Annotated in this window: 59 protein-coding genes, 2 tRNA genes and 1 pseudogene (2 of these 62 running past the window's edge); 30 read left to right on the top strand and 32 right to left on the bottom strand. The window is 62.9% G+C overall.

The window, feature by feature from the left end; genetic code table 11:
- Positions 1-87, bottom strand: partial view of a proline--tRNA ligase gene (locus tag AC07OE_RS16915; RefSeq protein WP_495071747.1) — the 5' end (the start) only. Its footprint begins 1,656 nt before the window's first position; the window shows 87 of its 1,743 coding nt (coding positions 1-87); its start codon is at positions 85-87; its stop codon lies off the left edge, out of view.
- A gap of 91 nt (positions 88-178) precedes the next feature.
- Here AC07OE_RS16915 and AC07OE_RS16920 point away from each other — a divergent pair, with 91 nt between their 5' ends.
- Complete coding sequence (locus AC07OE_RS16920) at positions 179-805, top strand: RNA pyrophosphohydrolase (RefSeq protein WP_495071909.1); 627 nt, start codon at positions 179-181, stop codon at positions 803-805.
- Positions 798-1,331: a CNP1-like family protein gene (locus AC07OE_RS16925; protein ID WP_495071748.1), complete on the top strand. Its 534-nt coding sequence runs from the start codon at positions 798-800 to the stop codon at positions 1,329-1,331. Before AC07OE_RS16920 ends, AC07OE_RS16925 begins: the two co-directional genes overlap by 8 nt.
- 9 nt (positions 1,332-1,340) lie before the next feature.
- Here the strand turns inward: AC07OE_RS16925 and proB are convergent, their stop codons facing one another.
- The 4 genes from proB to rplU all read right to left on the bottom strand — a co-directional run bounded on the left by proB (position 1,341) and on the right by rplU (position 4,278).
- Positions 1,341-2,477 carry a glutamate 5-kinase gene (gene proB / locus AC07OE_RS16930; RefSeq protein WP_495071749.1) on the bottom strand — a complete coding sequence of 379 codons (1,137 nt, stop codon included), beginning with the start codon at positions 2,475-2,477 and terminating at the stop codon, positions 1,341-1,343.
- A 55-nt stretch (positions 2,478-2,532) separates the two neighbouring features.
- On the bottom strand, positions 2,533-3,624 hold the full coding sequence (cgtA, locus tag AC07OE_RS16935; protein WP_495071750.1) for an Obg family GTPase CgtA: 1,092 nt from the start codon (positions 3,622-3,624) through the stop codon (positions 2,533-2,535).
- A gap of 72 nt (positions 3,625-3,696) precedes the next feature.
- Positions 3,697-3,954 carry a 50S ribosomal protein L27 gene (rpmA, locus tag AC07OE_RS16940; RefSeq protein WP_094482564.1) on the bottom strand — a complete coding sequence of 86 codons (258 nt, stop codon included), beginning with the start codon at positions 3,952-3,954 and terminating at the stop codon, positions 3,697-3,699.
- A 12-nt stretch (positions 3,955-3,966) separates the two neighbouring features.
- Positions 3,967-4,278 (bottom strand): 50S ribosomal protein L21, encoded by a 312-nt coding sequence (gene rplU / locus AC07OE_RS16945; protein WP_495071751.1) that lies wholly within the window; start codon positions 4,276-4,278, stop codon positions 3,967-3,969.
- Positions 4,279-4,484: 206 nt separating this feature from the next.
- On the opposite strand from rplU, the gene AC07OE_RS16950 reads away from it, so the two are divergent.
- Both AC07OE_RS16950 and AC07OE_RS16955 read left to right on the top strand, forming a co-directional pair.
- The gene (locus AC07OE_RS16950) at positions 4,485-5,414 is read left to right on the top strand and encodes a polyprenyl synthetase family protein (RefSeq protein WP_495071910.1); all 930 of its coding nucleotides are present in this window, start codon (positions 4,485-4,487) and stop codon (positions 5,412-5,414) included.
- A gap of 27 nt (positions 5,415-5,441) precedes the next feature.
- Positions 5,442-5,518, top strand: a tRNA-Pro gene (locus AC07OE_RS16955).
- A 48-nt stretch (positions 5,519-5,566) separates the two neighbouring features.
- Here the strand turns inward: AC07OE_RS16955 and AC07OE_RS16960 are convergent.
- Entirely contained in the window at positions 5,567-6,799 is a 1,233-nt protein-coding gene (locus AC07OE_RS16960) for a urate hydroxylase PuuD (protein ID WP_495071752.1), read from the bottom strand.
- A gap of 12 nt (positions 6,800-6,811) precedes the next feature.
- Positions 6,812-7,621 (bottom strand): xanthine dehydrogenase accessory protein XdhC, encoded by an 810-nt coding sequence (gene xdhC / locus AC07OE_RS16965; RefSeq protein ID WP_495071753.1) that lies wholly within the window; start codon positions 7,619-7,621, stop codon positions 6,812-6,814.
- 89 nt (positions 7,622-7,710) lie between these two features.
- Here xdhC and AC07OE_RS16970 point away from each other — a divergent pair, with 89 nt between their 5' ends.
- Positions 7,711-8,247, top strand: coding sequence for a hypothetical protein (locus AC07OE_RS16970; RefSeq protein ID WP_495071754.1), 537 nt, complete (start codon positions 7,711-7,713; stop codon positions 8,245-8,247).
- Between the two features lie 7 nt (positions 8,248-8,254).
- Here AC07OE_RS16970 and uraH read toward each other — a convergent pair whose 3' ends face one another.
- The gene (gene uraH / locus AC07OE_RS16975; protein WP_495071755.1) at positions 8,255-8,620 is read right to left on the bottom strand and encodes a hydroxyisourate hydrolase; all 366 of its coding nucleotides are present in this window, start codon (positions 8,618-8,620) and stop codon (positions 8,255-8,257) included.
- Positions 8,621-8,687: 67 nt separating this feature from the next.
- On the opposite strand from uraH, the gene AC07OE_RS16980 reads away from it, so the two are divergent.
- The 9 genes from AC07OE_RS16980 (at position 8,688) to AC07OE_RS17020 (ending at position 18,560) form a co-directional block, all read left to right on the top strand.
- A complete protein-coding gene (locus AC07OE_RS16980; RefSeq protein ID WP_495071756.1) occupies positions 8,688-9,329 on the top strand; it encodes a GntR family transcriptional regulator in 642 nt (213 codons plus the stop codon).
- The gene (gene puuE / locus AC07OE_RS16985) at positions 9,326-10,264 is read left to right on the top strand and encodes an allantoinase PuuE (protein ID WP_495071757.1); all 939 of its coding nucleotides are present in this window, start codon (positions 9,326-9,328) and stop codon (positions 10,262-10,264) included. The genes AC07OE_RS16980 and puuE overlap by 4 nt, the downstream gene beginning before the upstream one ends.
- Positions 10,265-10,269: 5 nt before the next feature.
- Positions 10,270-12,090, top strand: coding sequence for a 2-oxo-4-hydroxy-4-carboxy-5-ureidoimidazoline decarboxylase (uraD, locus tag AC07OE_RS16990; RefSeq protein ID WP_495071758.1), 1,821 nt, complete (start codon positions 10,270-10,272; stop codon positions 12,088-12,090).
- A complete protein-coding gene (locus tag AC07OE_RS16995) occupies positions 12,087-13,316 on the top strand; it encodes a M20 family metallopeptidase (RefSeq protein WP_495071759.1) in 1,230 nt (409 codons plus the stop codon). The genes uraD and AC07OE_RS16995 overlap by 4 nt, the downstream gene beginning before the upstream one ends.
- 73 nt (positions 13,317-13,389) lie before the next feature.
- On the top strand, positions 13,390-14,418 hold the full coding sequence (locus tag AC07OE_RS17000) for an ABC transporter substrate-binding protein (RefSeq protein ID WP_495071760.1): 1,029 nt from the start codon (positions 13,390-13,392) through the stop codon (positions 14,416-14,418).
- 2 nt (positions 14,419-14,420) lie between these two features.
- Complete coding sequence (locus AC07OE_RS17005) at positions 14,421-15,248, top strand: ABC transporter ATP-binding protein (RefSeq protein WP_495071761.1); 828 nt, start codon at positions 14,421-14,423, stop codon at positions 15,246-15,248.
- Between the two features lie 9 nt (positions 15,249-15,257).
- The gene (locus tag AC07OE_RS17010; RefSeq protein ID WP_495071762.1) at positions 15,258-16,025 is read left to right on the top strand and encodes an ABC transporter permease; all 768 of its coding nucleotides are present in this window, start codon (positions 15,258-15,260) and stop codon (positions 16,023-16,025) included.
- Entirely contained in the window at positions 16,025-16,855 is an 831-nt protein-coding gene (locus AC07OE_RS17015) for an urease accessory protein UreD (protein ID WP_495071763.1), read from the top strand. The genes AC07OE_RS17010 and AC07OE_RS17015 overlap by 1 nt, the downstream gene beginning before the upstream one ends.
- Positions 16,856-16,895: 40 nt before the next feature.
- On the top strand, positions 16,896-18,560 hold the full coding sequence (locus AC07OE_RS17020; protein WP_495071764.1) for a tetratricopeptide repeat protein: 1,665 nt from the start codon (positions 16,896-16,898) through the stop codon (positions 18,558-18,560).
- On the opposite strand, the gene urtE is transcribed toward AC07OE_RS17020, so the two are convergent.
- The 6 genes from urtE to AC07OE_RS17050 all read right to left on the bottom strand — a co-directional run bounded on the left by urtE (position 18,557) and on the right by AC07OE_RS17050 (position 24,937).
- Positions 18,557-19,249 carry an urea ABC transporter ATP-binding subunit UrtE gene (gene urtE, locus AC07OE_RS17025; protein ID WP_495071765.1) on the bottom strand — a complete coding sequence of 231 codons (693 nt, stop codon included), beginning with the start codon at positions 19,247-19,249 and terminating at the stop codon, positions 18,557-18,559. The genes AC07OE_RS17020 and urtE overlap by 4 nt on opposite strands.
- A 12-nt stretch (positions 19,250-19,261) precedes the next feature.
- Entirely contained in the window at positions 19,262-20,143 is an 882-nt protein-coding gene (gene urtD / locus AC07OE_RS17030) for an urea ABC transporter ATP-binding protein UrtD (RefSeq protein WP_495071766.1), read from the bottom strand.
- Positions 20,140-21,258: an urea ABC transporter permease subunit UrtC gene (gene urtC / locus AC07OE_RS17035; RefSeq protein ID WP_495071767.1), complete on the bottom strand. Its 1,119-nt coding sequence runs from the start codon at positions 21,256-21,258 to the stop codon at positions 20,140-20,142. The genes urtD and urtC overlap by 4 nt, the downstream gene beginning before the upstream one ends.
- Complete coding sequence (urtB, locus tag AC07OE_RS17040) at positions 21,255-22,835, bottom strand: urea ABC transporter permease subunit UrtB (RefSeq protein ID WP_495071768.1); 1,581 nt, start codon at positions 22,833-22,835, stop codon at positions 21,255-21,257. Before urtB ends, urtC begins: the two co-directional genes overlap by 4 nt.
- A 177-nt stretch (positions 22,836-23,012) precedes the next feature.
- On the bottom strand, positions 23,013-24,287 hold the full coding sequence (urtA, locus tag AC07OE_RS17045) for an urea ABC transporter substrate-binding protein (RefSeq protein WP_495071769.1): 1,275 nt from the start codon (positions 24,285-24,287) through the stop codon (positions 23,013-23,015).
- Positions 24,288-24,469: 182 nt separating this feature from the next.
- A complete protein-coding gene (locus tag AC07OE_RS17050) occupies positions 24,470-24,937 on the bottom strand; it encodes a hypothetical protein (RefSeq protein WP_495071770.1) in 468 nt (155 codons plus the stop codon).
- Positions 24,938-25,070: 133 nt separating this feature from the next.
- Here AC07OE_RS17050 and AC07OE_RS17055 point away from each other — a divergent pair, with 133 nt between their 5' ends.
- Positions 25,071-25,943 carry a DUF6502 family protein gene (locus AC07OE_RS17055; protein ID WP_495071771.1) on the top strand — a complete coding sequence of 291 codons (873 nt, stop codon included), beginning with the start codon at positions 25,071-25,073 and terminating at the stop codon, positions 25,941-25,943.
- 5 nt (positions 25,944-25,948) lie between these two features.
- Positions 25,949-27,136, top strand: coding sequence for a DUF5666 domain-containing protein (locus AC07OE_RS17060; RefSeq protein WP_495071772.1), 1,188 nt, complete (start codon positions 25,949-25,951; stop codon positions 27,134-27,136).
- Positions 27,137-27,239: 103 nt separating this feature from the next.
- Here AC07OE_RS17060 and AC07OE_RS17065 read toward each other — a convergent pair whose 3' ends face one another.
- Complete coding sequence (locus AC07OE_RS17065) at positions 27,240-28,148, bottom strand: LysR family transcriptional regulator (protein ID WP_495071773.1); 909 nt, start codon at positions 28,146-28,148, stop codon at positions 27,240-27,242.
- A 101-nt stretch (positions 28,149-28,249) separates the two neighbouring features.
- On the opposite strand from AC07OE_RS17065, the gene AC07OE_RS17070 reads away from it, so the two are divergent.
- Positions 28,250-29,023 (top strand): SDR family NAD(P)-dependent oxidoreductase, encoded by a 774-nt coding sequence (locus tag AC07OE_RS17070; protein ID WP_495071774.1) that lies wholly within the window; start codon positions 28,250-28,252, stop codon positions 29,021-29,023.
- Positions 29,024-29,055: 32 nt separating this feature from the next.
- Here AC07OE_RS17070 and AC07OE_RS17075 read toward each other — a convergent pair whose 3' ends face one another.
- From AC07OE_RS17075 to AC07OE_RS17125, 11 genes are all read right to left on the bottom strand, one after another.
- On the bottom strand, positions 29,056-29,295 hold the full coding sequence (locus AC07OE_RS17075) for a hypothetical protein (protein WP_495071775.1): 240 nt from the start codon (positions 29,293-29,295) through the stop codon (positions 29,056-29,058).
- The gene (locus AC07OE_RS17080) at positions 29,292-31,436 is read right to left on the bottom strand and encodes a sensor domain-containing protein (RefSeq protein WP_495071776.1); all 2,145 of its coding nucleotides are present in this window, start codon (positions 31,434-31,436) and stop codon (positions 29,292-29,294) included. The genes AC07OE_RS17075 and AC07OE_RS17080 overlap by 4 nt, the downstream gene beginning before the upstream one ends.
- 149 nt (positions 31,437-31,585) lie before the next feature.
- Positions 31,586-32,389, bottom strand: a complete 804-nt coding sequence (locus tag AC07OE_RS17085; protein WP_495071777.1) for a DODA-type extradiol aromatic ring-opening family dioxygenase — start codon at positions 32,387-32,389, stop codon at positions 31,586-31,588.
- 19 nt (positions 32,390-32,408) lie between these two features.
- Positions 32,409-33,065, bottom strand: coding sequence for an ABC transporter ATP-binding protein (locus AC07OE_RS17090; protein ID WP_495071778.1), 657 nt, complete (start codon positions 33,063-33,065; stop codon positions 32,409-32,411).
- A gap of 142 nt (positions 33,066-33,207) precedes the next feature.
- Positions 33,208-33,780 carry a YceI family protein gene (locus tag AC07OE_RS17095; protein WP_495071779.1) on the bottom strand — a complete coding sequence of 191 codons (573 nt, stop codon included), beginning with the start codon at positions 33,778-33,780 and terminating at the stop codon, positions 33,208-33,210.
- 45 nt (positions 33,781-33,825) lie between these two features.
- Complete coding sequence (locus AC07OE_RS17100) at positions 33,826-34,398, bottom strand: YceI family protein (RefSeq protein ID WP_495071780.1); 573 nt, start codon at positions 34,396-34,398, stop codon at positions 33,826-33,828.
- A gap of 30 nt (positions 34,399-34,428) precedes the next feature.
- Positions 34,429-35,007 carry a cytochrome b gene (locus AC07OE_RS17105; RefSeq protein WP_495071781.1) on the bottom strand — a complete coding sequence of 193 codons (579 nt, stop codon included), beginning with the start codon at positions 35,005-35,007 and terminating at the stop codon, positions 34,429-34,431.
- Positions 35,008-35,130: 123 nt separating this feature from the next.
- Positions 35,131-35,403: a VF530 family protein gene (locus tag AC07OE_RS17110; protein ID WP_495071782.1), complete on the bottom strand. Its 273-nt coding sequence runs from the start codon at positions 35,401-35,403 to the stop codon at positions 35,131-35,133.
- A gap of 29 nt (positions 35,404-35,432) precedes the next feature.
- Positions 35,433-36,272, bottom strand: a complete 840-nt coding sequence (locus AC07OE_RS17115; RefSeq protein ID WP_495071783.1) for a substrate-binding periplasmic protein — start codon at positions 36,270-36,272, stop codon at positions 35,433-35,435.
- Positions 36,273-36,367: 95 nt separating this feature from the next.
- On the bottom strand, positions 36,368-37,339 hold the full coding sequence (locus tag AC07OE_RS17120) for a response regulator (protein ID WP_495071784.1): 972 nt from the start codon (positions 37,337-37,339) through the stop codon (positions 36,368-36,370).
- Entirely contained in the window at positions 37,320-40,820 is a 3,501-nt protein-coding gene (locus AC07OE_RS17125; protein WP_495071785.1) for a hybrid sensor histidine kinase/response regulator, read from the bottom strand. The genes AC07OE_RS17120 and AC07OE_RS17125 overlap by 20 nt, the downstream gene beginning before the upstream one ends.
- A 105-nt stretch (positions 40,821-40,925) precedes the next feature.
- Between AC07OE_RS17125 and ureA the strand changes: the two genes are divergently transcribed.
- From ureA to AC07OE_RS17190, 13 genes and pseudogenes are all read left to right on the top strand, one after another.
- Positions 40,926-41,228, top strand: a complete 303-nt coding sequence (gene ureA, locus AC07OE_RS17130; RefSeq protein ID WP_029705516.1) for an urease subunit gamma — start codon at positions 40,926-40,928, stop codon at positions 41,226-41,228.
- 22 nt (positions 41,229-41,250) lie between these two features.
- Entirely contained in the window at positions 41,251-41,844 is a 594-nt protein-coding gene (locus AC07OE_RS17135; RefSeq protein ID WP_495071786.1) for a HupE/UreJ family protein, read from the top strand.
- A gap of 10 nt (positions 41,845-41,854) precedes the next feature.
- Positions 41,855-42,160, top strand: coding sequence for an urease subunit beta (locus AC07OE_RS17140; RefSeq protein ID WP_315478770.1), 306 nt, complete (start codon positions 41,855-41,857; stop codon positions 42,158-42,160).
- Positions 42,160-43,878, top strand: a complete 1,719-nt coding sequence (ureC, locus tag AC07OE_RS17145) for an urease subunit alpha (protein WP_495071787.1) — start codon at positions 42,160-42,162, stop codon at positions 43,876-43,878. Before AC07OE_RS17140 ends, ureC begins: the two co-directional genes overlap by 1 nt.
- 14 nt (positions 43,879-43,892) lie before the next feature.
- Entirely contained in the window at positions 43,893-44,531 is a 639-nt protein-coding gene (locus tag AC07OE_RS17150; protein ID WP_495071788.1) for a LysE family translocator, read from the top strand.
- 46 nt (positions 44,532-44,577) lie between these two features.
- Positions 44,578-45,822, top strand: coding sequence for a serine hydrolase domain-containing protein (locus AC07OE_RS17155; RefSeq protein WP_495071789.1), 1,245 nt, complete (start codon positions 44,578-44,580; stop codon positions 45,820-45,822).
- A 9-nt stretch (positions 45,823-45,831) separates the two neighbouring features.
- A pseudogene (gene ureE, locus AC07OE_RS17160) lies at positions 45,832-46,365 on the top strand (urease accessory protein UreE); the annotation flags it as partial.
- Between the two features lie 12 nt (positions 46,366-46,377).
- Positions 46,378-47,055, top strand: coding sequence for an urease accessory protein UreF (locus tag AC07OE_RS17165; protein WP_495071790.1), 678 nt, complete (start codon positions 46,378-46,380; stop codon positions 47,053-47,055).
- Positions 47,056-47,113: 58 nt separating this feature from the next.
- Positions 47,114-47,773 (top strand): urease accessory protein UreG, encoded by a 660-nt coding sequence (gene ureG / locus AC07OE_RS17170; protein WP_495071791.1) that lies wholly within the window; start codon positions 47,114-47,116, stop codon positions 47,771-47,773.
- 34 nt (positions 47,774-47,807) lie between these two features.
- A tRNA-Ser gene (locus AC07OE_RS17175) sits at positions 47,808-47,897 on the top strand.
- A 165-nt stretch (positions 47,898-48,062) separates the two neighbouring features.
- A complete protein-coding gene (locus AC07OE_RS17180) occupies positions 48,063-48,806 on the top strand; it encodes a porin family protein (RefSeq protein WP_495071792.1) in 744 nt (247 codons plus the stop codon).
- 29 nt (positions 48,807-48,835) lie between these two features.
- Positions 48,836-50,041 (top strand): MFS transporter, encoded by a 1,206-nt coding sequence (locus AC07OE_RS17185; protein ID WP_495071793.1) that lies wholly within the window; start codon positions 48,836-48,838, stop codon positions 50,039-50,041.
- 6 nt (positions 50,042-50,047) lie between these two features.
- On the top strand, positions 50,048-50,752 hold the full coding sequence (locus AC07OE_RS17190) for a type 1 glutamine amidotransferase (RefSeq protein ID WP_495071794.1): 705 nt from the start codon (positions 50,048-50,050) through the stop codon (positions 50,750-50,752).
- A gap of 7 nt (positions 50,753-50,759) precedes the next feature.
- Here AC07OE_RS17190 and AC07OE_RS17195 read toward each other — a convergent pair whose 3' ends face one another.
- The 6 genes in view from AC07OE_RS17195 to AC07OE_RS17220 are tightly spaced (at most 43 nt apart) and all read right to left on the bottom strand, a layout consistent with a single transcriptional unit that may run on beyond the window.
- A complete protein-coding gene (locus AC07OE_RS17195) occupies positions 50,760-51,443 on the bottom strand; it encodes a CBS domain-containing protein (RefSeq protein WP_495071795.1) in 684 nt (227 codons plus the stop codon).
- Between the two features lie 37 nt (positions 51,444-51,480).
- On the bottom strand, positions 51,481-52,719 hold the full coding sequence (gene hemW, locus AC07OE_RS17200; RefSeq protein ID WP_495071796.1) for a radical SAM family heme chaperone HemW: 1,239 nt from the start codon (positions 52,717-52,719) through the stop codon (positions 51,481-51,483).
- Positions 52,720-52,725: 6 nt separating this feature from the next.
- Positions 52,726-53,331: a non-canonical purine NTP pyrophosphatase gene (locus AC07OE_RS17205; RefSeq protein ID WP_495071797.1), complete on the bottom strand. Its 606-nt coding sequence runs from the start codon at positions 53,329-53,331 to the stop codon at positions 52,726-52,728.
- 43 nt (positions 53,332-53,374) lie between these two features.
- On the bottom strand, positions 53,375-54,103 hold the full coding sequence (gene rph, locus AC07OE_RS17210; RefSeq protein WP_495071798.1) for a ribonuclease PH: 729 nt from the start codon (positions 54,101-54,103) through the stop codon (positions 53,375-53,377).
- 36 nt (positions 54,104-54,139) lie between these two features.
- Positions 54,140-55,057 (bottom strand): PP2C family protein-serine/threonine phosphatase, encoded by a 918-nt coding sequence (locus AC07OE_RS17215; protein ID WP_495071799.1) that lies wholly within the window; start codon positions 55,055-55,057, stop codon positions 54,140-54,142.
- Positions 55,054-55,396: the final stretch of a serine/threonine protein kinase gene (locus AC07OE_RS17220; protein ID WP_495071800.1), read on the bottom strand. Its footprint extends 665 nt past the window's final position; the window shows 343 of its 1,008 coding nt (coding positions 666-1,008); the start codon falls outside the window, past its right edge; the stop codon is at positions 55,054-55,056. Before AC07OE_RS17220 ends, AC07OE_RS17215 begins: the two co-directional genes overlap by 4 nt.

The following is a 55,396-nucleotide window of genomic DNA, read 5'->3' on the forward strand; positions in this document are numbered from 1 at the left end:
GGCCCGCATCATGAGCTTGTGGCTGGCCACCTCGGCGTCTGCGGGCGCTTCTTTGAGGGTGGAGATAAGGAATTGGGAGGCTTTCATGAAGGAACTCGCTGACGACGGAGGCGTTCTGCTCTTGATGCACCGCATTCGCTGTGCATAATGAACGAAGTTTAAAAATTGGGGTTTGATTATGCTTGACCGGGACGGATTTCGGCCCAATGTCGGCATCGTCCTGCTCAACCAGAAAAATCAGGTATTTTGGGGCAAGCGCATACGTACCCATTCGTGGCAGTTTCCGCAGGGCGGCATTGACCGGGGCGAAACTCCCGAGCAGGCCATGTTCCGCGAATTGCACGAGGAAGTGGGGCTCCAGCCGGAGCACGTGAGCATCGTTGCCCGTACCCGAGACTGGTTGCGCTACGAGGTGCCAGACCGCTATATCCGGCGGGATGCGCGGGGCCACTACAAGGGCCAGAAACAGATCTGGTTCCTGCTCCAGCTGGTAGGGCACGACTGGGATCTGAACCTGCGCGCCACCGACCATCCCGAGTTCGATGCCTGGCGCTGGAACGACTACTGGGTGCCGCTGGACGCCGTCGTCGAATTCAAGCGCGGCGTCTATGAAATGGCGCTGACTGAACTCGCGCGCTACCTGCCGCGGCACGAGCCGCGCAACCGCTTTTTGCGTCACGGCCACCGGTCGCGGGACATGGATGAATCCGCCCCCGAACACCACACGCCCCCGGCCATGGAGTTGCCTCCTGGCGCTTCTTTTGAACCCGACCCCGGCACCAATTTGCCTACCCACCATGACTAAGGTTTCTCTTTGCACGCTGGCCGCCCTGTTGCTGGCCATGGGGTCGTCATGGGCGCAGGTCGGAAACGGTATCGATAACCCGGATTGGGCAGAGGAGGCCGCACCGCCGCCGCCCGCTTTTTCCAAAGACCGCGCGATCGCACTCGACATGCCATCCTATGTGTCGGTAAAAGTGGGGGTCGATCCGCAAACCATTGTGGTGGGAACAGACGGTGTGGTGCGCTACGTGGCCGTGATGACCAATGCGACTGGCACCATGAACGCATCGTTTGAGGGAATTCGTTGCGCCAGCGGCCAATTCAAGACCTATGCGCGCTACAGCGCATCTGGCACATGGTCTACCGTCTCAGACCCGCAGTGGCGCGACATTTCCGACAACCTGCCGTCCAAACATACGCAAGTGTTTGCGCGTCAGGCAGCCTGCGATGCACAGGTCACCAACCGCAAGGACATCATCGTCAAGGCGCTACAAGGCATCAAAACTGAGCGCACAAGCAAAAGTGGCCGGCTACAGGTAGACGACTAAGCTGACGTCTTAACGCGTCAGCACCAGGTTGTCCCGGTGCAGCATTTCCGGCTCCGCGGCATACCCCAGCAGGCGCTCAAACTCTGAGGACGCCTTGCGGCACAGCAAGCGCGCCTCGGAGCTGGAGTAATTGGCCAAGCCACGTGCGATCTCTTGTCCCGCATCGTCGCGCACGGCGATCACATCGCCCCGCGAAAACTCGCCGTCCACCTGAACCATGCCAATCGGCAACAAGCTCTTACCTTCGTCACGCACCTTGGTAGCGGCGCCTGCGTCCACCACCACGGCGCCCCGCAGTTGCAGATGGTCCGCCATCCATTGCTTGCGGGCTTGGCTTTTCCGGGTTTGGGCGATCAACAAGGTGCCAATCGCGTCCCCCTGCGTCAGGCGAATCAACGCGTCCGTCTCGCGCCCCCACGCAATCACCGTAGAAGCACCCGAGCCTGCAGCACGTTTGGCCGCCAGGATTTTGGTCAGCATGCCTCCACGGCCAATACTGGAACCTGCACCACCCGCCATCAGCTCCAGCGCGGGGTCGCCGGCCTTGGCTTCGTGCACAAACTCTGCAGCCGGGTCTTTGCGCGGGTCGGCGGTGTACAGGCCTTTTTGATCCGTAAGGATCACCAATGCATCGGCCTCGACCAGGTTGGCCACCAAGGCGCCCAGGGTGTCGTTGTCGCCGAACTTGATTTCGTCGTTGACCACCGTGTCGTTTTCATTGATCACGGGTACCACGCCCAGCTTCAGCAACGTCAGCAAGGTGGACCGGGCGTTCAGGTAGCGCTCACGGTCGGCCAAATCCGCATGGGTCAGCAAAACCTGGGCACTACCCAGGCCGTTCGCGCGCAACTTGGTCTCGTACATCTGGGCTAGACCCATCTGGCCCACAGCGGCAGCAGCTTGCAGTTCGTGGATGGCCTTGGGGCGGGTCGCCCAGCCCAGACGCTTCATGCCTTCGGCAATCGCGCCACTGGACACCATGATGACTTCACGTCCATCGCGGATCAGGTGAGCCAATTGGCGGCACCATTCGCCAATGGCCTGCTCGTCCAAACCGCGCCCCTCGTTGGTCACCAGGCTGGAGCCGACCTTTACCACCACACGCCGAGCGTCACGCAGCACCGAAGAACTGAACTTTTGGGTCATTTTGGCCTGTAGCCCCCGAATTGACTGCGCGAGCAGCTACGAAATTGATAGTGAATTAAGACGCTGGTGTGTCGGACGAATCCACGGAGCCGGCCGTGAAGCGGGGGTCCACTTCCACATGCGGCTGCTCTGCCAATTGCTGGGCTTTGACATGCTTGTAGATTTCCTTGATCAAAGGCTCGCAGCCTTCGCGCGTCAAGGCAGAAATTTCAAACACTGGGCCCTTGAACTTGTAACGTTTAACAAAGTCTTTGATCACAGCTGCGCGCTCGTCTTCGGCCACCATGTCCAGCTTGTTGAGCACAAGCCAGCGCGGCTTCTTGTAGAGGTTCTCGTCGTACTTCTTCAGCTCGTTGACGATGGCCTTGGCCTGCGCCACAGTGTCCACACCTTCGTCAAACGGCGCAATGTCCACAATATGCAGCAGCAAACGGGTGCGCTGCAAATGGCGCAAGAACTGGTGACCTAGACCGGCACCTTCGGCCGCACCCTCGATCAGCCCCGGCAAGTCGGCCACCACAAAGCTCTGCTCCGGCCCCACACGGACCACACCCAGATTGGGGTGCAGGGTGGTAAATGGGTAGTCCGCGATGCGGGGGCGTGCGTTGGAAACGGCCGAAATGAAGGTGGACTTGCCCGCGTTGGGCATGCCCAAGAGGCCCACATCGGCCAACACCTTGAGTTCGAGCTTGAGGTTGCGCTTCTCCCCGGGCCAGCCCGGCGTCTTTTGGCGCGGCGCACGGTTGATTGCGCTTTTGAAGCGCATATTGCCGAAGCCGCCGTCGCCCCCCTTGGCAATCGTGATCACTTCGCCTGGAACCAGCAGCTCGAACAGCACTTCGCCCGTCTCGGCATCGCTGATGATGGTACCGACCGGCATTTTGAGGGTGATGTCGTCGCCCGCAGCGCCGAACATGTCCGAACCCATGCCGTGCTCACCACGCTTGGCGTCATAGCGGCGCGCAAAGCGGTAGTCCACCAGCGTGTTGAGGTTGATGTCCGCGACAGCGTAGACATGACCACCACGGCCACCGTCTCCGCCATTGGGGCCACCGAATTCCTTGTACTTCTCGTGCCGGAAGGAGACGCAGCCAGCGCCACCGTCTCCTGCGGAGATATCAATGTAGGCTTCGTCAACAAACTTCATGGCAAGTACCGAGGTTAGAAATGAAAAACCCCGCGCAAAGGGCGCAGGGTTTCTCGGGGGAGCATGGGCAGATTACGCTGCAGTCACGCTCACGGTGTGCTTGTTCAGCGCGCCCTTGACGGCGAACGACACGTGGCCGTCAACCAAGGCAAACAGGGTGTGGTCCACACCCATACCGACGTTGTCGCCAGCATGGAACTTGGTACCACGTTGGCGCACGATGATGGAGCCAGCGCTGATCAACTCACCGCCGAAGGCTTTCACACCGAGCATCTTGGGCTTGGAATCGCGCCCGTTTCGCGTAGAGCCGCCGCCTTTTTTCTGTGCCATGACCTGTGCCCCTTATGCGGAAATCGCGCCGATTTGCAGCTCTGTGAACTGCTGGCGATGCCCTTGACGTTTCTGGTAGTGCTTACGACGACGCATTTTGAAAATGCGGACTTTGTCGTGCTTGCCATGAGAAATTACTGTGACCGTAACGGTCGCACCGGACACCAAGGGTGTGCCAACCTTCAGTTCGGCGCCGTTTCCGACTGCCAGAACCTGGTCGATCACGATCTCTTGGCCTACGTCCGCAGCAATCTGTTCTACTTTAATTTTTTCGCCAGCAGCAACGCGATATTGCTTGCCGCCGGTTTTTATGACCGCGTACATGTTGACCTCTTCGACTAGGAATCCTGCAAAAGAATTTTCGCAGAGCCTTGGAGTATACCATTTTGGCGAATTTGTCCAACCCCAAGCCCACAAGCGCCCAAACCGCGGTGATGGCCTTCCTATAATGCGGGGATAACAAACCGGTCATTGCCTTGCAAGTCACTACTCCCGGCTCATCGACGGGGCTCTCCATCGTCGAACAGGACATGCGCCATGTGGACAGGGTCATTGCCCAGAGGTTGGACTCTGGTGTGCCTCTGGTTGGCAGCGTTTCCCAATACATCATTGCGGCGGGCGGCAAGCGCCTGCGCCCCGCTTTGCTACTGCTGTGCTGCGGCGCCTTGGGTTACCAGGGCGAGCAACGCTACAACCTGGCTGCGGTAGTGGAGTTTATTCACACCGCCACGCTGCTGCACGATGACGTCGTAGACGACTCCGCCCTGCGCCGCGGCCATGCCACCGCCAACGCCAAATTTGGCAACCCAGCCAGCGTTCTGGTCGGTGACTTCTTGTATTCCCGCGCCTTCCAGATGATGGTGGAAGCCCAGAGCATGCGCATCATGCAGGTACTGGCGGACGCCACCAATGTGATTGCCGAGGGTGAAGTGCTGCAGTTGATGAACATGCACAACGCCGCCCTGGATGAAGCCGGCTACTTACAGGTCATCCGCTCCAAAACCGCCAAGCTGTTCGAAGCCAGCGCCCGCGTAGGCGCCATTCTGTCAGGCGCCAGTACATCTCACGAAGACGCCTGCGCAGAATTCGGACAAGCCTTGGGCACTGCATTCCAGGTGATTGACGACGTGCTGGACTACACCGGGGACGCCACTGTCATGGGCAAAAACCTGGGTGACGATCTGCGGGAAGGCAAAACCACACTTCCACTGATTGCGGCCATGCAGCGCGGCACGGCGTCTGAACGTCTGACCATCCAAACAGCGATCGAAACCGGCGAATTGGGCATGCTGGACCAGGTCATCGCGATCGTCAAAAAGACGGGCGCCTTGGACGTGGCACGCGAGGCCGCCCGTGCCGAAGCACAACGCGCCATTGCGGCAGCACAGCGGCTGCCCGCCTCGGCGCACACCGACTGTTTGCTACAATTGGCAACCCAATTGCTAGAGCGAAATCACTGATTTCGCGGGCCCATGGAGCCCACACCACGGGGTGTAGCTTAGCCTGGTAGAGCGCTACGTTCGGGACGTAGAGGCCGGAAGTTCGAATCTTCTCACCCCGACCAAACATCTCTTTCTCGACATGGTCGGCACTCTCGTGCCGCGCCCGCCCCTCAGTCGGTCTTCGCCCCTCCCTCAAACCAGCGTTTGATCACATCGCGCTCTGCGTCCGTGATGTTGGTGGCGTTGTTCATGGGCATGATCTTGGTAACCACGGCTTGCTGGTACACCGCTTGCGCATGGGCTGAAACGCCTTGGGGAGAATCGAGGCGCACGTTCTTCATCTGCACCGCCTCGCCGTGGCACATGTAGCAGCGCTGCGCCAAGATGGGCTGCAGCTCCTTATAGCCAATCGTGCCTGCAGCCCCCGTATCTACCGCAGAAGTCGCTCCTGAATTAGGAGCAATTTCTGCGGGTGGTGCGGGTTTCAGCCAGACGATGGCGCCAAGGATGACTGCCACGCCCACGACTGCATAAGGCCAGGGATGGCCGTTTCGGCCCAGCTTGAAGCCGTGGCGCAGCACAAAGAACTGGCGAATCGCGGCGCCCGCAAACATCATGACGATAAGTACCAGCCAGTTTTGCGGGTGGCTGTAGGTGAAGCTGTAATGGTTGCTCAGCATGGCAAACAGCACGGGGAGCGTGAAGTAAGTGTTATGCACACTGCGCTGTTTGCCACGCCAGCCATGGATGGGGTCCACCGGCTGTCCGGCCTTGATGCTGGCGACCATCTTGCGCTGGCCGGGAATGATCCAGTGCGCCACGTTGGCGGTCATGGTCGTGGCCAGCATGGCCCCCATCAACAGGAAGGCGGCACGCCCGGCAAACCAGTGGCAGGCCAGCCAGGATGCGATGCACACCAGAATGGCCACGCCCAGCCCCACGATGGCATCACCATTTTTGCGTCGGCCAAACACGCGGCAAATCCCGTCATAGGCCAGCCAGAACGCCACCAGGAACCCGATGGCCACGGCAATCGCCGCATGCGGGTGCCAGTTCATGACCGATTTGTCGATCAGGTAGGTCCCCGCGTTCCAGAGGTAAGACACCGTAAACAGGGTGAAGCCGGTCAACCAGGTGCTGTAGCTTTCCCAATAAAACCAGTGCAGGTTTCCGGGCAGCTTGGGCGGGGCACCGGCGAATTTGACCGGGTGGTAGAAGCCACCGCCGTGCACGGCCCAGAGCTCGCCGCTCACGCCTTGTTTCTTCAGGTCTTCGTCTTCTGGCGGCGTGAGGCTGCTGTCCAAAAAAACGAAGTAGAACGAAGAGCCGATCCAGGCGATCGCGGTGATGACATGCACCCAGCGCAACAGCAGGTTGGCCCAGTCGAGTAAATAGCTTTCCATGCGGGAGTTCTCCTAATGTGAGGTCACTTGCAAGAGTTGGGCCGCCACGGCCACCGCGATCACCTCGGGGCGCTTGTCGGCAATCCCGGGCACACCGATCGGGCTGGTGACGTGGTCTAACTCGGTGTCAGTAAAGCCGCGCGCCAGCAGGCGTTTGCGGAAGGTGGCCCATTTGGTGCGGCTGCCGATCAGGCCAATGTAGGGCAGGTCGCCCTGCGTGCGCTGGCGCGCCAGGCAGGCGGCCACGATGTCCAGGTCTTCGGCGTGGCTGAAGCTCATGACCAGCACACAGGACTGCGGCGCCAGCGTGGCCACCGCGCCCTGCACCGGGTCGGAGTGTTCGCAGTGCACGGTTTCGGGCACTTGGTCGGGGAATATTTCGTCACGGCTGTCGATCCAGCGGATATCCATCGGCAAATGGCCCAGCACCTGCACCAGCGCCCGGCCTACGTGGCCACCGCCAAACAAAGCCACCGGCGAGTGGGGCGGGCGCAGCCGCTGTAGCAGCGCGGGCACATCGGAGACGCCTACACGTTCATAGTGCAGGTACACCTCGCCACCGCAGCACTGACCGAGGCTGGGGCCCAGCGCGTAGCGCGCGGCATGCGGCGCAGGCACCGGGTTTTGCAACAACATGTTGCGGGCGTGTGCCAAAGCATCCAGCTCCAGCCGGCCGCCCCCCACAGTGCCCAGCAGACCCTGGGCGTGCACTGCCATCCAGGCGCCGGCCTCGCGCGGCACCGATCCGCGGCTGGACTGCACGCTGACCAGCACCGCATCCCGTTGGTGCAGCAGATCGGCGAGGGACCGCAGGGCGTTCACAAACGGATACCTTTGCCGCGAACGCCCACACAATCGGGGCCATAATTTGTCCCACAGCACGCGGGCACAGACCCGACCGGAGACACATGATGAATTTGAGCAGCATCGCGCACGCGCCCTGTTGGAAGCGCGGTACCTGGTTGGCCTGGAGCGCAGGACTCGCCCTTGCCGGCCTGGTAGCTGGCTGCGCCACCAAGCGCGAAGCCCCAGCCGCCGCGGCGCCCACGCCGCCACCGGCTGCGCCCGTGGTCATCGTGCCGCCGCCCCAAGACATTCCCTTGTTGGCTTCGCAAGCCCTTTCGCCGCGTGACTACCGCCGAGACGCTGCCACCCATCTCTACGCCCGCAACACCGACCGCATCTGGGCGGGCAAACTGCCGCCCCTGCTCTACGCAGTGGGCGTGCTGCAAGTGGACATTGACCGCCGGGGTTATGTGACCGACATTCGCTGGATGCGCGCGCCCACCCAGGCGCCTGAGGTGATGGCCGAGATTGAACGCTCGGTGCGCATGGCTGCCCCCTTCCCTGCCCCGGTGCGCATGGGCAAGGTGACCTACACGGACACCTGGCTGTGGCACAAGAGTGGGCGTTTTCAACTCGATACCTTGACTGAAGGCCAGCTCTAACCCTGGCTCAGGAGCCCCGGTAGGTGGAGTAGCTCCAGGGGCTGACCAAGAGCGGCACATGGTAGTGCTGGTCCACATGGGCCACGCCAAAGTCCAGGCTCACCTGGTTCAGAAAATTGGGTTCGGGCAGGGCCACGTTGCGGCCCTTGAAGTAGCCCGCTACATCAAAAACCAGCCGATAAGTGCCCTGTTTCAGGCTCGCGTTGTCGTACAGCGGACCGTCGGGGTTGCGGCCATCCGCGTTCAGCACAAAGCGTTTCACCAGCGTCGCAGTGTCACCCTGCGGACCGGTCTGTGTGGTGTACAGCGCCACCGACATGCCCGCAGCGGGCGTGCCGTGCATGGTGTCCAGTACGTGTGTGCTCAAGCCCATGGCGCTGCCCTTTCGCTGCAAAATCCAAAGTGTATACACTTTTCGGCATTCTCGGTATCATGGCCGCATGGAGCCCACCACCACCAGTTTCATCGTCGAGGCGATCACGCGCTCCATCGTCGAACACCGGTTGCAACCAGGCGCGAAGCTGGGGGAACAAAAACTGGCCGACCAGTTCGGCGTCTCCCGCACACTGATCCGCCAGGCCCTCTTCCAGCTTTCGCAAAACCGGCTCATCCGCATGGAGCCCGCGCGCGGTGCTTTTGTCTCCGCTCCCTCGGTAGCGGAAGCGCGCCAGGTGTTTGCTGTGCGCCGCATGCTCGAAGCGGGCATGCTCCGTGCATTCATTGCGCAGATAACCCCCCACAATATCCAGGCGCTGCGTGCCCACATCGTTCAAGAGCAACAAGCCGTCCGCGAGGGCAATGTCTCCAGCCGTACCGAGCTGCTGGGCGACTTCCACGTGCGCCTGGCCCAGCTCATGGGCAACGAGGTACTGGCCTTGCTGCTGATGGACTTGCTCTCGCGCTGCGCGCTGATCACGCTGATGTACCAGTCCAGCGCCGCGGCCGAGCATTCGCACGAAGAACACACCGCCATCGTGGACGCCATCGAAGCGCGCGACGAAGCACTGGCTCTGCGCCTGATGGACGAACACCTGCAACACGTGGAAGCCGCCTTGACCCTTACCCCTGCCGACACTCCATGACCACCTACGACAGCACCCAACCCTACCCCCGTGACCTGATTGGCTATGGCGAACACGTGCCCCACGCGCAGTGGCCGGGCCAGGCCCGTGTGGCCGTGCAGTTCGTCCTCAACTACGAAGAAGGCGGCGAAAACAGCGTGCTGCATGGCGACGCGGGCTCTGAACAATTCCTCTCCGAGATGTTCAACCCTGCGAGCTACCCGGAGCGCCACATCAGCATGGAAGGCATCTACGAGTACGGCTCGCGCGCCGGCGTGTGGCGCATCCTGCGCGAGTTCGAGAAGCGTGGCCTGCCGCTCACCGTGTTTGGCGTGGGCATGGCGCTGGAGCGCCACCCCGAGCTGACACGCCGCCTGGTGGAGCTGGGCCACGAGATTGCCTGCCACGGCCACCGCTGGATCCACTACCAAAACATCGACGAAGCCACCGAGCGCGAACACATGCAGCTGGGCATGGCGGCGATTGAAAAGCTCACCGGCCAGCGCGCGCTGGGCTGGTACACAGGCCGCGACAGCCCGCGCACGCGCCGCCTGGTGGCCGACTATGGCGGCTTTGCGTACGACAGCGACTACTACGGCGACGACCTGCCCTTTTGGATGAAGGTGCAAAAAACCGACGGCAGCGTGGTGCCCCAGCTCATCGTTCCTTACACGCTGGACTGCAATGACATGCGCTTCGCCCTGCCCCAGGGTTATTCGCATGCCGATCCGTTTTTCCAGTACCTCAAAGATACGTTTGACGCGCTCTATGCCGAAGGCGACGAGCGTCCGAGCATGATGAGCATCGGCATGCACTGCCGCCTGCTGGGCCGTCCCGGCCGTATCACGGCGCTGCAGCGTTTTCTGGACCACATCGGCCAGCATGAACGCGTGTGGGTGGCGCGGCGCATTGATATTGCGCGGCACTGGAAAGCCGTCCACCCCTACCAAGGTTGAACGCCATGGCCACACCCCTGACCCTGGACCAACTCAACCGCGCGACGCTGGACGAGGCGGCTGCGCTGCTGGACGGCCTCTACGAACATTCGCCCTGGATTGCGCGTGCCGCACTCGCCAAGCGTCCCTTTGTTTCGCTGGCCCAGCTCAAATACGCCATGGTGCTGGAAGTGGCCAATGGCGGGCGCGATGCGCAGCTGGCGCTGTTGCGCGCCCACCCCGAGCTGGCGGGCAAAGCCATGGTGGACAAAAGCCTGACCGCCGAGAGCACCAACGAGCAAAGCAAGGCGGGCCTCACGCACTGCACGCCCGCTGAGTTCGACAAGATCCAGCAGCTCAACGCACAGTACAACGCGCGCTTTGGTTTCCCCTTCATCCTGGCCGTGCGCGGCCCGCGTGGTACCGGACTCAGCAAGGCCGAGATCATCGCTACGCTGGAGCGTCGCGTGCAGGGCCATCCCGAGTTCGAGCTGGCCGAGTGCCTGCGCAATGTGCACCGCATTGCCGAGATCCGCCTCAACGACAAGTTTGGCTATCTGCCCACCCAGGGCCACCAGGTGTGGGACTGGCAGGAGGCACTGGCCCAGCACACCGACCCCGGCTACGCCGAACTGGGCCAGCTCACCGTCACCTACCTGACCGACGCGCACCGCGCCTGCGCCCGCCAGATCCAGGCCGACATGCTGGCCTCAGGTTGCGACAGCGCCACCATCGACGCCGTCGGCAATGTGGTGGGACGCTACGAAAGTGATAGCTGGTCGCGCAATGGCGACGAGGGCCAGGGGCCTAAAACATCTAAAACTCTGCTGACGGGCAGCCATTTTGATACCGTGCGCAACGGCGGCAAGTACGACGGGCGTCTGGGCATCTATGTGCCGCTGGCTTGCGTGCAAGCGCTCAAGACGCAAGGCAAGCGCCTGCCTTACGCGCTGGAGTTGGTGGGTTTTGCCGAAGAGGAAGGCCAGCGCTACAAGGCCACCTTCCTGGGCTCAGGTGCGCTGACTGGCGACTTTGACCCAGCCTGGCTAGACCAGGTGGACGCGAACGGCATTGCCATGCGCGACGCCATGGCCCATGCCGGGCTGGACGTGAACGCCATCCCCGCCATCCGCCGCAATCCCGCCGACTACCAGGGCTTTGTGGAAGTGCACATCGAACAGGGCCCGGTGCTCAACGCACTGGACATTCCGCTGGGCGTGGTCACCTCCATCAACGCCAGCGTGCGCTATGTGGGCGAGGTTATCGGCATGGCCAGCCACGCCGGCACCACGCCCATGGACCAGCGGCGCGATGCCGCCGCGGCGGTGGCCGAGCTGATTCTGCTGGTGGAACAACGCGCCGCGCGCGATGGCGACTCGGTGGGCACCGTGGGCATCCTCAACGTGCCCAATGGCTCCATCAATGTGATCCCCGGGCGCTGCCAGTTTTCGCTGGACCTGCGTGCGCCGTCCGACGCGCAGCGCGATGCGCTGGATGCCGATGTACGCGCCGGACTGCAAGCCCTGTGCGAACGCCGCGGCGTGCACTTCACGCTCACGCAAACCATGCAAGCCAGCGCCGCGCCTAGTGCACCGGCATGGCAGCAGCGATGGGAACAGGCAGTCACTGCCCTGGGCGTGCCCCTGCACCGCATGCCCAGCGGCGCGGGCCACGACGCCATGAAGCTGCACACCGTCATGCCACAGGCCATGCTGTTTGTGCGAGGCCTGAACTCCGGCATCAGCCACAACCCGCTGGAATCCAGCACCAGCGACGACATGCAACTTGCCGTCGACGCCTTCTCCCATTTGCTCGGCCAACTGGCTCAAGAACACGGAAACCCATGACCACCCATTACGACCAACTCGACGCCTGGATTGACACGCACTTTGACGAACAGGTGCGTTTTCTGCAGGAACTGGTGCGCGTGCCCACCGACACGCCGCCGGGCAACAATGCACCGCACGCCGAGCGCACCGCCGAACTGCTGGCCGCTATGGGCATTGCTGCCGAAAAGCATGCCGTGCCGGCTGCGGAGGTCACCGCAGCCGGCATGCAAAGCATCACCAACCTGGTGGTGCACCGCGCCTATGGCCCCGGCCCCACCATCGGCCTCAACGCGCATGGCGACGTGGTACCTCCCGGTGAGGGCTGGACACATGACCCTTACGGTGGCGAGATTGCCGACGGCAACATGTACGGCCGCGCCACCGCCGTGAGCAAGAGCGACTTTTCCAGCTACACCTTTGCCGTGCGCGCACTTGAATCGTTGGGCCTGCCGCTCAAGGGCGCCATCGACCTGCTGTTCACTTACGACGAAGAATTTGGCGGCGAACTGGGCCCCGGCTGGTTGCTGGAAAAAGGGCTCACCAAGCCCGACCTGCTACTGGCCGCGGGCTTCTCTTACCAAGTCATCACCGCGCACAACGGCTGTTTACAGATGGAAGTGACCGTGCACGGCAAGATGGCCCACGCCGCCATTCCCGAGTCGGGCGTAGACGCGCTGCAAGGCGCGGTGCACATCCTTAACGCGCTCTACGCACAGAACAGGCTGTACAAACAGGTCACGTCCGGCGTTGAAGGCATCACCCACCCCTACCTGAACGTGGGCCGCATCGAAGGCGGCACCAACACCAATGTGGTCCCCGGCAAGGTGGTGCTCAAGCTGGACCGCCGCATGATCCCCGAAGAAAACCCTGCTGAAGTGGAAACCAGCATCCGCCAAGTGATTGCCGATGCGGCCGCCCAAGTGCCCGGTATCACGGTCGACATTAGGCGCTTGCTGCTCGCCCGCTCCATGCAGCCGCTGCCGGGCAACAAGCCTTTGGTGGACGCGCTGCAAAAGCACGGGGAAACCCTGTTTGGCGAACCTATTCCTGCCATGGGCACACCGTTGTACACCGATGTGCGCCTGTTCGCCGAGCGCGGCATTCCGGGTGTGATCTATGGTGCGGGCCCGCGCACGGTGCTGGAGTCGCACGCCAAGCGCGCCGACGAGCGTGTGCGCCTGGACGACCTGCGCAAGGCCACCAAGGTAGTGGCGCGCACACTTCTGGATTTATTGCACCCCTGAAAGTACCCTGCGCCCCAAATTTGGGCATTCTTCTTGCTTTTCTGTTCTCATCTGACAACCTGTAGGAGTTCCCATGCACAAGCGCCAGTTTCTTCACGCCATCGCCTTCGCCGCAACCACACTGGCCGCCGGTGCTGCGCTGGCCCAAACCACGCCGATCAAGTTCCAGCTCGACTGGCGCTTTGAAGGTCCCGCGGCCCTGTTCCTCACCCCCGCTGCCAAAGGCTATTTCAAGGACGCCAAGCTCGACGTCACCATCGATGCGGGCAACGGCTCCGGCGGCGCTGTGACGCGCGTGGCCTCGGGTGCCTACGACATGGGCTTTGCGGACCTGGCAGCGCTCATGGAGTTTCACGCGAACAACGCCGATGCGCCCAACAAGCCTGTAGCCATCATGATGGTCTACAACGACACGCCCGCCTCGGTCATGGCGCTCAAGAAGTCCGGCATCAAGACGCCCGCCGACCTGAACGGAAAGAAACTGGGCGCACCCGTGTTTGACGCAGGCCGCCGCGCCTTCCCGATCTTTGCCAAGGCCAACAAGATCAGCGGTGTGCAATGGACTGCCATGGACCCCCCGCTACGTGAAACCATGCTCGCCCGCGGTGATGTGGACGCCATCACGGGCTTCACCTTCACTTCTCTCCTGAATCTGGAAGCGCGCGGCGTGAAGGCCGAGGATGTCGTCGTGCTGCCCTACCCCGAATACGGTGTGAAGCTCTATGGCAACGCGATCATCGCTTCGCCCAAATTCCTCAAAGAAAACCCCGCTGCGGTGAAAGCCTTCCTGGCCGCGTTCGCCAAGGGCGTGAAGGACGTGATCGGCAACCCCGCCGCCGCCATCAACGACGTGAAGGCGCGTGACGGCATCATCAACACCGAACTCGAAACCCGCCGACTGCAGCTGGCCATCGACACCGCGATCAACAGCGCCAATGCGCGCGCCGAAGGGTTTGGACAGATCAGCGCGCCCCGTCTATCGCTCATGGCCTCGCAAGTGTCCGACGCCTTCAACACCAAGAGCCGGGTGAACCCCGATGTGGTATGGAATGGCAGCTTCTTGCCCTCCAAGGCCGAGCTCAACGTGCTGCCCAAAAAGTAAGCATGAACGCTCCCGCTTCCCCCTGGTTTGTCGATTTTCAGGATGTCTGGCTGGCCTACAACGAGGAGCTGCTCAAGCAGAACCACTTTGCGGTAGAGGCCATTGACCTGAAGGTGCGCAAGGGCGAATTCATCGCCATCGTCGGCCCTTCGGGTTGTGGCAAGTCCACCTTCATGAAGCTCACCACGGGCCTGAAGATGCCCTCGATGGGCAAGATCCTGATCGATAACCAGCCGGTGACGGGGCCGCTCAAAATCTCGGGCATGGCGTTCCAGGCGCCCTCGCTGCTTCCCTGGCGAACCACGGTGGACAACGTGCTCTTGCCGCTGGAAATCGTGGAACCCTACCGCAGCAGCTTCAAGGCCAAGCGCAAGGAATACGAAGAGCGCGCCCGCAAGCTGCTGCAAAAGGTGGGCTTGGCCGGCTACGAAGACAAGTTCCCCTGGCAGCTCTCAGGCGGCATGCAGCAACGCGCCAGCATTTGCCGTGCGCTGATCCATGAACCGAAGATGCTGTTGCTGGACGAACCCTTCGGCGCGCTGGACGCGTTCACGCGCGAAGAGTTGTGGTGCATCCTGCGCGACCTGTGGACCGAGCAGCAGTTCAACGTGATCCTGGTCACGCACGACCTGCGCGAATCCGTATTTTTGGCCGACACTGTGTACGTGATGAGCAAGAGCCCGGGCCGCTTTGTGGTGAAGAAAGAGATTGAACTTCCGCGCCCGCGCGAGCTGGAAATCACCTACACCAAGGAGTTCACCGACATCGTGCATGAGCTGCGCGGCCACATCGGCGCCATGCGCAAGACCGGCGCCACCATCAACCAATAAGACACTGCCATGAACCAAAAGAAAATTGAACAGTGGTCGCCCTGGTTGCTGCTGGTGACCGTGATCGTGCTGTGGCAAATTCTGTGCTCGGCGTTTGATGTGTCCGAGTTCATCTTCCCCAGCCCCTGGCGCATCTGGACCCAGTTCTGGGAGTTCAAGGGCATCATCGGCGCGCACGCTTGGCGCACCTTCTGGGTCACCATGGCTGGCTTTGGTATCGCCATCGTCGTTGGCGTGCTGCTGGGCTTTGTCATTGGCAGCTCGCGCCTGGCCTATGCGGCGGTGTACCCGCTCATGACCGCCTTCAACGCCCTGCCCAAGGCCGCCTTTGTGCCCATCCTCGTGGTGTGGTTCGGCATTGGGGTGGGGCCGGCCATCTTGACTGCCTTCCTCATCAGCTTCTTCCCCATCATGGTCAACATCGCCACCGGCCTGGCCACGCTGGAGCCCGAGCTCGAAGACGTGCTGCGCGTGCTGGGCGCCAAGCGTTGGGACGTGCTGGTAAAAGTGGGCCTGCCGCGCTCCATGCCCTACTTCTACGGCTCACTCAAGGTTGCCATCACGCTGGCCTTTGTGGGCACCACGGTGTCCGAGATGACCGCTGCCAACGAAGGCATTGGCTACCTGCTCATCAGCGCAGGGTCGGCCATGCAGATGGGCCTGGCCTTCTCCGGCCTGGTGGTGGTCGGTGCCATGGCCATGGCCATGTACGAATTGTTCAGCGCGGTTGAAAAGCACACTACGGCCTGGGCACACCGCGGTTCGCAGAACAGCTGATGGTGTGGCATGCCCAGCTCGACCTGAGCTACCGTATGGAGTCGGGCCGCACCGTGGCCCGCCATGTGCACAGCGGCCCGCTGCGCATTCTGCAGAGCCTGTACCCCGAAGGCGAGGCCACCTGCCACAACGTGCTGGTGCACCCGCCCGGCGGCTTGGTCGGTGGCGACACGCTGAGCATCTCCGTGCGTGCCGAGGCTGGCTCCCACGGGCTCATCACCACACCGGGCGCCACGCGCTTTTACCGCTCCGAGGGCCCCTGGGCCACGCAGCACAGCCGCATCACTCTGGACGAGGGCGCGCGCCTGGAATGGCTGCCGCTGGAGGCCATTTGCTACGACGCCTGTCAGGCCCGCAACCAGCTGCAACTGGAGCTGGCCCCCACCGCCGAATGCATGGGCTGGGACATCACGGCGCTGGGCCTGCCCCACGCGAATCTGCCATTCACGCGTGGCCAGTTGGAGCAGCACATCGAGATCCCGGGCACCTGGCTGGAGCGTGGGCGTATCGACGCGCAAGACCTGCGCCTGATGCAAAGCCCCGCCGGCCTGGACGGGCAGCGCTGCCTGGCCACCCTGTTCTTTGCCAGCGGCAGCCCGCTGACCCGCCCCCGTAAAGAGGCATTGCTGGAGATGGCACGGCACGCGACTGAGGGACACCCCTTGGCGCGCAGCGTAGGTGCCACCAGCCCCAACCCGCGAGTGGTGGTAGTGCGCGCCCTGGCGCCCACGGTAGAGCCCGCCATGCAGCTGCTGCGCAGCATCCGCCGCGCGTGGCGGGCCGAAGCCTGGGCGCTGAGCGCGGCCGACCCCAGAATCTGGTCCATGTAAGGTCGCGCGGGTTGGACGCTCTGCGCCCATAATGCGAGCGATGGCAGCGCTAGACACTGACTTTTCTGATTGCACCGCCCTGGTCGTGGATGGCAACCCCACGTCACGGTCCATTCTTGTGTCCCAGTTGCGGGACTTTGGTGTGGCCAGCGTAGCCCAGGCGGTTCGCCCCATCGACGCGCGGCGACAACTGGAGTACCGTGGTTTTGATTTCGTGCTGTGCGAGCAGCACTTTGCCACAGATGAAATATCGGGGCAGGACTTGCTGGACGACCTGCGCCGCAACCAACTGCTGCCCTTCTCCACCATCTTCATCATGATCACCGGCGAGGCCACCTACGCCAAGGTAGCTGAGGCCGCAGAATCCGCACTGGATGGCTACCTGCTCAAGCCGCACAAAGCCACCCAACTGGGCGAACGCCTGGCGGCGGCGCGCATCCGCAAGGTCTCACTGCAAGGCATCTTCAGCGCCATCGAAGAAGAGCGCTTTGAAGAAGCCGCCGCCATGTGCATGGACCGCTTTGAGTCCCGCGGGCAGTTTTGGCTGTACGCCGCCCGTGTGGGTGCCGAGCTGCTGCTGCGCCTGGGCCGCCATGGCGAGGCACAGGTGCTGTACAAGGCCGTGATTGCGGCCAAAACCCTGCCTTGGGCGCGGCTGGGTGTGGCCCGCGCACAGCTGGAAGCCGGCAACATCAACCAGGCCACGGGCACGCTGGAAAACCTCATCAACGACGACCCCAGCTATGCGGACGCCTACGACGTGATGGCGCGCGCCTACTTCGAACTGGGCCGTTTTGACAAGGCGCTGGAGACCTACAAGATGGCGTCCACCCTGACGCCGGCCTCGGTGAGCCGGGTACAGAACCTGGCGATGATGACCTACTACTCCGGCAACCACGAGGATGCCGAGCGCCTGCTGGACAAGACCGTGCGTCTGGGAATTGAATCCAAGATGTTTGACAGCCAGAGCCTGGTGCTGCTGGCCTTCACCCGACTGGAGAGCAACGACCGCAAAGGGCTGCAGCGTTGCCAGGACGATTTCCTGCGTCTCATCGACAAGGACCCCGACAACGTTCGCCTGCAACGCCTGTCGGCCGTGGTGGATGTGCTCAACCTGATCCAGCAGCAGCAGTTCGGCCCCTCTCTGGACGCGGTGCGGACCATGGCGAAGGCGGTGCAGACACCGCAATTTGACTTTGAATCTGCCAGCAACCTGGTGACCCTGGTGTCCCACCTGGCGCGCAAAGCCATCCAGCTTGACGAAGTGGCCTCTCTGGTCGAGGCCCTGGCCAAGCGCTTCTGCAGCAACCGCTCCATCACCGAACTGATGGCCGCCAGTGCGCTAGCCTACCCACCGTACCAGGCTGTGATCCGCACGGCGCAGACGCAGGTGCTGGAGTACACCGAAGCGGCCATGACGCTCAGCCTGGCCGGGGACCCGACCGGTGCAGTCAAGAACCTGATTCTGCATGGCAAGGAAACCATGAACGCACGCCTGGCCGAGAACGCCTACCAGCTGCTGCAAAAGTACAGCGGCAAGGTGCAGGACGAGACCCGGCTGCAACTGCTGGTCAACGAGCTGCGTGCCCTGTGCGGCCCGGTCATCAGCCGTGCTTCACTGGGCGAGCAACGGCGCCAGGCAGGGGGCTTGGCGCTGCGTACCGGCAAGCGGGTACCACCCGAAGCGCCACCGACCCTGACCTAAATGGCCACGAGGGCGCGCACGCCGTCCACTTCCATGTTTTGCCCTTTTCCGCGGGCCAGCACTGCGCCCCGTTCCATCACCACATAGTCATCGGCCAGTTCCTGCGCAAAGTCGTAGTACTGCTCTACCAGCACGATGGCCATGTCACCGCGGTCCGCCAGCATGCGGATCACGCGACCGATGTCCTTGATGATGCTGGGTTGAATGCCCTCGGTGGGCTCGTCCAGAATGAGAACTTTGGGCCCTGCTGCCAGGGCGCGGGCAATGGCCAACTGCTGCTGCTGCCCGCCTGACAGATCGCCGCCACGGCGGTTCAGCATCTGCTTGAGCACCGGAAACAGCTCGAACAACTCGGGCGGAATCGGCGTTCCGGCACTCTTGTAGGCCAGGCCCATGCGCAGGTTTTCTTCCACCGTCAGGCGCGCAAAGATCTCACGGCCCTGCGGCACAAAGCCCAGGCCCAGGCGGGCGCGTTCGTAGGGCGTGAGTTTCTGGATAGGCTTGCCATCGAACTCAATACTGCCGGACTTGATGGGCACCAGGCCCATCATGGATTTGAGAAGCGTGGTCTTGCCCACACCGTTGCGGCCCAGGATGACCGTGACCTTGCCGATGTCGGCCTCCAGGCTCACATCCCGCAGGATATGGGAGCCGCCGTAGTACTGGTTGACGTTGTTGATTTTCAGCATGTGCTCACAACCTTAGCGGCCCAAATAGACTTCAATGACGCGCTCGTCAGACTGCACCTGGTCCAGCGTGCCTTGCGCCAACACCGAGCCATCACACAGCACGGTAACGATGTCGCTGATGGTGCGGATGAAGCTCATGTCGTGCTCCACCACCATGAGCGAGTGCTTGCCCTTGAGCGTGAGGAACAGCTCGGCCGTGCGCTCGGTTTCCTCGTCCGTCATACCCGCCACAGGTTCGTCCAGCAGCAACAGCTTGGGGTCCTGCATGAGCAGCATGCCAATCTCCAGCCACTGCTTTTGCCCGTGGCTCAGGTTGCCGGCCAGGCGGCCCACGCTGTCCGCCAAGTGGATGGTGTGCAGCACCTCGGCCAGGCGGTCGCTTTGGGCCGAGTCCAGTTTGAAGAACATCGACGCCTTCACACCCTTGTTGGTCTTCAGCGCCAGTTCCAGGTTCTCGAACACCGTGAGCTGCTCGAACACCGTGGGCTTCTGGAACTTGCGGCCAATGCCCAGCTGGGCAATCTCGGCCTCCTTGAAGCGCAGAAGGTCAATGGTGCTGCCAAAAAACACGGTGCCCGCGTCGGGCCGCGTCTTGCCCGTGATGATGTCCATCATCGTGGTCTTGCCCGCGCCATTGGGGCCGATGATGCAGCGCAGCTCGCCCGGTGCAATGTCCAGGCTGAGCTTGTTGATGGCCTTGAAACCATCGAAACTCACGCTCACGTCCTCGAGGTAGAGGATGCGTCCGTGGGTGACATCCACCTCGCCGGCTTTGGCCACGCGCGAGAAGCCCGCAGCCCGGCCACCCGATTCGGTTTGTCCGGACTGAGCCGCCAACGCGGCCATGTGATCCTGGACGCGCTTGGCGCCTTGTTCCAACAGGTCGGGAGTCATGCCTTGCCTCCCTTGATTTTCTTGATCAAGCCCACCACTCCATCAGGAAGGAAGAGGGTCACACCGATGAAGAGTGCGCCCAGAAAGTACAACCAGAACTCAGGGTAGGTCACGGTCAACCAGCTCTTGGCGCCATTCACCAGAAAGGCCCCAATCACCGGCCCGATCAGCGTGGCACGCCCACCGACTGCTGCCCAGATGGCAATCTCGATGGAGTTGGCCGGGCTCATTTCGCTGGGGTTGATGATGCCCACCTGCGGCACATACAGAGCGCCTGCCACACCGCACATCATGGCCGAGATGACCCAGATGCTGAGCTTGTAGCCAATCGGGTTGTAGCCGCTGAACATCACGCGGGTTTCCGCATCGCGCACAGCCTGCAACACACGACCAAACTTGCTGTTCACCAGCCAGCGTGCCATCAGGAAGAAGCCCAGCAGCGTGGCCGCCGTCAGCACAAACAGCGTCATGCGCATGCTGGTGGTGGCAATCGGGATGTCCAGGATGCGCTTGAAATCGGTGAAGCCGTTGTTACCACCAAAGCCCGTTTCATTGCGGAAGAACAGCAGCATGGCTGCAAAGGTCATGGCCTGGGTGATGATGGAGAAATACACACCCTTGATGCGCGAGCGGAAGGCGAAGAAGCCAAACACCAGCGCCACCAGGCCCGGCACCAGCACCACGAACAGCAGCGTGGCGACAAAGCTGTCCGAGAAGGTCCAGTGCCAGGGCAGGGTCTTCCAGTCCAAAAACACCATGAAGTCGGGCAAGGCGCTCTTGTAGTTGCCGTCCAGGCCAATCTGTCGCATCAGGTACATGCCCATGGCGTAGCCGCCCAACGCAAAGAACACGCCGTGGCCCAGACTGAGAATGCCGGTGTAGCCCCAGATCAGGTCCATGGCCAGCGCGCAGATGGCGTAGCACATGATCTTGGCCACCAGGGCCACCGCAAAGTCGCTCAGGTGGAACACGCTGCCCACGGGCACCAGCAGGTTGAGCACCGGCACCAGCGCACACAGCACGACCAAGGCGCCCAGCCAGGCCCCCCAGCCACTGCGGCTCAGCAGGGGTTGGGGTGACGGGAGAACGAGGGTAGGAACGGGGGAGGTACTCATGCTTCTGCGCTCCGGCCCTTCATGGCAAAGATGCCCTGGGGACGTTTCTGGATAAAGATGATGATGAAGACCAGCACGGCGATCTTGGCCAGCACAGCGCCGGTCCAGCCTTCCAGGAATTTGTTGAGCACGCCCAGACCCAGCGCGGCATACACCGTGCCGGCCAACTGGCCCACGCCGCCCAGCACCACCACCATGAACGAGTCCACGATGTAGCCTTGGCCCAGGTCAGGCCCCACGTTGCCCACCTGGCTCAATGCGCAACCGGCCAGACCCGCAATGCCGCTGCCCAGTGCAAATGCATAGGTATCAATGCGGGCCGTGTTCACCCCCATGCAGCTGGCAATCGGGCGGTTCTGCGTCACACCACGCACAAACAGGCCCAGCCGGGTTTTCTCGATCAGGAACCACACGCCCAGCAACACTGCCAGCGCAAAGCCGACGATGACCAGGCGGTTGTAGGGCAGGGACAAATTGCCCATGACCTGCACGCCGCCGCTCATCCAGCTGGGGTTCTCCACACCCACGTTCTGGGCGCCGAAAATGGTGCGCACCAGCTGCATGAGCATGAGGCTGATACCCCAGGTGGCCAGCAGGGTTTCCAGCGGCCGGCCATAGAGAAAGCGAATCACCCCGCGCTCCAGCGCCGCGCCCACCAGGGCCGACGCCATGAACGCCACGGGCAACGAGGCCAACAGGTACCAGTCAAACGCACCGGGCAGGTATTTCTGGAACAGGCCCTGCACCACGTAAGTGGCGTAGGCACCAATCATCATGAGCTCACCGTGGGCCATGTTGATCACACCCATCAGGCCATAGGTAATGGCCAACCCCAGCGCCACCAGCAACAGGATGGAGCCCAGACTGATGCCGCTGAAAATGGCGCCCAGTCGGTCACCCCAGGCCAGACGCGACTCCAGCGCACGCAGGCTCTTGTCCAATGCCGCCTTCACCGCGCCATCGGTTTCAATCTTCAGGCGCTCTACCAGCAGCGTCTTGGTGGCAGCCAGCGTGCTCTCGCCCAAAGAGCCGGCGGCCTCCAGGCGTTTGGCGGTGTCGGCGCTGCCCAACAGGGCCGCAGCACGCAGCAGCGTGATCTGCTCCTTGATATCGGGCACGGTCTCGACGGCCAAGGCCTTCTCGATCAGGGGCAGCTTGCTCTCATCTACCTCGCCCTGCAGGGTCTTCACCGCGTCGCGGCGCACCTTCACATCGGTGGAGAGCAGCTTCACCGCGGCCAACGCGGTATCCAGCTCACCGCGCATGCGGTTGTTGTTCATCACATCTTCGGCGCTGTCCGTCAGCACCACTTCGGCGTTGGTCACGGGGTCCACACCCATGCCATCCACCACCAGCACCGGGCGGTCGCCCATCACCTTCACGGCATCGTCAGCCAGCGCCTGCAAAAAACGCACGGTGTTGGCGTCGGCGCCTGCCACCGCGGCACGCAAGGCTTCGATGCGCGCATCGCCCTCGCCCACTGCCATGGCTTTTGCCTCGTTGGCCGTCAGCGCCTGGGCGCGGGTAGCTATCAAAACAATAGCAATGGCCAGCACATGAAATAGTCGTTTTGGCATACGCCAACTTCTCCGGGTAAATAAAACAAGCCGCCACGGCCCGAACAGGCAGTGGCGGCTTTGGCTAAAGAAAATTGCCCCCTAGCTCCGCCGCTCCGCGGGTCGCTACCCCCCAAGGGGGCGCGTTTCCGCTTGGGGCGGCCCGGCGCAAAAACCTAGCCTCTCCCTGCCTTCGCCTTACTTCTTGACGGGCTCGTCAGGTTTGACGTCGTTGCCTTCGATGTACGGAGACCATGGCTTGGCCTTCACAGGACCGGGTGTCTTCCACACCACGTTGAACTGGCCATCGGCCTTGACTTCGCCGATGAACACTGACTTGTGCAAGTGGTGGTTCTTTTCATCCATCTTGGACACGATGCCGCTGGGTGCCTTGAAGGTCTGGCCGGCCATGGCAGCAATCACTTTGTCGGTATCGGTGGACTTGGCTTTCTCCACCGCTTGCTTCCACATGTTGATACCGATGTAGGTCGCTTCCATCGGGTCGTTGGTCAGAGGCTTGTCCTTGTGACCGGCAATGCCCTTGGCCTTGGCGTAGTCAGACCACTTCTTGATGAACTCGGTGTTGGTCGGATTCTTGATCGACATGAAGTAGTTCCAGGCAGCCAGGTGGCCCACCAGCGGCTTGGTGTCCACGCCGCGCAGCTCTTCTTCACCCACTGAGAAGGCCACGACTGGAACGTCCTTGGCCTTCAGGCCGGCGTTGCCAAGTTCTTTGTAGAAAGGCACGTTGGAGTCACCGTTGATGGTGGACACCACGGCCGTCTTGCCACCGGCGGAGAACTTCTTGATGTCAGCCACGATGGTTTGGTAATCGCTGTGGCCGAAGGGCGTGTATTTTTCGTCGATGTCTTTTTCATCCACGCCCTTGCTCTTCAGGTAAGCGCGCAGGATCTTGTTGGTGGTGCGGGGGTACACGTAGTCGGTACCCAGCAGCACCCAACGCTTGGCGCCGCCGCCTTCTTTGCTCATCAGGTAGTCGACAGCCGGAATGGCTTGCTGGTTGGGAGCAGCACCGGTGTAGAACACGTTCTTGGACAGCTCTTCACCCTCGTACTGCACAGGGTAGAACAGCAGGCCGTTCAGTTCTTCCACCACGGGCAGCACGGACTTGCGGGACACTGATGTCCAGCAGCCGAAGATCACGGCGACCTTGTCTTGCGTCAGCAGCTGCTTGGTTTTTTCAGCGAACAGGGGCCAGTTGGAAGCGGGGTCGACCACTACGGGTTCGAGCTTCTTGCCCAGCACGCCGCCCTTGGCGTTGATTTCGTCGATGGCCATCAGCACGGTGTCTTTCAACACAGTTTCCGAAATGGCCATGGTGCCGGAAAGGCTGTGCAAAACACCGACCTTGATGGTGTCAGCAGCAAATGCTGGCACGGCGGACAAGGTGGTCAGGGCGACGGCAGCGGTGAGTGCCTTCAGGGTAAAACGACGAGAGTTCTGGCGTTGCATGTGGGCTTCTCCGAGGGTTAAAAAATCCGGTTCACGTACCCCAGAGCCATTGCTTGAAGAGGCTCTGCGATCCGATGGGTCAACTGTAGAGATGCCCCCTGAAAGCGGAAATACGCCTAGTGGCGTACACCCTCTGCCTGCTCGCCCAGCAGGGGCACGAAGGCCCCTGCAAAAGCCCCGTATTACTGGGTGCTTGTCGTAGTGCTGGAAGCCGCCGCGGTGGTGCTGGTGCTGGCGGAAGTGTTGGTAGCAGTGCTATCGGCAGGCGCGGCAGGCGGCAGATCACCAGTGCCGCGGCCGCGGCGCATGTGCAGGGGCCCCTCACCGCGACCACGGGGTTCGCGTGGTGCATCGGATGCCTGCTCGGTGCCAGATGCGCCGCCGTTGGACTCCGCGCTTTCCTGGCGTGGCAGTGGCTTAGGCGGTTCCTGACGGGTCGACGTCGCCGCGGTGTTGGTCGTAGCGGTGGCCGATCCTGCGGCTGTGGCAGGGGCTGTGGCCGCCGTGTTGGCCGTGGCGCTGACGGAAGCGCCGCTGCTGTTGGCGGGGCCACCGGCCGGACCGCCCTTGTGGGCCATAGCAGGCGAGGCCAGCACGCCCATCAATACCGTTACGGCAGAGGCAATGGCGGGTTTGTAAAACGATTTCATGGTCAATTTCCTTTGGGTAAAGTTTCAAATTTGCGTGTGATGTTTTCCCACGCAAATGAATAATAAGAGGGAAAATTTCCCACGTCAATGATTTTGTGTAAATTTTTCCCACAAATAAGTTACATTTACGGCCATGGATTCCATCAACGCCGCCTCCGCCACCCCTGCGCCGGCCCTGGTGCGGGCGCTACGGCGCGTGCTGCGGCCACTGGTCCGATTGATGATTGCGCAGGGCATGACCTATCCTTACCTCACGGAATTGCTCAAGAGCATCTTTGTGGATGTGGCCGAAGCCGAATTCCGGTCTGACGCCAAGCCCCCTACCGACAGCCGCATCAGCGTGATGACGGGCGTGCACCGCAAAGACGTGAGCCGTTTGCGGACAGAACTCCGAGAGACTGCGGACGGCATGCCCGATGTGGTGTCTCTCGGCGCCCAACTGGTGGCCCTGTGGCTGGGCACTCCCCGCTACCTGGACGATGATGGCAAACCGCGGCCACTCCCGCGGTTTGCCAGCGACGGTGGCGAACAATCTTTTGAAGCACTGGTCGCCAGCGTGAACAGCGACATCCGCTCGCGCGTGGTGCTGGACGAGTGGCTGCGCCTGGGCGTGGCCCATCTGGACGACAGCAGCCGCGTGTGCCTGAACACCAGCGCTTTTGTACCCAGCGCTGGCTTCGACGAAAAAGCGTTCTACCTGGGCCACAACCTGCACGACCATGCCGCCGCCGCCGCCAGCAATCTGCTGGGCGTGCAGCCGCCGTTTCTGGAACGCAGCGTGCAATACGACGCGCTCAGTCCGGAGTCCATCGCACAGCTGAGCGCGCAAACGCGCGAAGCTGGCATGAAAGCCCTGTTGGACATCAACCAGTCGGCGTTAGCACTGGAACGCCAGGATTCGGAACGCCCGGCGGTGCGCCAGCGCATGACCTTCGGCGTGTACTTCTATACCGAGCCAGCTGCACCGGTGGATCCCACCACGGCTCCTGGGACACCAAAGCCATGAGAGGAATGTTGAACCTCCTGTCGCGTAGTGTGCTGCTGGCTGCTGTGTGCATGCTGGCGCTACCGGGGCAAACGGCCAACCTGTGCGGCCATGGCGACTCTCTCGTCAACCCGCAGGCGATGGCGCCGGGCATCGGTGGCACCGGCAATCTGGCGATCCAGCCAGGCATAGGCGGAACGGGGGATGTGGCGCTAGCGCCCGGCATAGGCGGCACCGGCATTGTGGGCGTGATCACCGGGTTTGCCAGCATTTGCGTCAACGGCGTAGAGGTGCACTACAACGATGCCACGCCCATCAGCGACAACGGGGCCGTGACGCGCGCAGGCGCGCTGGAAGTGGGACAACTGGTAGTGGTCCAGGCCCTGGGAGATGGGGACGAACTGCAGGCACGACACGTTGCATTGCTGCATCTGGCCGTGGGGCCCGTGGACGAGGTTGATATAGCGCGCGGCGAGCTCCGTATCCTGGGTCAAACGGCGCATTGGTCGGCCAGCACTGAGCAATGGCCCCAGATCCGGCCCGGCACCTGGGTGCGGGTTAGCGGCTACCGTTTGGGCAATGGTGAGCTGCTGGCGACTCATCTGCAGGCGACCGCTATCCAGGCGCAGGCGCAGCTGACCGGTGTGGCCCATGTGCGCGGTGGCGGCATCCACATCGGGACAGCGGCGATCAGTACATCCGCGTTGAGCTTCTGGGAGGCACTGCGCACCTGGTGGGCCGCCGCCAGTGGCAAGGAATTGCAGGTCCAGGGCGCGTGGGATGGCGAACGCTTGGTCGCCAGCAACGTACGAGTACAACCAACGCGCACATTGCTGGGAAGCGTGGACAAAGTGGTGCTGGAAGGCTATGCCATAAATGCCAGCAAAGATCAGATCGACCTGGGCCAGGGCCCCATCACCCTGGGTGACGCCGTCAGTGCGGCGCAACGGGAGGCTGTGTTGCAAGGCAGTGAACAGCGCCTGCGGATTTTTGGCAGTATCGACGCGTCAGGTCACCTGATTGCGGAACGCGTTGAGGTCCACGACGCGACGGCGGCGCATCACCCTGGCAACGGATCCGGCGCGGCGACAGATGGCCTGCGCAATGGCACGGGTCCTATGCCTGCGGGCGCACCAGGACCAGGAGGATCAACGGACGCCTTCAAAGCTGCGGGAGAACTTGGTGGCTTCAACAACAAAACACGTGGCAGGTAATTAGCTACTTTTTCAATAGCGGACAAATCAATCTATAAGAGTGCCTGAAAGGGTTTTACCTTCCAAAGGTTTGCCGCGTTTGCCACACATAGCTTGAATCGAGCTACATCGTCTGCACGTAGTCACCCACCACCTCGACCATCCAGTCCATCACCACGCGCACCCGCTTGGACAGGTTGCGGCGGTTGGCATACAACAGGGTTTGCGGCATGGGCGGCGCCACATGCTGCAGCAACACTTCCGCCAGCAGCCCCTGTTGCAGCAGCAGGTGCACACCCACCGCAGGTGCCTGGATGATTCCCAACCCCGCCACACAAGCAGCGGTGTACGCGTCGGCGTTGTTCACGGTGACGGCGCCCTGCATGGACATGCTGCGCGTCTCACCGTTCTCGAAGTAATCAAAGCCCCCCGGCCTAGCGCCCAAGGTGCTGGCGTAGTGCACCAGGCGGTGCTGCGCCAAGTCAGCCAGCGTGCGCGGCGTGCCGTGCGCCTGCAGATAGGCAGGGCTCGCCACATTCACCATGCGCAGCGGCGGCAGAGGGCGCGCCACCAAGCTGGTGTCACCCACCGGCCCCACACGCAGCACGCAGTCAAAACCCTCGCGCACGAGGTCCACCCGGCGCTCGGTGCTGCTGATCTCCAGCTCCAGCAGCGGGTGCAGCGCCAACAGCTCGGGCAGGCGCGGAATGATGGCGTTGCGCGCCATGCCCGTGCTCATGTCGATGCGCACGCGGCCGCGCAGGTTCTGCACGCCCTGCTGCTGAAACATGGTCTGCACCTCGTCCACATCGGCCAGCAGGTCCTTGCAGCGCTCGTAAAAGGCCTCGCCGTCCTGCGTGGGCTGTACCTTGCGCGTGGTGCGGTGCAAAAGCCGCGTGCCCAGGTCGGCCTCCAACTGCTGCACCGCGGTGGACACGCTGGCCTTTGGCAGGCCCAGGGCGTCGGCCGCCTGCGTGAAACTGGCCAGCTCGGCCACGCGGGTGAAGATGTGCATGCGGTCCAGGGTGCTCATTGTTCAATTATTACGAACAAACCAATCGCTTTGTAGATATTTATCAAACCAATGGCGCTCAATAGACTCGCTTCCATCACCAACCCCTGAAGGAAGTTTCCATGTCTACCACCCCCGCCTCCACCCCCATCGCACTCGTCACCGGCGGCAGCCGCGGCTTGGGCAAGAACACCGCCCTGCACCTGGCGCGCAACGGCAGCGACGTCATCCTCACCTACCGCAGCCAGGCGGCCGAAGCGCAGGCCGTGGTGGACCAGATCACCGCACTGGGCCGCCGCGCCGTGGCTTTGCAGCTAGATACCGGCAACAGCGCCAGCTTTACGGGTTTTGCAGAGCAGGTAAAGGCTGCGCTGGCAACCACCTGGCAGCGCGAGCGCTTTGACCACCTGGTGAACAACGCCGGCGTGGGCGTGCACGCCAGCCTGATGGACACCACCGAGGCGCAGTTCGACACGCTGATGAACATCCACTTCAAAGGCGTGTTCTTCCTCACACAAAAACTGCTGCCGCTGATGAATGACGGCGGACGCATCGTCAACCTTTCCAGCGGCCTGGCCCGCTTTGCACTGCCAGGCTATGCGGCCTACGGCGCGATGAAGGGCGCCATCGAGACGCTGACACGCTACATGGCCAAGGAACTGGGCCCGCGTGGCATTGCGGTGAACGTGGTGGCACCCGGCGCGATCGAGACGGACTTTGGTGGCGGCGCAGTGCGCGACAACGCGCAGCTCAACGCCTTTGTGGCGGCCAACACCGCACTGGGGCGCACCGGTGTGCCAGACGACATCGGCGCCATGATTGCCTCGCTACTGACACCCGCCAACCGCTGGGTCAACGCCCAACGCATCGAGGCGTCAGGCGGCATGTTCCTCTGATCGCAGCCGCCGGGCGCCCACGCCAGCCAGGATCAGCTCTTGGCAGGACGTGCAGCCCGTGCCGGGCTACGGCGGTTGACACTGGGCCAGGAAACCGGCTCCATGCGCAGTGCCTGGCCATCGGGGAGCGAAACCGCCAGCAGCTCACGCCCCTCCACCTGAAGCTGGTAAACGGTCGACCCGCCCACGGCGCGCGCCTCCTGCACCTGAGCCTGTTTGAGCAACAGCGCCAGTTCCGCCGCACTCAGAGTTTGCCATTGGATTTTGTTCATGGCTTGCTTACCAAAGGCTGTGCGCGCACACGGTCGAGAAAGGCCTGGGCTGGCATGGGGCGGGCATAGAGATAGCCTTGCGCTTGCGAGCACCCCATGCCTGCCAGCAAGTCGGCCTGCTCTTTGCACTCGACCCCCTCAGCCACCACGGCCAAACCGAGGCTGTGTGCCATGGCAACGATGGCGCTGGCAATGGCGGCGTCGTCTTCGTTGGAATGGATGTCGTTGATGAAGGAGCGGTCGATCTTGAGTTCATCAATCGGAAAACGCCGCAAATAGGACAGGCTGGAGTAGCCGGTGCCGAAATCGTCCAGCGACAGCGACAGGCCCAGGTTTTTGAGTGCCACCAGGCTCATGCGCGTGGTGTCCACGTCCTGCATGACCATGCTTTCGGTCAGCTCCAGCACAATTTGCTGCGGGTCCACTCCGGTGCGCTGCACGATGGCGGCTACGCGCTCGCTCAGGTCGTCCAGCCGGAACTGGCGCGCCGACATATTGACCGCCAGCTTGAGCGCCCCCAGACCCTGCTCGCGCCAGCGCGCCTGCTGGTGGCAAGCCTCCTCCAACACCCATTCGCCCAGGGGCACGATCAGGCCCGTCTCCTCGGCCAGGTGAATGAACTCGATGGGGTGGATGAGGCCGATTTGCGGATGTTGCCAACGCACCAGGGCCTCGGCCCCCACAATACGCTGGCTGGCTAGGTCGATCTTGGGCTGGTAGTGCAACAGAAATTCGCCGCGCTCCAGACCGCGGCGCATGGCCGCTTCCATGTCCAGGCGACTGATGGCCGACGAGCCCATTTCCGGTACAAAACAACGCACGCTGTTGCGGCCATGTTCCTTGACGCGGTACATGGCTATGTCCGCGTAGCGCAGCAGCACCTCGCCGTGGTCGCCGTCGCGGGGGTAGAGCGCCACACCGATGCTGGCCGTCACCTCCATATCGCGGCCCACGATTTCCATGGGCCGTGCCAAGGCTGACTGCACTTTGGCTGCAATGCGCTCCACGTCGTCCGGCTGCGGCACATCGGTGAGGATGATGACAAACTCATCGCCCCCCAAACGTGCCACGGTGTCGGTATCGCGGACGCAAGCACGCAAACGCGCTGCCACTTCCTTGAGCAGGGCGTCACCCGCGGTGTGACCCGAGGCGTCATTGATGCGCTTGAAGTGGTCCAGGTCGAGCAGCATCACGCCCATGACATGGTTGTTGCGACGAGCCCAGGCAATGGCCTGCTCGATGCGGTCATTGAGCAGGTTACGGTTAGCCAAACCCGTGAGGCTGTCGTGGTTGGCCTGGTATTCCAGGGCTTGCTGGTACTGCACACGTTCACTGACGTCGTTGATCACACTGACAAAATGTGTGGTCGACTCGCCGGTGAGGTCGTGCACCGGGGCGATGTGCAACTCGTTCCAGAACAGCGTGCCATCCTTGCGGTAGTTGCGCAGAGTAGCGGTGGCTTCGCGCTTGCCGCGCAATGCGTTGCGGATGATTTCAAGGGCTGGTTGGGCCAGGTCGTCGCGCACCAGAAAGCGTCCTTCACGCCCGATGACTTCTTCCACCGTGTAGCCGGTAATGCGCTCGAACGCCGGGTTGACGTAGACGATGGAGTGATCCTCGGCATCGCTGCGGGTGATCATGATGCCGTTGCTGCTGGAGATGAGCGCCTGCTCCTGCAAGCGGCGGGTGCGCTCATAGCCGTCACGCTTGCGCTTGCTCTCCGTGATGTCCTGCTTGACGACGATCAGATGGGTGTGCTGCCCGTCGGTATCACGCAAGGTGGACACCACCTGGCGCTCCCAATAGCGGGACCCGTCCTTGCGTTGGCTTTCAAAGTCACTATTCCAACTGTCATTGGGCGTTTGCGCGGCCAGCAGCTGTTGATAAATAGCGCGAATTTCCTCGGCCGGATTCCAGGCCAGGGGATGGGCTCCGCCAATGTCCTGCAGGGTGTAGCCCGTCATCGCGGTAAAACGGGTGTTGCAGTATTCCACCCGACCATTGCAGTCCATGACCACGATGCCAAAAGGACTTTGTTCAACGGCCCGGGTGAGCAACTCCATCGGCAGCGGGTCCAGGCCCAGGCTTTCTCGAAGCCGATGCAGCTCCTGGCTCAAGGAAGGTAACGTGTCTTCATGCATGTGAATCTATTTTTAAGGCCCAACTCCTCCCCAAAAACGGGGCCCTCATTCTAGGCACATGCCCCTTGGTACACGACAGTGCGGAAAACACCTACACCGGTGGCCCCGCCTGCTCAACAAGCAGCACGGCGCCAGACAAGCAGCTTGCGCTAAACCGCATCCATGCGGAAGCTCGACGCCGTCACGCCACCAAAAATCGCATCCTCGTGGTAGACGCAGGTGGCGGCATCGACCTCTGCCGCGCCCACGGCCACCATGAGCGGCAGCAGGTGCTCTTCGCGCGGGTGGCACAGGCGGGCGGCGGGGGCTTGCTCCCAGTCCAGCAGGGCCTGCGTGCGCGCAGCGGGCGGAGCCACCATGGCGGCTTGCAGCCAGGTGTCAAAGGCCGCAGAAGGTGCCTGACCAGCGCGGCCAAAGGCGCGCAGGTTGTGGTAACTCAGGCCACTGCCAACAATGAGCACGCCCTCGTCGCGCAGCGGCGCCAGGGCGCGGCCCAGCGCCAGGTGTTCGGCCGGGTCCAAACCTTTGCGCAGGGACATTTGCAACACGGGAACGTCAGCGTCGGGGTACATCACGGCCAAGGGCACAAAAGTCCCATGGTCGTAGCCACGCTGTGCATCCTGCGCCACGGGCAAACCTGCGGCCTCTAGCAGGACCTGCACACGCTGCGCCAACGCAGGCGCGCCCGGTGCGGGGTACACGATCTGGTAGGTGTGGGGCGGGAAGCCGCCATAGTCGTACACCATGCCCGGCTGCGGGTGCGTGCCCAGCGTGAAGGCACGTTCTTCCCAGTGCGCGGTGACCATAAGCACAGCCTTGGGCGTTTGCCCCAGCTGGCGCGGAATGTCGGAAAGCGAATGGGCCAACGGCTGCATGGCGGCAGCCATCTCGGGCATCCACGGCCAGGGGCCGCCGCCGTGCGAGATGAAGTAGGTAGGTAGGCGCTGGGACATGGTGGGTCTCCTCAAAAATTCAGTCACCCAGGTCGAGGGTCTGGGATAGCGGCACGCCAACAGGCGGCTCGTAGTCGGCGACCACCCAGGCACGGCGCGGGTGGGCGGCGGCCTCTTGCAGCAAGGCCAACACGCAACGAATGGACGCCTTGTCGAGCGCAGCAAACGGTTCATCCAACAGGGTGAGCGCGGCGCCCGAAGCCAGGGCCGCCGCCAGCCACACCTTGCGCTTGGAGCCAGTGGAAAGCATGTACAAGGGCTTCTCCACATGCGGCACAAGACCCAGGGCCTCGGTCAAATCCGCCAGCAGAGCAGCGTCCCACTCCGGGTAGCGTGCAGCGGTGGTCTGGAACAACTGCGCGGCGCTGACCTGGTCAAACGCCGCAGTATGCGGGTCCATCCACGCTACTTGCTGGCGGTAGGCCACGGGTTGCGCGTGCAACGACGTGCCGCCCAACTGCAAGCTGCTGCCCGGCGCGCGCAAATCACCCGCCAACAGACGCAACAGGCTGGTTTTGCCCCGGCCTTCGCCACCGCCCAGCCAGGTCACACCGGATGGAATCTGTAGTTGCGCAGGCAGCGGCAGCCATTGGCCCGCAAACCCGAAACGCAAGCCTTGCACCCGCAGCACGCAGGGCGCGAAGTCGGGTGGTGAAGGAGCAGTGGACGGAGTCATAGCGCAGGACAGAAAGCCATCAACCAGAGTATTTTGCTACTCATTCAATAGCTATTGGCAAAGGTTTTACGCGGGCTAGAGGCAAATCGGTATAAAAAAAGCCAGCCACACGGGCTGGCTTGTGGCCGGTGCCAGGCAGAGATTACTGCTTGACGGCTTCCAGCGCGATGGTAATGGTCACGTCGTCGCCCACGTAGGGCGCAAACTTGCCGGCACCGAATTCGGAGCGCTTGATCGTGGTGGTGGCTTCCGCGCCAATCACGTCTTTCTTCATCATGGGGTGGGTCGTAGACACAAAGTTCACGATCTTCAGGGTCGCGGGCTTGGTCACGCCCTTGATAGTCAGGTTGCCTTCCACGCTGGCGGGCTTGTCGCCATCAAATACCACCTTGGTGGACTTGAAGGTAGCGGTAGGGAACTTGGCAGTGTCCAGAAAGTCTTCGCCCTGGATGTGGCCGTTGAACGCAGTGAAGCCGGTGTCCACAGCCTTCATGTCAATCACCACATCCACGGCGCCAGTCTTGGCAGCCTGGTCGAACGTTACGGTGCCGGTGGTGTTGTTGAAGCGGCTTTGTTGGGTCGACAGACCGAAGTGACTGTAGGAGAAGCGGGGAAACGTGTGCGACGGATCCAGGTTGTAGGTCGCGGACTCGGCGCTGGCGGCACCGGCGAAAGCGGAAAGCGCCAAGGCGGCAGCGATGAGGGAAGTGCGCATGGGAAAACTCCTGATTTGCGGGATGGTGAAAAAGAAAGAGAAAAATTAGAGCTTGCCCACGCCAGTCAGCGCGAGCTTGAGTTTGACCTGCACATCGTCGGCCACCATGGAGGTGTCGGCCCACTCGTTCTCGCCAATCTTGAAGGCCAGACGCTTGAGCGGGAAAGTGCCAGTGACCGTGGTGGTGGTACCGCTCTGTGTCAGCACCACAGGCACCACCACATCACGGCTGGCACCCTTGATGCTGAGCTTGCCTGTCACTTCAAACTTGCCACCACCCAAGCCTTTGACAGCCGTGGACTGGAAGTTGGCCTGGGGGAACTTGGCCGTGTTGAACCAGTTGGGGCGCGGCAGTTCGGCGTCGGTCTCGGGCACGCCCAGCGTGGCGCTGGCGATGTCCACCGTGAAGGCGATCTTGCTGGTGTCGGGCTTGGCGGGATCGAACGCAATCTGCGCATCAAACTTCTTGAAGCGGCCTTCCACAGGCACACCCATTTGCTTGCTCACAAACACGATTTCACTTTGGGCGGGCACCAGTTTTTGTTCGGCAAATGCAGCGGACGCACCCAGCGCGGAAACGGCCCATACGGCGGACACAAGAAGACGAGAGGGTTTCATACAGGTTCCAAAGTCAAAGAAGAGAGGGAATCAACCGCGGCCGGGCAGCATGCGGCCTATCAGGCCGTCGCGGTCCAGCCACTGGTGTTTGAAAGCTGCAGCGGCATGCACCACGGCCAAGGCCACCAGCGCAAAGGCACTGATCTCATGCCACGGCTTGATGAGCTCGGACAAGGCCTTGTCGGCCGGCACAAAGTCTGGCAACGGCACCACGCCAAACACCACGATGGGAAAGCCTGCTGCGGAACTGTAGGCCCAGCCAATCAGGGGCACGGCAAAAAACAAGGCGTAGAGCGCGTAGTGGGTGGCGTTGTGTGCCCAGTGCTGCCAGATTGGCATGGCTTGGGCAATGTGCCCGGGCAGCGCCGGCGGACGGTGGGTGAGGCGCCAAAGCAGGCGCAGCACCGACAACGTCAACAGCGTGATGCCGGCCCACTTGTGCCAGTTGTACAGCTTTAGACGCATGGGCGAAAACGGCAGATCCGCCATGTACAGACCCACACCAAACAGCCCCAAAATTGCCAGCCCCAGCACCCAGTGCAGCACGATGGCCGTGAGGCTGTAACGCTGAATTGCCGGGGTATCGTTGGAAGCGGAAGAGATTGCCATGCCCCGGAGTCTAGGGGGACATTCGTTTTTCAATTTTGAATTGAATTGACGATCAATTCCAAAATTTTTGAATTAATAAGTTCCCGAATTAGTCCGAACGGACAGGCGCGAGCCGATGGGCGGTCAAGGTTGGCGACCTGAGCGGCGCATCTCGCGCAACATGAACAAATACAGCCCCTCCACCTTCTCCCGCGCCCAGGGTGTTTTGCGCAAAAACTTGAGGCTGGAGCCCACGCTCGGGTCCAACGTAAAGCAGCGCACGGGAATGCGTTCACCGAGCCCGTCCCAGCCGTAGTACTCGGCCAACTCAGTCACGATGGCCTCCAGTGTTTTGCTGTGCAGGGGGTTGTTGGCTTGCTTGGCAGCGGCGGCAGGCTTGGGCGAATCGGTGCTCATGCGGTGATTGTCGCAGTGCCAGTATCCATTCATTGCAAATCCGGATTCGCCTTACGCGACTCAGAACCGGCAAGGTATTTGTTGAATATTGCGTCGTAGGTTCCGTCTTTTTTCATCGCCCGAAGTGCCTGGTTGTAGGCACTGATGACTTTGGCGTAGTCCTTCTTATTGGTAAACGCCAGATAGCTGGGGATGGCTTCAATGGCCGGGGACAACTCTTTGATCGATCCTGCCAGACCCATCGTTCTGGCCGAATCGAGGGCCACGTGGCGATACGACGGGACCACGTCAACACGATCAACCAGTAGTTTTTTGATATTGGCGGACGCGCTATTTGCAAGATCCACCTTCTTGAACACCCCTTTTTCCAGCGCAGAATCCAAACGAGGGCCATAGCTGGTTTGGTTGATGATCCCAATGCGCAGCTCTGAAAGCTTGTTCAAATCGCCATCAAAGGTAATGGCCGAATCCTTGCGAACGAAGAATGCCTGCACCTGGGTAATCAGCACCTCGTCTGCGTAGGTCAAAAACTCTTGGCGCTCACGGGTCTGATAGACCGAGAAGATGCCATCGATCCTGCCGGCCTTGACCTCTGCCAGGCAGCGGGCCCAGGGCATGATGGCGATCTCAACCGGATAGCCCGCCCGCTTGAACGCTTCATTGATGACATCAACCAGCAGTCCGGTCTGTTTGCCGTTTTCCACGTAGGCAGTTGGAACACTGTCCGCCGCCGCCAACACGAGCGTCTGCGCGCCAGCAGCAGACATACCCATCAGGGGAAGGCAGGCCAGCCACAGGCAGCAACAAGACCATTGCAGCGTCATGCGCTTCATTGTCGTGGCGGCAGCAGACTGGGACAAGATGCGCATGGCGTCCTTTGGGCAGGTAGGCGCAAGGGCAAAACCCCAGCAGCCTGAATCCCCGCATGGTACGCCCGAACGCCACCCGGCACACGGCCCTGTAGCTACCCCTCGAACTGTGGATGCAACTGCCGAATCCGCGACATGGCCATGCCCGCCGCCGCCGTGCGCGTCTCCACGCCCAGCTTCACAAACACACGCTCCAGATGCTTCTTTACCGTCATGGGGCTGCTGCCCAGGATGTCGCCGATGTCCTTGTTGGTTTTGCCCTTGACGACCCAGTAGAGCACCTCGGCCTCCTTCGCGGTGAGCTTGAAGGACAAGCTCATGGCTTCAATGACGGCCGTATCGGACACCTCGCGCATCACGATGAGCCAGTCACCCCCCGCATCGCTGTCGCCAATTTGCTGGTGCAGGCGAAAGGTCAGGCGTTTGGGGCCACGTTCCAGGCTCAGTTTGGCGGGCTCGCCACCGCGCTCCAGTGTCTGAACACAGGCCTTCAGCCAGGTGCGCAGCTCAGGCGGGGTTTGCGGTGCATGGGTGCCGCAGTAGCGCTCCAGCAGGTCGCGCGCCAGCGGGGTTTGCCACATGAGGCAGCCGTCGGCCGCACGCACGGTGATGGTGGCGTAGCCAAAGGCATCCAGCGCGTTGCGCGTCTGGCGCCGCTCCCGCGCGCCGGCTAGGTGCACGCCCATGCGGGCCAGCACTTCCTTGGGCTTGATGGGCTTGGTCACATAGTCCACACCACCACTCTCGAGCGCGGCCACCAGGTATTCCGTCTCGGTCAACCCGGTCATGAAGATGATGGGAATGTGTGTGGTGTGCGGCGCAGCCTTGAGGCGGCGTGCCACCTCAAAGCCATCCATGCCGGGCATCATGGCGTCCAGCAGAATGACATCGGGCAGGCCCTGCGTGGCGCGTTGCAGCGCAGCCTCACCCGAGGTGGCGATGAGCACCGTGTAACCCGATTCATCCAGCGCATCGTGCAGCACCGACAGGTTGTCGGGCACGTCGTCGACGATCAGCACCACGTCGCTGTTGGCGCGATCCAGGGAGTCAATGGGTGGGGCTTGCATCCAGCGCTTTCTGTAATTGGGCGGCCATGGACTCGAACTGGTACTGCCGCGCCAGCGCCGCCATGGACTGGGTGAACGCCGTGCATTCGGGGTGGGCAGCGTCGATCGCGTCCAGCTTGTTCATGATGCCGCGGTAAAAGCCCAGCCGCACCAGCTCCTGCAGGGCCAGGCACTCCTCGCGCGGCGGCAGCACCGCAGGCGCGACGGCCGGCGGCACGGGCGCGGCGCGCACCGGGCTCGCGGCCACGTCTTGCCACTGCAGCGCCAGGCGGCGCTCCAGCCAGTCCAGCAGCTCGCTGTGGCGCACGGGCTTGACGATGAAGTCTTCGGGCGGCAGACCCAGGCCGTTGTCCAGCCCGCGGTCAAACGCATTGGCCGACACAATGGCCACCTGCGGCTGCGCGCCACCCAACGCGGGGTTGGCGCGGATGCGGCGCAGGGTCTCCCAGCCGTCGATGCCTGGCATGGCCAGGTCCAGCAGCACCACATCGGGCTGCAGACCCGCGGCCAGCAAATCCAGACAGTCGTGGCCACTGGCGGCGGTGCGCACCTCAAAGCCCAGCGGCTGCAGCAGGCTCACCAACAGCTCGCGGTCGGCCTCTTCGTTGTCCACCACCAGCACCTTGCGGCGGGCACCCATATAGCCCAAGCGCGGCTTGCGCACAGCTGCGGGCAGGGTCGATTCGACCGGGCCTGCGGGCAAATGCAGCTCGGGCAGGAACAGCCGAACCTGGAACACCGAGCCCTCACCCAGCGCCGTGGTGGCCGACAGCTCGCCACCCATCAGGTCGGTCAGCATCTTGGCAATCGTCAGACCCAGGCCCGAGCCCGCCGTACCACCGGCCGCGCTGGCGCCGCGCGTGAAGGGCTCGAAGATGCGGTCCAAATCCTCCTGCGCCATGCCAGGGCCGGTGTCGCGCACCTCCACCTGGGCCATCTCGCGCGCATAGCGCAAACGCAGCGTCACACTGCCTTGCTGGGTGAACTTGATGGCATTCCCCAGCAGGTTGAAGAAAATCTGGCGCACGCGTTTTTCATCGGCTCGCACCCACTCGGGAATGGTGCCTTGCACCTCGAAGTGGAACTGCAGGCCCTTGGCCGCGGCTTGCAGCTCGAACATACCGGCGATCTCGTGCATGCCGCTGGCGAACTGCATGGGCTTCACATTCAGCGTGAGCTTGCCGCTCTCGATGTGGGCCATGTCCAGCGTGCCTTCGATGAGCGACAGCAAATGCTCGCCCCCGCGCTTGATCACGCTGACCGCTTGCTTGCGGTGTGCCGGGATGGAAGCGTCTTCACCCATGAGCTGCGCGTAGCCCAGGATGCTGTTGAGCGGCGTGCGCAGCTCGTGGCTGATGGCGCTGATGTAGCGGCTCTTGGCCTGGTTGGCAGCTTCGGCGGCCTGCTTGGCACGTTCGGCCAGCAGCTTGGCATCTTGCAAGGCCTCGTCGGTCTGGCGATGCGATTCGATCTCGCGCATCAGCAAATGGGTTTGCCGGTTCGATTCTTCCTGCGCCACCTGGCGGCTCTTGTGCGCCAACACCAGCCACCAAGCCACGATGCCCGACATCAGCATGAGCGCGGCAAACGCCTTGGTAAAGCCCGAGCGCAGCGAGGCCTGCAAGGCGGCCTGTTGTTCAGTCATGGCGGCCAGTGCGCCCAGCTCTTGTGTGTAGAACATGCCAAACACCGTGGCCAGCAGCGGCACGATGATGAGCATGAGCAAGATGAAGTGCCCCAGCCCCGTGTCCAAAAACGGCCACACGGGTTTGGGCAACAGCCAGCGCAGCGCGGCCGACCATTGGGTGGACAGGTTGGCGTGCGGTTTGCACACGTCGCCACAGCGCGCGTCCAGCGTGCAGCACAGCGAACAGATGGGGCCCTGGTAGGCCGGGCAGTGGGCCATGTCGGGGCCCTCATATTCACGCTCGCAGATCACACAGCGGCGCACGGCCAGCCTTGCATAGCTGCCCTGGCTGGATGCATCGGTCGGCTGGCGCGCCAGGTAGTACTTGCCTTTTGTCGCCCAGGCAATCAGCGGCGCCGTGACCATGGCGGTGACCAGCGCCACCACCGCGGAAAAGGCCCGCGCCAGTTCGCCAAAGAAGCCCAGATACGCCGCGATCGACAAACCGGACGCCAGCGCCATCGCGCCCACGCCCACGGGGTTGATGTCAAACAGGTAGGCGCGCTTGAACTCGATGCCCTTGGGCGACAGGCCCAGCGGCTTGTTGATGACAAGGTCGGCCACCACTGCCATGATCCAGGCGATAGCGATGTTGGAGTACAGGCCCAACACATCGCCCAGCGCCTGGAACACATTCATCTCCATGAGCATGAAGGCGATGACGCTGTTGAACAACACCCACACCACGCGCCCGGGGTGGCTGTGGGTCAGGCGCGAGAAAAAGTTGCTCCAGGCCAGCGAGCCCGCATAGGCGTTGGTCACATTGATCTTGAGCTGCGACACCACCACGAAGACGGCCGTGGCCGCCACCGCCCAGCCCAGGGACGGAAACACGTACTCATAGGCCGCCAGGTACATCTGGTTGGGGTCCACGGCGCGGTCGATGGGCACACTGTGCTGGATGGCCAGGTAGGCCAGGTAGGCACCGCCCAGCATCTTGACGACACCCAGCAGTACCCAGCCTGGCCCGCCCACCAGCACGCCCAGCCACCAGCGGCGCCGGTTGGCAGCCGTTTGCGCAGGCATGAAGCGCAGGTAGTCGGCCTGCTCCCCCATTTGGGTAATCAGGGCGATGCCCACCGTCAATGCCGCACCAAACAAGTGCAAATTGAAGACGCCCCCCTGCCCAAGCTCACCACCATAGTGCGTAATGCCGGCAAACACGGCGGGGTCACGCACCAAAACAAAGCCAAACGGCACCACCAGCATCACCAGCCACAGCGGTTGGGTCCAGATCTGCAGGCGGCTGATGGTGGACACGCCGTGGGTGACCAGCGGGATGACGACCAGCGCACAGATCAGGTAGCCCCAGGTGGGGGGAATGTCCAGCGCCAGCTCCAGCGCATAGGCCATCACGGCGGCCTCCAGCGCGAAGAAGATGAAGGTGAAGGACGCGTAGATGAGCGAGGTGAGCGTGGATCCGATGTAGCCAAAGCCCGCGCCGCGGGTCAGCAGGTCCATGTCCACGCCGTAGCGGGCGGCGTACACGCTAATAGGCAGACCGGCCAGAAAGATCACCAGCCCCGTGGCCAGGATGGCCCACAGCGCGTTCACATAGCCGTATTGCACCAGCAGCGTGGCGCCCACGGCCTCCAGAATCAGGAAGGACGAGGCGCCAAACGCCGTGTTGGCCACCCGGAAGGTAGACCACTTGCGGAACCGCTGCGGAGCGTAGCGCAGGGCGTAGTCCTCCATGGTCTCGCTGGCCACCCAATTGTTGTAGTCGCGGCGGATCTTCACCACCCGCTGGGCGGGGGCTTCGGCAGGAGGCGGCAGGGTGGGCGGAGCGTGCACAGCACCAGGGGTGCAGATTTCATGCCACCCGACTGGGGCGTTTGGCGTATAGCGAAAGGCACAGGGATTGCTTACAGTGCAATCTCCAAAAAACCGAATACCGCCATGGAACTCACGCCCCGAGAAAAAGACAAGCTGCTGATCTTCACCGCCGGCCTGCTGGCCGAGCGACGCAAGGCCCGTGGCCTGAAACTCAACTACCCCGAAGCCATTGCCCTGATCAGCGCCGCCGTGATGGAAGGCGCGCGCGACGGCAAGACCGTGGCCCAGCTCATGAGCGAAGGCCGCGCCGTGCTGACCCGCGCCGACGTGATGGACGGCATCGCCGAGATGATCCCCGACATCCAGGTGGAAGCCACCTTCCCTGACGGTACGAAATTAGTCACCGTCCACCAACCCATTGTCTGAACACCCAGCCCACGGAGACTGTATGCGACCCTCATTGAAAAACGCTCTTCTTTTGATAGCTGCTTGCGCAATATCCACGGGGGCTAGCGCCCATACAGGACATGGAACCGAGAGTTTCATGGAAGGCCTGGTGCACCCCTTCGGCCTGGACCACCTGCTGGCCATGTTGGCCGTGGGCGTCTGGTCCGTAGCCGCCCTGCCCGCCCGCCAGGCCTGGCAAGGCCCCGCCACCTTCCTGCTGGCCCTGGTGGCAAGCGCGGTGCTGGGTGCCAGCGGCGTGACGCTGCCCTACCTGGAACATGCGATTGCACTGTCGGTAGTGCTGTTTGGCGCCATGCTCATCGTCGCGGCCACACCCGTGCCCAGAGCCCTGGGCCTGGGGCTCGTCGCCGCGGCCGCCTCGCTGCATGGCCTGGCCCATGGTGCGGAAACACCAGCAACCGGCTTTGCCGGCTACGCCGCCGGGTTCCTGCTGACCACGGCCGCGCTGCATTTGGGCGGCGTGGGTCTGGGCGTGTCCATCCGCCGCCGGCTGGCCGCGCGCAGCACAGTGGTGCTGGGCAGCCTGGGGACCCTGCTGGGCTTTGCCGGCGTGTACCTGTTCACCCAAGTCTGAGGGCCCCGACATGACCCCCGGCGAAATTCTTTGCGACGAGGGCGAGCACGCCCTCAACACCGGCCGCCGCACGTTGACGGTGGTGGTGCAGAACACCGCGGACCGCCCCATCCAGGTCGGCTCGCACTACCACTTTGCCGAGACCAACGGCGCGCTGGGCTTTGACCGCGCAGCCGCACAAGGCATGCGACTGAACATTCCTTCCGGCTCGGCCGTGCGCTTTGAGCCCGGACAGCAACGCACCGTGGAACTGGTGGACCTGGCCGGTGACCGCGTGGTCTACGGCTTTCGCGGCCTCGTACAAGGAAAACTGTAATGGCAACGATTGGACGCCGCGCCTACGCGGAAATTTTTGGCCCCACCACGGGTGACCGTGTGCGCCTGGCCGACACCGGTCTGCTCATCGAGGTGGAGAAGGACTACACGCTGGCGGCAGGTGCCTATGGCGAAGAGGTGAAGTTCGGCGGTGGCAAGACCATCCGCGATGGCATGGCGCAGTCGCAGAAGACGCGCGCGGAAGGCGCCGTGGACTGCGTGATGACCAACGCGCTGATCCTGGACCACTGGGGCATCGTCAAGGCCGACATTGGCTTGAAAGGCGGGCGCATCGTCGCCATCGGCAAGGCCGGCAACCCCGACACCCAACCCGGCGTGGACATCATCATCGGCCCTGGCACCGAGGTCATCAGCTGCGAGGGCAATATCGTCACCGCCGGCGGCATCGACAGCCACATCCACTTCATCTGCCCGCAGCAGATCGAAGAGGCCCTGGCCAGCGGCGTGACCACCATGCTGGGCGGCGGCACCGGCCCGGCCACGGGCACCTTTGCCACCACCTGCACGCCCGGCCCCTGGAACATCGAACGCATGCTGCAGGCGGCAGACGCCTTCCCCATGAACCTCGGTTTCTTGGGCAAGGGCAATGCGAGCCTGCCCGCCGCGCTGCACGAGCAGATCAACGCCGGCGTAATCGGCCTGAAGCTGCATGAAGACTGGGGCACCACGCCCAGCGCCATCAGCAACTGCCTGGACGTGGCCGACGCCACCGACACGCAGGTCGCCATCCACTCCGACACGCTCAACGAATCGGGCTTTGTGGAGGACACCATCGCCGCCACCAAGGGCCGCGGCCTCTGCGCCTTCCACACCGAAGGCGCGGGGGGCGGCCACGCACCCGACATCCTGCGTGTGGTGGGCCAGGACAACTTCCTGCCCAGTTCCACCAACCCCACCATGCCCTATACGCAGAACACGCTGGATGAGCATGTGGACATGCTGATGGTCTGCCACCACCTGGACGCCGGTATTGCCGAGGATCTGGCCTTTGCCGAAAGCCGCATCCGCAAGGAAACCATTGCGGCCGAAGACATCCTGCACGACATGGGCGCCATCAGCATGATGAGCAGCGACAGCCAGGCCATGGGCCGCGTCGGCGAAGTCATCATCCGCACCTGGCAGACGGCCGACAAGATGAAGGCGCAGCGCGGCACCCTGCCCGAAGACTCGGTGCGCAACGACAACTTCCGCGCCAAGCGCTATGTGGCCAAGTACACCATCAACCCGGCCATCGCCCACGGCATCAGCCACGAAGTGGGCTCAATTGAAGTTGGCAAGTGGGGCGACCTGGTGGTGTGGAAACCGGCCTTCTTCGGCGTCAAACCCGCGCTCATCCTCAAGGGCGGCTTTATCGCCTTTGCGGCCATGGGCGACCCCAATGCCTCCATTCCCACGCCGCAGCCCGTGCACTACCGCCCCATGTTCGGCGCGTTTGGCGGTGCGCTGCACAAGGGCTCGTTCACCTTCGTGTCGCAAGCCGGGTTCAACGCGGGTGTGAAAGAGCGCTTTGGCCTGGCCAAGAACGTGGCCGCGGTGAAGAACATTCGCGGCGTGCGCAAGCAGCACATGGTGCACAACAGCTACCTGCCAGTGATGGAGATCGACGCGCAAACCTACACCGTGCGCGCCGATGGCCAGCTGCTGACTTGTGAGCCGGCGGTCAAACTGCCCATGGCGCAGCGATACTTCCTGTTTTAAACCAAGAGGTGTCCATGCTTCCAGACATGCCCCTGCTGCTGGGTTTCATTGGCGCGAGCCTGTTGCTCGCCCTCACCCCCGGTCCCGCTGTTGTGTACATCATTGCGCGCACCCTGGCGCAAGGCAGGGCCTGCGGCCTGGCCTCTGTGCTGGGCGTGGCGCTGGGAAATCTGTGCAATGCGGTGGGTGCCGCACTCGGTCTGGCAGCGCTGTTTGCTGTGTCCTCACTTGCTTTCACCGTGGTGAAGTGGGCGGGCGCCGCCTACCTGATCTACCTGGGTGTTCGGCTGTGGCGCGCCGCGCCCCTGGAAGTGACGAACGCACCGCAGCCGCCCCGGCAATCAGCGCTGCGCGTGTTCCGGGACGGAATCGTGGTTGCAACGCTGAACCCCAAAACCGCCCTCTTCTTCGCCGCGTTTTTGCCCCAGTTCACCGATGCCAGCGGCAACCTGCTGGCACAGACGCTGGCCCTGGGTGGTGTCTTCGTCTGCGTGGCGGGCTGCACCGACCTGATGTATGTGATGGCTGCCAGCCTGATCGCGCCCCGGCTGGGTCGCGTTGCCCGCCAGGCGGCATGGGGTAACCGCATCGCGGGGACGTCCTTTATCGGGCTGGGCGTGCTGACCGCCATGGGCAGCCGCCCCACACACTGATCTGGCATATGCCATCCACCACAGGTATGCGCGCATACTGCGGCGTATGAAAATCCACGCCTTGTTTTTAACCGTGCTGGGCACGCTGGGCCACGGCTATAGCGCTGCTGCACCTGACGAAGAACTGCTGGGCAAGGCCGCGGGCTACCCCGTGGCACCGCGCCTTGGCCAGGCGTTTCAGGAGGCCTACCGCGTGGGCTCCTTCAGCGCCATGGACACGCTGTCGCCCCACTGCGTGCTGGAGCCCTCGGCCCAGCCGCAGCCACTACCCAAGGCCGCCAGCGAACCCGCATTCCGCTACCAATTCGACGGCAAGACGCTGACGCTGGATGACTACATGCAGCGCCAGCGTGCCACGGCGGTGCTGGTTTTGCACGACGGGCAGATCGTGGCTGAGCGCAGCAACTACGACCGCAAACCAGAGCACCGCCTGCTGTCCAACTCCATGGCCAAGACCATCGTGGCGCTCGGCTTTGGCAAGGCACTGGAAGAAGGCCGCATTCGCTCGCTGGACGACATCGCCGCCACGTACGAACCCAAGCTGGCCGATACCCTGTACGGGCAGACCAAGATCATCAACCTGATGCGTATGGCCTCGGGTGCCAAGTTTGTCGAAGACTATTCGGGCAAGGACGACCTGGCACGCTTCAACCAAACTACCCGCACCCAAGGCAACGCCGCAGGCGCCCAGGTCATCACCGAGCGCGTGGCGCCCGAAGGCACGCTGTTCAATTACGCCAGCGCCGAAACCCAAATGCTGGGCCTGGTGCTGCGCGGTGCCACGGGGCAAAGCCTGTGCCAGTACATAGCCGAAAAGATCTGGCAGCCGCTGGGCGCCGAGGCGCGCGCCACCTGGCTCACCAACCCGGTGGACCAGACCGAACTGGCCGCCGGCAACTTCAACGCCACGGCGCACGACTACGCCCGCCTGGGCCTTCTGCTGGCCAACGACGGTGTGCGCGATGGCAAGGCCGTCATCAGTCGCGACTACCTGCTGCGCATGACTGACGCCAGCCAGCAACCACCCGCATTTCGCCCCGGCACCATGCAGAACAAGGGCAGCACCTACATGGGCTATGGCCTGCAAACCTGGCTGCTGCCGGGCAGCCATCGACGCTTTGTGCTGCTGGGCATATACGGCCAGGCCATTCTGGTGGACCCAGACCTCAAACTCGTCATCGTGCACATGGCCGTGGCCAAAGATGCCTCGGGCGACCCCAGCGGCACCCGCATGGGCGTGGAACGCAGCGCGCTGTGGCGCGGCATAGTTGCTGCTTACGGCAACTGGTAAGGAATACTCATGCTTCAAGTCTCCAAATGCATCCCCCAAGGCCAGGGCCTGGCCTCTGTGCTGCTCAAGCGCGCCGCCACCGTCGAACTCGACTGGGACGTGCGCCAGAAAAGCCGCTTTGACGCCACCGACTCCGCCGGTCGCACGCTGGGCGTATTTCTGCCCCGCGGCACCGCCGTGCGCGGTGGCGACGTGCTGGTGGCCGAAGACGGCTCGCTGGTGAAAGTGATTGCCGCGCCGCAATCGGTGCTGAAGATCACGCATTGCAGCGACCATGGCGCACCGTTTGATTTGATCCGCGCGGCCTACCACCTGGGTAACCGCCATGTGCCCATCGAACTCAAGCCCGACCACCTGAAAATCGAACCCGACCACGTGCTGGCCGACATGCTGCGCGCCATGCACCTGATCGTGAACGCGGTAGAGGAGGCGTTTGAACCCGAAAACGGAGCCTACGCCACGGGCGGGCACACCGGCGGACACCGCCACGGACACTACGACCATGACCACAGCCATGCGCATGGTCATGGCGATTACCATCACCACTGAACCGCCATGCTGGATTCGAGCCTGATGCAGTTGATGTGGCTGGCCTCGCCGGCCTTGCCGATTGGCGGATTTTCGTACTCAGAATGCCTGGAAGCCGCTGTGGACACTGCGCGAGCCGCTACAGAAAGTGAAGCATCCGCTTGGCTGGTCGACCAGCTGCACCTGACGCTGGCGCGCTCGGACCTGCCTGCCGTGGCCCAGGCCATTGCCGCCTGGCGTGCGGACGACATGGCACGCGTGGCCCAGCTCAACGCCTGGGTACTGCAGACGCGCGAGAGCGCCGAGCTGCGCGCCCAGACCGAGCAGATGGGCAAGAGCCTGCTGGAATGGCTGAAGAACCACACGACGGCCACGCCCGCGCAAATTGCCGTGCTGGCCGGGCAGGAGCCCACCTACCCCATCGCCTACGCACTGGCCGCCAGCGCTACGCAGGCCCCGGTGCGCGAATGCCTGCTGGCCTATGCCTTTGGGTGGGCCGAGAACATGACCCAGGCCGCCATCAAATCGGTGCCCCTGGGCCAAAGCGCGGGCCAGCGCATCCTGTCCGCGCTCACCGCCGCCATCCCCGAAGCCGTCAACCATGCCCTGGCGGTGGACGATGACAGCCGCCAGGCGTTTTCCCCCATGCTGGCCATCCTCAGCAGCCAGCATGAAGTGCAGTACTCCCGTCTCTTCAGGTCATAAATACCCTCTAGCCCCCGTATCCATTACGCAAGCAGCTCCTTTATTCATAGCAAATATCATGTCTAACCTGCACCACATCGCCAACCGCACCAAGACCCTGCCTCCCCTGCGCGTGGGCATAGGTGGGCCCGTTGGCTCCGGCAAAACCACGCTTTTGGAAATGCTCTGCAAGGCCATGCGCGAGCAGTACGACCTGGTCGCCATCACCAACGACATCTACACCAAGGAAGACCAGCGCCTGCTGACCGTGAGCGGCGCACTGCCCGCCGAACGCATCATGGGTGTGGAAACCGGCGGCTGCCCGCACACCGCCATCCGCGAAGACTGCTCCATCAACCTGGAGGCCATAGACCGCATGCTGGTGGACTTCCCCAACGCCGACATCGTGTTTGTGGAAAGCGGCGGCGACAACCTGGCCGCCACCTTCAGCCCCGAACTCAGCGACCTGACGATTTACGTGATCGACGTGGCTGCAGGCGAAAAAATCCCCCGCAAGGGTGGCCCTGGCATCACCAAAAGTGATTTGTTTGTGATCAACAAGACAGATCTGGCCCCCCACGTGGGCGCCAACCTGGACATCATGCGCAGCGACACCGAACGCATGCGCAACACCGCCAAGGGCCTGAAACCCTTTGTGATGACGAACCTGAAGGATCTGACTGGCCTGAAAGACGTGATCGCCTTCATCGAAACCCGCGGGATGCTCAAGACGGCGTGAAGCCCCCAGGCGCCGGGTAGAATACGCGCCTCTAGGAAGCTTGGCCGAGCGGTTTAAGGCACCGGTCTTGAAAACCGGCGAGGGTTTATCCCCTCCGTGAGTTCGAATCTCACAGCTTCCGCCACCCCACCGCCGGCCATTCGTGCGGCAAACGGCCCCTCTGGTCGCAAAATTCAATCCCTACGAACGAAATATTGCGGCCGAAATAGCCTGGACTTCCTATACTTATTCACGGACAACGTCGGCCAAAACAGGTCGACAGTCTGTGGATTGACCAAGGAGTACCGGGATGACACACCCTACCAGCCGTACGGCTCGGCACCTTACCCTCTCCACCATGGGCCTGTGTTTGGCACTGGCGGCCCCCTCCTTGTGGGCCCAACCCGGCTGCGATCACACTTGCGCCATCCGCTTGGACACACAAAGCGACGTCAGTTACCTGGGAGGCTTACTGCAAATCCGTCCCGCCCAGGCCGCGGACAACGCCACCTTGGGTAACTCGCCCTACCAGGACACGGGGCTCAAGGCCGATTGGCGGCTGACGCTGGACAACGGTAACCAGATCTCGTTGGGAGGAACCACGAGCAACCGCAACCCACGCTGGGCGCTGGGAGGCCCGAACCCGAGTACGCAAACCAATGCACTCACGATCGGGTGGCTCACCCCCCTCGGGGATGGCAACACCCTCTTCAGCCTGACGGCCGCAGGCGGCATGGAGCTGGCCAACGGCGGCCGGGACGATGGCGACAAGCAGTTCTTTGGTCCTCGGGCACTGCTGCAACGCAGCTTCAACGACCGTTGGGGTGCCTATGTGACCTTTGGGGCCACACGCGCCAGATACACCGGCACCAACAGCCTGTATGGCTTTGCGCGGGAGGAATCGCTCTACGACCTGTCCCTGGGAGTCACCTGGGCCGTGAGCAAAGGTGTCTCCGTCCGCCCACAACTGAGCTACACGCGCAATATCAGCAATGCCGAGCTATACGGCTACGACAAGGCGGACGCCTCCATCAAGGTGCGCTTGGACTACTGAAACCACTGGCCGGGGATAATCGGACATCCATGTCCCATCCCCCCAAACTCTCCCAACAAAGCGCTTTCATCCGTTACTGGCTGGCCCGGCTGGCCGGCATCATGGGCAACCAGATGCTCATGGTGGCCGTAGCTTGGCATATGTATGACCTGACCTCCAGCCCGTGGGACTTGGGCCTGGTCGGACTGTTCCAGTTCGTTCCCGCCTTGGTGATGACCCTGCCCGCCGGCCACCTGGCGGACCGGTTGCACCGCGGCCGCATTTTTGCGGCTTGCATGTTCGTGCAGGCGCTGGTGGGGGCCACCCTGGTCAGCGCCACCCTGGGGCACTTTGCCTCGCGAGAACTGATCCTCGGTATCTCGGTGGTGTTGGGGCTGACCCGTGCCTTCCAGATGCCGGCCCAGCAGGCGCTGGTGCCGCTACTGGTTCCGCCCAGCCTGCTGGCGCGAGCTGTGGCGCTGAGCTCCACAGGCATGGAAATCGCCGTCATCAGCGGGCCAGCGCTGGGTGGCTTGCTGTACGTCACCGGTGCAGTCAATGTCTACCTGTGCTGCACCCTGCTCATGCTTACCGCTGGACTGTTGATTCTGGCCGTGCGCTACGCGCACCGGCCCTCACACCTGGCCGCCACCTGGGCCTCGCTGTTTGCGGGTGTAGCCTTTGTCTGGCAGCGCAAGCTGATTCTGGGTGCCACCTCGCTGGACCTGTTTGCCGTGCTGCTGGGCGGCGCCACCGCACTATTGCCGATTTACGCGCGCGACATCCTGCACACCGGCCCCGTGGGCCTGGGCCTGCTGCGCGGCGCGCCGGCTGTGGGCGCACTGCTGATGTCGCTGGCCGTGGCCCGCTGGCCGCTGCGCCGCTATGTGGGCAAACGGCTGCTGGTGGCAGTGGGTATCTTTGGCTTGGCCACAGTAGTCTTCGGTTTGTCGCACTCCTTCTGGCTGTCGCTTATCGCACTGGCCATCACCGGTGCGGCAGACTGCGTCAGCGTGGTCACGCGCAGCACCCTGGTGCAACTGGAAACGCCGGACGAGATGCGCGGCCGCGTCTCAGCCGTCAACTCAATTTTCATAGGCGCATCCAACCAGTTGGGCGAGTTTGAATCGGGCGCCACCGCCGCCGTATTTGGGCCCATGGGTTCGGTGGTGCTGGGTGGCCTGGGGACGGTGCTGGTGGCGGGTCTGTGGTTCAAGCTGTTCCCCGCGCTGGCGCAGCGCGACCTCATGGAATAGCAGCGCATGCGGCCGGTTGCCATCGTCCAGCACCTGGCCGACGACGGCCCGGCGTTCTTTGCCACCTGGCTTGGGGCGCAGGGCATCCCTTTCACCCTGCACCGCATGCACTTGGGCGAGGCCTTGCCCGCCGATATCGGGGCCTGCGCCGGCCTGTGCATTCTGGGGGGCGCCATGAGCGCCAATGATCCGCTGCCCTACTACCCGCGCTTGCTGGAGCAGATACGCCAGGCGATGGCGGCCGATGTCCCGGTCATCGGCCACTGCCTGGGCGGCCAGCTCATGAGCCGCGCACTGGGCGGCACGGTGCAAGCCGCCGCTCACACCGAGATTGGCTGGACGGACCTGGAACTAGCCGACCCGGACGGCATACGTTGGGTCGGCACACACACGCCGCTGCGGCAGTTCCAGTGGCACAGCGAATCCTTCAGCATCCCCCCGGGCGCGACACCGCTGCTGCGCGGCCAGTGGTGCACCAACCAGGCCTTTGTGGTCAACGATAGGCACCTGGCCATGCAGTTCCACTGCGAGGTGGACGAAGCCAAATTACAGGAATGGCTGCGCGACGGCGCAGACCTGATGCGCCGCACTCCGGGGCCTGCGGTGCAAACGCCGGAGGGCATTCTGTACACCCTGCAGAACGACTTGGCAAACAGCCAGGCGATTGCCCACAGCCTCTACACGCGCTGGGCACAAGGCCTGCGCCGCTAAATCAGCGTCAGGTCCACAGGTCCAGCGGAGGGTCGGCCACCACAGCGCGCAGGATGTCCGAGCGCGAAACAAACCCGGTCACCATCCCCTGCTCATCCACCACGGGCAAACCCGGCAGCCCCGTATCGAGCAGCACACGTGCCACGCGGCGGATATCGGTATCCTCCGCCACACTGGGCACGGGGGTCCACATCAGGTCCACCACGCTTTGTGCCAGTAGCGCGCGCCACACCAGCGGGTGGCTGTCGGCCTTGGGCAGGCGGTCCGGCCGCATCAGCTCAGCGCGCGACAACAACCCTACCAGCACTCCGGCGGACGACACCACGGGCGCCTGGCCTATGCCATGCTGGCCGAGCAGGCCCCAGGCCTGCTCCACATTGAAGCTGTCGGGTACGGTGAGTACCTTGGCGCTCATGATGGCGTCTACCCGGGTCAGCGGCTGGCGTTGCATCTCCGGTTTGCGCACGTCCTCATAGGCCGCGAGCGCGGTGCGATGGGCCAGGTCGGTGGGCGGGTCTGCAGGGGGCGCGGACAGCAAGTCACCAAAGTGGGAGGGGCCGTGGTCCTGCGCATCCTGCTCGATGGGGGCAACGCCGCGCGTGCGGGTCAAGCCCGTGGTAGCGCCCACACGGCGCAGCTCTTCCAGCGAGCCGCGAAATACACGTCCTGCCGTGCCGTAGACCGAAAACATGGCGTTCCCCTCTGCTCAGGGCCTGCCCATGGGCCCTTCAGCCCGAATTGGACAGGAAAAGCGCCTGCAAGTCACTCAAAAAGTCGAAGCCGCGCACCGTGGGGTGCACGCGTGCAAAGTCGCGTTCGATCAGGCCCTTGCGTTCGGCCTCTTGCAGGCCGGCCTCGATGGCGGTGATGGCCAGCCCCGTGCGCTCCGTGAAGTCGCGCAGACCAAAGCCGTTGCGCAGACGCAGTGCGTTCAGCATGTACTCGAACGGCAGGTCGGCGCGTGGCACCTCGTTGTCTTGCGCCAGCGCGTTGCCCGCCAGAGCCTGCTCCATGTAGCGCGCGGGGTCGCGAAAGCGCACCTGGCGCACCACGCGGTGCGCAAAGCTCAGCTTGCTGTGGGCGCCCGCGCCGATGCCCAGGTAGTCGCCAAACTGCCAGTAATTCAGGTTGTGGAAACAGCGGTGTGCGGGCTTGGCATAGGCCGACACCTCGTAGCGCTCCAGCCCGGCCACGCCCGTCACCTCGGTGAGGTGGTCCAGCATCGCATAGGCCGTGTCGTCCTCAGGAATCTGTGGCGGGAACTTGGCGAAGTAGGTGTTGGGTTCGATGGTGAGGTGGTAGATGGAGATATGCGGCGGCGCAAACTGCAGCGCCAGCTTCACATCGGCATCGAGCTGCTCTAGCGTCTGCCCCGGCAGGGCGTACATGATGTCCAAGTTGAAGGTATCAAACGACTGCGCCGCCTCCTCCACCGCCGCCAAGGCCTGCGCGCGGTCGTGCACCCGGCCCAGGGCTTTGAGGTGCTCGTCATTGAAGCTCTGCACCCCAATGGACAGGCGCGTGACCCCCGCACTGTGGAAGGCCTTGAAGCGGTCCTTCTCAAAGGTGCCGGGGTTCGCCTCCATCGTGATCTCGCAGTTAGCCTCCAGCCGCAGGCGCGCGCGGATGTCGGCCAGCAGGCGGTCTATGGACTGCGGCGAGAACAGGCTGGGCGTGCCGCCGCCAATGAAGATGCTGTGCACCGTGCGGCCCCAGATCAGCGGCAGCGCGGCTTCCAGGTCCGCGATCACGGCGTCGATGTAGCGCTGCTCCTGCAAACCACTAGCACTTTGTTCGTGGGAATTGAAGTCGCAATAGGGGCATTTTTTCAGGCACCAGGGCAGGTGCACATACAGGGAGAGCGGTGGCAAAGCCGGCAACTGCAGGGTGCCGGGACGCATGTAGTGTTGGATGTCGCGCTGTACGGCGGCCTCCGCATCGCCCCCCAGCGGCGTGATCAGAATCATGGCGGCTCAGGCCCCCAGCCAGTTAGCGCGAATGAGCGCGGCCATGGCCTGGGACGCACGACCGCGGTGGCTGTTGGCGTTCTTCACCTCCACCGGCAGCTGGGCGAAGGTCTGACCAAACTCGGGAATCCACATGATGGGGTCAAAGCCAAAACCGTTGCTACCCATGCGCTCCATGGCCACCTCGCCCACCACGCGGCCCACGGCAATCAGCGGCTCGGGGTCTTCGGGCGATCGTACGGCCACCAGGGTGCTGACCATGGCGCAGCGGCGGTTGGCAATGCCCACCATCTGCTCCAGCAGCGCGGTCACGTTGTTGTCGTCGCCCTTGGCGTAGCCGTGCTGGGTAGCGTAGTAGGCCGTATCCACACCGGGCAGGCCGCCAAAGGCGTCCACGCACAAGCCCGCGTCATCGGCCAGCGCTGGCAGGCCCGTGTGCTGGGCCGCATTGCGCGCCTTGGTCAGCGCGTTTTCCACAAAGGTGCGGTAGGGCTCGGGTGCCTCGGGCACGCCCAGGTCGCCTTGGCGCACCAGCGTACAGCCCAGCGGGGCAAACATGGCTTGCAGTTCGGCCAGCTTGCCCTGGTTGTTGGATGCGAGAACAATTTTCATAGGAATTGGCTTGTAGCCCCCGTCGACATTGCGCAATAAGCTATTAATTTGATAGTGCCTGTTGCTGCAAAATCATCAACTCGGTGATACCTTTTTCTGCCAGACCCAGCAGCTGGTCCATCTCGGCACGCGTGAAGGCCACGCCCTCGGCCGTGCCCTGCACTTCCACAAAGTGGCCCGCACCGGTCATCACCACGTTCATGTCGGTGTCACAGGCCGAGTCTTCGGTGTATTCCAGGTCCAACAGCGGCGTACCCTGCACGATGCCCACGCTGATCGCAGCCACCGCGGCGGTGATGGGGGTCTCGGCAATCTTGCCGGCCTTGAGCAAACCATTCACCGCATCCTGCGCGGCCACAAAAGCACCGGTGATGGCGGCCGTGCGGGTGCCGCCGTCGGCCTGGATCACATCGCAGTCGAGCTGGATGGTGCGCTCGCCCAGCTTCTTCAGGTCAAAGATGGCACGCAGAGAACGGCCGATGAGGCGCTGGATCTCCTGCGTGCGGCCGCTCTGCTTGCCCTTGGCGGCTTCGCGGTCGCTGCGGCTGTGGGTGGCGCGCGGCAGCATGCCGTATTCGGCGGTTACCCAGCCCTCACCACTGCCGCGCTTATGGGGCGGTACACGCTCCTCCACGGATGCGGTGCAGAGCACCTTGGTATTGCCAAACTCGATGAGCACCGAGCCTTCGGCGTGGATGGTGTAGTGGCGGGTAATACGCACCGGGCGCAAAGCATTAGCGGCGCGCGCGCTGCTGCGAACGAATCCAGTCATGACAATCCTTCAGGAATGAATGCCGCAGCGCGGGCCTCAGCCCTTGCGTGCAGCGGAACGGCGAATCGCCTCGTTGATTTCGGCAATGGAGCGCTCGATGGCCGCATCGTCCAGGTCGTCGACATCGGAGTCCAGCCAGCCTGCTTGCACCGTGGAAGCGAACACGCCTTCTTCGATGTTGTCGGTCGAGATCGCACCGCGCGTGGACTCGAAGCTGTCCGGCGTCTCCCACTCCATCGCAATCAGTGTCACGTTGTCGCAGTGCGGCCCACCATTGACCAGCGCCATCTCCACCAGATCGGGCGCCGCCACGGGCACGGGCTTTTGCGCCAGCTGGTAGACGATGTTGGCGTCATCCACCGTGCCCCACAGTCCATCCGAGCACAGCATCATGCGGTCGCCCTGCTGCAGCGGCACGGGACCGGTGATGTCAAACACGGGCTTGGTCGGCGAGCCCAGGCAGGTGTAGAGCACGTTGCGGTTGAACACCGCCGCGCCTGAGGCTAGCGGACGCTCCTCACCTTCGCGCTGCTCCATGTAGGAGTGGTCTCGCGTACGGGCCAGCAACTCGCCCTGGCGCACAAAGTACAAACGCGAATCTCCGCAATGCACCCAATGCGCCGAACCATGCTGCACCACCGCCGCCACCAGCGTGGTGCGCGGCGTATCTGCCAAGTGTTTTTCGGTGGCGTAGCGCAGGATTTGTCGGTGTGCCGCCATGACGGCACGGTGGAAAAAGGCATTCACGTCCTCAATTTCGGGCGTAGCTTCCTTTTGGTACAGCGCAGAAATGACCTGCAATGCCATCTGCGCGGCGACCTCGCCCTCAGGATGCCCACCCATGCCATCGGCCAACAAAAACAGGCCCGACGACTTGGTGTAGCAATACCCCATGCGGTCTTCGTTTTTTTCGCGGCCGCCCTTGCGGCTGATCTGGAAGACGGAAAATTTCATTTGGGTTTGCCCGATGCCGCCACCGCACCCTGCACGGTCTTCTTGGTGTCTGCCACCATGGAATCAAACTGCATGCGCACCTTCTCGCCCACGGTGAGCTTGGTGTAGCGGCGCTCGCCCTCGCGGGACAGTTCCTTCTGCAGCGCAAACACGGACTGCGGACGCGATAGCGGGTCCAGCGACATGCACCACTCCACCACCTCAATCAGATTGTCGGAATACACACCGCGCAGACGGGCCAGCGCGGTGGTGATGCGGTCTTTTTCCAGACGTTGCGGCGCCTCGTTGGGCGGGTAGCCTTGCATGCAAGCGTAGATGCAGGCACCGATGGCATAGATA

This window comes from Rhodoferax sp. GW821-FHT09E07, from assembly GCF_059416145.1.

Coding starts and splice junctions, on each gene's coding strand:
- AC07OE_RS17100 (WP_495071780.1), bottom strand. CDS start 34,398: ATGAAACCCTCTCGTCTTCTTGTGTCCGCCGTATGGGCCGTTTCCGCG.
- puuE (WP_495071757.1), top strand. CDS start 9,326: ATGACCACCTACGACAGCACCCAACCCTACCCCCGTGACCTGATTGGC.
- urtA (WP_495071769.1), bottom strand. CDS start 24,287: ATGCAACGCCAGAACTCTCGTCGTTTTACCCTGAAGGCACTCACCGCT.
- AC07OE_RS17055 (WP_495071771.1), top strand. CDS start 25,071: ATGGATTCCATCAACGCCGCCTCCGCCACCCCTGCGCCGGCCCTGGTG.
- rplU (WP_495071751.1), bottom strand. CDS start 4,278: ATGTACGCGGTCATAAAAACCGGCGGCAAGCAATATCGCGTTGCTGCT.
- urtB (WP_495071768.1), bottom strand. CDS start 22,835: ATGCCAAAACGACTATTTCATGTGCTGGCCATTGCTATTGTTTTGATA.
- AC07OE_RS17060 (WP_495071772.1), top strand. CDS start 25,949: ATGTTGAACCTCCTGTCGCGTAGTGTGCTGCTGGCTGCTGTGTGCATG.
- AC07OE_RS17015 (WP_495071763.1), top strand. CDS start 16,025: ATGGTGTGGCATGCCCAGCTCGACCTGAGCTACCGTATGGAGTCGGGC.
- AC07OE_RS16950 (WP_495071910.1), top strand. CDS start 4,485: ATGCGCCATGTGGACAGGGTCATTGCCCAGAGGTTGGACTCTGGTGTG.
- ureG (WP_495071791.1), top strand. CDS start 47,114: ATGTCTAACCTGCACCACATCGCCAACCGCACCAAGACCCTGCCTCCC.
- urtE (WP_495071765.1), bottom strand. CDS start 19,249: ATGCTGAAAATCAACAACGTCAACCAGTACTACGGCGGCTCCCATATC.
- urtD (WP_495071766.1), bottom strand. CDS start 20,143: ATGACTCCCGACCTGTTGGAACAAGGCGCCAAGCGCGTCCAGGATCAC.
- AC07OE_RS17180 (WP_495071792.1), top strand. CDS start 48,063: ATGACACACCCTACCAGCCGTACGGCTCGGCACCTTACCCTCTCCACC.
- AC07OE_RS16980 (WP_495071756.1), top strand. CDS start 8,688: ATGGAGCCCACCACCACCAGTTTCATCGTCGAGGCGATCACGCGCTCC.
- AC07OE_RS17120 (WP_495071784.1), bottom strand. CDS start 37,339: ATGCAAGCCCCACCCATTGACTCCCTGGATCGCGCCAACAGCGACGTG.
- AC07OE_RS17050 (WP_495071770.1), bottom strand. CDS start 24,937: ATGAAATCGTTTTACAAACCCGCCATTGCCTCTGCCGTAACGGTATTG.
- hemW (WP_495071796.1), bottom strand. CDS start 52,719: ATGATTCTGATCACGCCGCTGGGGGGCGATGCGGAGGCCGCCGTACAG.
- AC07OE_RS17020 (WP_495071764.1), top strand. CDS start 16,896: ATGGCAGCGCTAGACACTGACTTTTCTGATTGCACCGCCCTGGTCGTG.
- rpmA (WP_094482564.1), bottom strand. CDS start 3,954: ATGGCACAGAAAAAAGGCGGCGGCTCTACGCGAAACGGGCGCGATTCC.
- AC07OE_RS16970 (WP_495071754.1), top strand. CDS start 7,711: ATGAATTTGAGCAGCATCGCGCACGCGCCCTGTTGGAAGCGCGGTACC.
- AC07OE_RS17150 (WP_495071788.1), top strand. CDS start 43,893: ATGCTTCCAGACATGCCCCTGCTGCTGGGTTTCATTGGCGCGAGCCTG.
- AC07OE_RS17075 (WP_495071775.1), bottom strand. CDS start 29,295: ATGAACAAAATCCAATGGCAAACTCTGAGTGCGGCGGAACTGGCGCTG.
- AC07OE_RS17005 (WP_495071761.1), top strand. CDS start 14,421: ATGAACGCTCCCGCTTCCCCCTGGTTTGTCGATTTTCAGGATGTCTGG.
- cgtA (WP_495071750.1), bottom strand. CDS start 3,624: ATGAAGTTTGTTGACGAAGCCTACATTGATATCTCCGCAGGAGACGGT.
- AC07OE_RS17165 (WP_495071790.1), top strand. CDS start 46,378: ATGCTGGATTCGAGCCTGATGCAGTTGATGTGGCTGGCCTCGCCGGCC.
- urtC (WP_495071767.1), bottom strand. CDS start 21,258: ATGAGTACCTCCCCCGTTCCTACCCTCGTTCTCCCGTCACCCCAACCC.
- AC07OE_RS16920 (WP_495071909.1), top strand. CDS start 179: ATGCTTGACCGGGACGGATTTCGGCCCAATGTCGGCATCGTCCTGCTC.
- AC07OE_RS17000 (WP_495071760.1), top strand. CDS start 13,390: ATGCACAAGCGCCAGTTTCTTCACGCCATCGCCTTCGCCGCAACCACA.
- AC07OE_RS17155 (WP_495071789.1), top strand. CDS start 44,578: ATGAAAATCCACGCCTTGTTTTTAACCGTGCTGGGCACGCTGGGCCAC.
- AC07OE_RS17195 (WP_495071795.1), bottom strand. CDS start 51,443: ATGTTTTCGGTCTACGGCACGGCAGGACGTGTATTTCGCGGCTCGCTG.
- rph (WP_495071798.1), bottom strand. CDS start 54,103: ATGACTGGATTCGTTCGCAGCAGCGCGCGCGCCGCTAATGCTTTGCGC.
- AC07OE_RS16960 (WP_495071752.1), bottom strand. CDS start 6,799: ATGGAAAGCTATTTACTCGACTGGGCCAACCTGCTGTTGCGCTGGGTG.
- AC07OE_RS17110 (WP_495071782.1), bottom strand. CDS start 35,403: ATGAGCACCGATTCGCCCAAGCCTGCCGCCGCTGCCAAGCAAGCCAAC.
- uraD (WP_495071758.1), top strand. CDS start 10,270: ATGGCCACACCCCTGACCCTGGACCAACTCAACCGCGCGACGCTGGAC.
- AC07OE_RS17070 (WP_495071774.1), top strand. CDS start 28,250: ATGTCTACCACCCCCGCCTCCACCCCCATCGCACTCGTCACCGGCGGC.
- AC07OE_RS17010 (WP_495071762.1), top strand. CDS start 15,258: ATGAACCAAAAGAAAATTGAACAGTGGTCGCCCTGGTTGCTGCTGGTG.
- AC07OE_RS17115 (WP_495071783.1), bottom strand. CDS start 36,272: ATGCGCATCTTGTCCCAGTCTGCTGCCGCCACGACAATGAAGCGCATG.
- AC07OE_RS17140 (WP_315478770.1), top strand. CDS start 41,855: ATGACCCCCGGCGAAATTCTTTGCGACGAGGGCGAGCACGCCCTCAAC.
- AC07OE_RS16925 (WP_495071748.1), top strand. CDS start 798: ATGACTAAGGTTTCTCTTTGCACGCTGGCCGCCCTGTTGCTGGCCATG.
- AC07OE_RS17090 (WP_495071778.1), bottom strand. CDS start 33,065: ATGACTCCGTCCACTGCTCCTTCACCACCCGACTTCGCGCCCTGCGTG.
- AC07OE_RS17065 (WP_495071773.1), bottom strand. CDS start 28,148: ATGAGCACCCTGGACCGCATGCACATCTTCACCCGCGTGGCCGAGCTG.
- AC07OE_RS16995 (WP_495071759.1), top strand. CDS start 12,087: ATGACCACCCATTACGACCAACTCGACGCCTGGATTGACACGCACTTT.
- AC07OE_RS17085 (WP_495071777.1), bottom strand. CDS start 32,389: ATGTCCCAGCGCCTACCTACCTACTTCATCTCGCACGGCGGCGGCCCC.
- AC07OE_RS17135 (WP_495071786.1), top strand. CDS start 41,251: ATGCGACCCTCATTGAAAAACGCTCTTCTTTTGATAGCTGCTTGCGCA.
- AC07OE_RS17095 (WP_495071779.1), bottom strand. CDS start 33,780: ATGCGCACTTCCCTCATCGCTGCCGCCTTGGCGCTTTCCGCTTTCGCC.
- AC07OE_RS17215 (WP_495071799.1), bottom strand. CDS start 55,057: ATGAAATTTTCCGTCTTCCAGATCAGCCGCAAGGGCGGCCGCGAAAAA.
- AC07OE_RS17080 (WP_495071776.1), bottom strand. CDS start 31,436: ATGCATGAAGACACGTTACCTTCCTTGAGCCAGGAGCTGCATCGGCTT.
- ureA (WP_029705516.1), top strand. CDS start 40,926: ATGGAACTCACGCCCCGAGAAAAAGACAAGCTGCTGATCTTCACCGCC.
- uraH (WP_495071755.1), bottom strand. CDS start 8,620: ATGGGCTTGAGCACACACGTACTGGACACCATGCACGGCACGCCCGCT.
- AC07OE_RS17185 (WP_495071793.1), top strand. CDS start 48,836: ATGTCCCATCCCCCCAAACTCTCCCAACAAAGCGCTTTCATCCGTTAC.
- ureC (WP_495071787.1), top strand. CDS start 42,160: ATGGCAACGATTGGACGCCGCGCCTACGCGGAAATTTTTGGCCCCACC.
- AC07OE_RS17190 (WP_495071794.1), top strand. CDS start 50,048: ATGCGGCCGGTTGCCATCGTCCAGCACCTGGCCGACGACGGCCCGGCG.
- AC07OE_RS17205 (WP_495071797.1), bottom strand. CDS start 53,331: ATGAAAATTGTTCTCGCATCCAACAACCAGGGCAAGCTGGCCGAACTG.
- AC07OE_RS17105 (WP_495071781.1), bottom strand. CDS start 35,007: ATGGCAATCTCTTCCGCTTCCAACGATACCCCGGCAATTCAGCGTTAC.
- proB (WP_495071749.1), bottom strand. CDS start 2,477: ATGACCCAAAAGTTCAGTTCTTCGGTGCTGCGTGACGCTCGGCGTGTG.